Source organism: Actinoplanes sp. NPDC049668 (genome assembly GCF_044465445.1).
In the GTDB taxonomy this organism is placed as follows: Bacteria; Actinomycetota; Actinomycetes; order Mycobacteriales; family Micromonosporaceae; genus Actinoplanes.
In genome coordinates this window covers 673059-727494 of sequence record NZ_JBITLR010000006.1, presented here as the reverse complement: position 1 = coordinate 727494, position 54436 = coordinate 673059, and the positions used below count along the sequence as shown (strand labels likewise).

General features: G+C 69.5%; 65 protein-coding genes and 1 riboswitch (2 of these 66 only partly in view). Of the genes, 8 read left to right on the top strand and 57 right to left on the bottom strand.

Annotation, left to right across the window (positions count from 1 at the left end):
* Nucleotides 1–467: the end of a uroporphyrinogen-III synthase gene (locus ACIBSW_RS28075; RefSeq protein WP_404799474.1), read on the top strand. Its footprint begins 646 nt before the window's first position; 467 of the gene's 1113 nt are visible here — the last part of the coding sequence; the start codon falls outside the window, past its left edge; it ends in the stop codon at nucleotides 465–467.
* Nucleotides 468–509: 42 nt separating this feature from the next.
* Here the strand turns inward: ACIBSW_RS28075 and ACIBSW_RS28070 are convergent, their stop codons facing one another.
* The 4 genes from ACIBSW_RS28070 to ACIBSW_RS28055 are packed head-to-tail and all read right to left on the bottom strand — an operon-like array spanning nucleotide 510 to nucleotide 5137.
* Nucleotides 510–1130 (bottom strand): ATP/GTP-binding protein, encoded by a 621-nt coding sequence (locus ACIBSW_RS28070; RefSeq protein ID WP_354724944.1) that lies wholly within the window; start codon nucleotides 1128–1130, stop codon nucleotides 510–512.
* On the bottom strand, nucleotides 1111–1470 hold the full coding sequence (locus ACIBSW_RS28065; RefSeq protein WP_354724946.1) for a DUF742 domain-containing protein: 360 nt from the start codon (nucleotides 1468–1470) through the stop codon (nucleotides 1111–1113). Before ACIBSW_RS28065 ends, ACIBSW_RS28070 begins: the two co-directional genes overlap by 20 nt.
* A gap of 56 nt (nucleotides 1471–1526) precedes the next feature.
* A complete protein-coding gene (locus ACIBSW_RS28060; RefSeq protein ID WP_184997610.1) occupies nucleotides 1527–1940 on the bottom strand; it encodes a roadblock/LC7 domain-containing protein in 414 nt (137 codons plus the stop codon).
* On the bottom strand, nucleotides 1937–5137 hold the full coding sequence (locus ACIBSW_RS28055; RefSeq protein ID WP_404799473.1) for a nitrate- and nitrite sensing domain-containing protein: 3201 nt from the start codon (nucleotides 5135–5137) through the stop codon (nucleotides 1937–1939). The genes ACIBSW_RS28060 and ACIBSW_RS28055 overlap by 4 nt, the downstream gene beginning before the upstream one ends.
* A gap of 472 nt (nucleotides 5138–5609) precedes the next feature.
* Between ACIBSW_RS28055 and ACIBSW_RS28050 the strand changes: the two genes are divergently transcribed.
* Complete coding sequence (locus tag ACIBSW_RS28050) at nucleotides 5610–6770, top strand: ABC transporter substrate-binding protein (RefSeq protein WP_354724948.1); 1161 nt, start codon at nucleotides 5610–5612, stop codon at nucleotides 6768–6770.
* A 62-nt stretch (nucleotides 6771–6832) separates the two neighbouring features.
* On the opposite strand, the gene ACIBSW_RS28045 is transcribed toward ACIBSW_RS28050, so the two are convergent.
* Both ACIBSW_RS28045 and ACIBSW_RS28040 read right to left on the bottom strand, forming a co-directional pair.
* Nucleotides 6833–7657 carry an ABC transporter permease gene (locus ACIBSW_RS28045; RefSeq protein WP_354724950.1) on the bottom strand — a complete coding sequence of 275 codons (825 nt, stop codon included), beginning with the start codon at nucleotides 7655–7657 and terminating at the stop codon, nucleotides 6833–6835.
* A 70-nt stretch (nucleotides 7658–7727) separates the two neighbouring features.
* Nucleotides 7728–8762: an ABC transporter substrate-binding protein gene (locus ACIBSW_RS28040; protein ID WP_404799472.1), complete on the bottom strand. Its 1035-nt coding sequence runs from the start codon at nucleotides 8760–8762 to the stop codon at nucleotides 7728–7730.
* A 227-nt stretch (nucleotides 8763–8989) separates the two neighbouring features.
* On the opposite strand from ACIBSW_RS28040, the gene ACIBSW_RS28035 reads away from it, so the two are divergent.
* From ACIBSW_RS28035 to ACIBSW_RS28015, 5 genes are all read left to right on the top strand, one after another.
* Nucleotides 8990–9739 (top strand): ABC transporter ATP-binding protein, encoded by a 750-nt coding sequence (locus ACIBSW_RS28035; RefSeq protein WP_354724952.1) that lies wholly within the window; start codon nucleotides 8990–8992, stop codon nucleotides 9737–9739.
* Nucleotides 9740–9747: 8 nt separating this feature from the next.
* The gene (locus ACIBSW_RS28030; protein WP_354724954.1) at nucleotides 9748–10677 is read left to right on the top strand and encodes an LLM class F420-dependent oxidoreductase; all 930 of its coding nucleotides are present in this window, start codon (nucleotides 9748–9750) and stop codon (nucleotides 10675–10677) included.
* A 35-nt stretch (nucleotides 10678–10712) separates the two neighbouring features.
* Nucleotides 10713–10988, top strand: coding sequence for a cupin (locus tag ACIBSW_RS28025; protein WP_354725026.1), 276 nt, complete (start codon nucleotides 10713–10715; stop codon nucleotides 10986–10988).
* A 74-nt stretch (nucleotides 10989–11062) separates the two neighbouring features.
* Entirely contained in the window at nucleotides 11063–12427 is a 1365-nt protein-coding gene (locus ACIBSW_RS28020) for a hypothetical protein (protein ID WP_354724955.1), read from the top strand.
* 121 nt (nucleotides 12428–12548) lie between these two features.
* A complete protein-coding gene (locus tag ACIBSW_RS28015; RefSeq protein WP_354724957.1) occupies nucleotides 12549–12989 on the top strand; it encodes a ribonuclease domain-containing protein in 441 nt (146 codons plus the stop codon).
* Here ACIBSW_RS28015 and thiC read toward each other — a convergent pair.
* From thiC to ACIBSW_RS27970, 9 genes are all read right to left on the bottom strand, one after another.
* A complete protein-coding gene (thiC, locus tag ACIBSW_RS28010; RefSeq protein ID WP_354724959.1) occupies nucleotides 12977–14569 on the bottom strand; it encodes a phosphomethylpyrimidine synthase ThiC in 1593 nt (530 codons plus the stop codon). The genes ACIBSW_RS28015 and thiC overlap by 13 nt on opposite strands.
* A gap of 72 nt (nucleotides 14570–14641) precedes the next feature.
* A complete protein-coding gene (gene thiD, locus ACIBSW_RS28005; RefSeq protein ID WP_354724961.1) occupies nucleotides 14642–15400 on the bottom strand; it encodes a bifunctional hydroxymethylpyrimidine kinase/phosphomethylpyrimidine kinase in 759 nt (252 codons plus the stop codon).
* A complete protein-coding gene (locus tag ACIBSW_RS28000) occupies nucleotides 15397–15960 on the bottom strand; it encodes a thiamine phosphate synthase (RefSeq protein WP_354724963.1) in 564 nt (187 codons plus the stop codon). The genes thiD and ACIBSW_RS28000 overlap by 4 nt, the downstream gene beginning before the upstream one ends.
* Complete coding sequence (locus ACIBSW_RS27995; RefSeq protein ID WP_354724965.1) at nucleotides 15954–16694, bottom strand: thiazole synthase; 741 nt, start codon at nucleotides 16692–16694, stop codon at nucleotides 15954–15956. Before ACIBSW_RS27995 ends, ACIBSW_RS28000 begins: the two co-directional genes overlap by 7 nt.
* A 1-nt stretch (nucleotide 16695) precedes the next feature.
* Entirely contained in the window at nucleotides 16696–16893 is a 198-nt protein-coding gene (gene thiS, locus ACIBSW_RS27990) for a sulfur carrier protein ThiS (RefSeq protein WP_354724967.1), read from the bottom strand.
* Entirely contained in the window at nucleotides 16890–17921 is a 1032-nt protein-coding gene (thiO, locus tag ACIBSW_RS27985; RefSeq protein ID WP_354724969.1) for a glycine oxidase ThiO, read from the bottom strand. The genes thiS and thiO overlap by 4 nt, the downstream gene beginning before the upstream one ends.
* Nucleotides 17918–18562, bottom strand: coding sequence for a thiamine phosphate synthase (gene thiE / locus ACIBSW_RS27980; RefSeq protein ID WP_354724971.1), 645 nt, complete (start codon nucleotides 18560–18562; stop codon nucleotides 17918–17920). The genes thiO and thiE overlap by 4 nt, the downstream gene beginning before the upstream one ends.
* Nucleotides 18556–18667: riboswitch (TPP riboswitch) on the bottom strand. Its footprint overlaps the gene before it by 7 nt.
* A 164-nt stretch (nucleotides 18668–18831) precedes the next feature.
* Nucleotides 18832–20487: an ATP-binding cassette domain-containing protein gene (locus ACIBSW_RS27975; RefSeq protein WP_354724973.1), complete on the bottom strand. Its 1656-nt coding sequence runs from the start codon at nucleotides 20485–20487 to the stop codon at nucleotides 18832–18834.
* Between the two features lie 31 nt (nucleotides 20488–20518).
* Entirely contained in the window at nucleotides 20519–21133 is a 615-nt protein-coding gene (locus ACIBSW_RS27970) for a methyltransferase (protein ID WP_354724975.1), read from the bottom strand.
* A gap of 106 nt (nucleotides 21134–21239) precedes the next feature.
* On the opposite strand from ACIBSW_RS27970, the gene ACIBSW_RS27965 reads away from it, so the two are divergent.
* Nucleotides 21240–22208 (top strand): hypothetical protein, encoded by a 969-nt coding sequence (locus ACIBSW_RS27965; protein ID WP_354724977.1) that lies wholly within the window; start codon nucleotides 21240–21242, stop codon nucleotides 22206–22208.
* Nucleotides 22209–22211: 3 nt separating this feature from the next.
* Here the strand turns inward: ACIBSW_RS27965 and truA are convergent, their stop codons facing one another.
* From truA to ACIBSW_RS27755, 42 genes are all read right to left on the bottom strand, one after another.
* Nucleotides 22212–23027, bottom strand: coding sequence for a tRNA pseudouridine(38-40) synthase TruA (gene truA / locus ACIBSW_RS27960; protein WP_354724979.1), 816 nt, complete (start codon nucleotides 23025–23027; stop codon nucleotides 22212–22214).
* A gap of 99 nt (nucleotides 23028–23126) precedes the next feature.
* Complete coding sequence (gene rplQ / locus ACIBSW_RS27955; RefSeq protein ID WP_354724981.1) at nucleotides 23127–23660, bottom strand: 50S ribosomal protein L17; 534 nt, start codon at nucleotides 23658–23660, stop codon at nucleotides 23127–23129.
* 50 nt (nucleotides 23661–23710) lie between these two features.
* Nucleotides 23711–24733, bottom strand: coding sequence for a DNA-directed RNA polymerase subunit alpha (locus tag ACIBSW_RS27950; RefSeq protein WP_130510652.1), 1023 nt, complete (start codon nucleotides 24731–24733; stop codon nucleotides 23711–23713).
* Nucleotides 24734–24830: 97 nt separating this feature from the next.
* On the bottom strand, nucleotides 24831–25457 hold the full coding sequence (gene rpsD / locus ACIBSW_RS27945) for a 30S ribosomal protein S4 (RefSeq protein WP_203776576.1): 627 nt from the start codon (nucleotides 25455–25457) through the stop codon (nucleotides 24831–24833).
* A 15-nt stretch (nucleotides 25458–25472) separates the two neighbouring features.
* Entirely contained in the window at nucleotides 25473–25880 is a 408-nt protein-coding gene (gene rpsK / locus ACIBSW_RS27940) for a 30S ribosomal protein S11 (RefSeq protein ID WP_015619020.1), read from the bottom strand.
* A 17-nt stretch (nucleotides 25881–25897) separates the two neighbouring features.
* Complete coding sequence (gene rpsM / locus ACIBSW_RS27935; RefSeq protein WP_071803339.1) at nucleotides 25898–26278, bottom strand: 30S ribosomal protein S13; 381 nt, start codon at nucleotides 26276–26278, stop codon at nucleotides 25898–25900.
* A gap of 170 nt (nucleotides 26279–26448) precedes the next feature.
* Nucleotides 26449–26562, bottom strand: a complete 114-nt coding sequence (gene rpmJ, locus ACIBSW_RS27930; protein WP_088952025.1) for a 50S ribosomal protein L36 — start codon at nucleotides 26560–26562, stop codon at nucleotides 26449–26451.
* Nucleotides 26563–26612: 50 nt separating this feature from the next.
* The gene (infA, locus tag ACIBSW_RS27925; protein WP_007073013.1) at nucleotides 26613–26834 is read right to left on the bottom strand and encodes a translation initiation factor IF-1; all 222 of its coding nucleotides are present in this window, start codon (nucleotides 26832–26834) and stop codon (nucleotides 26613–26615) included.
* 241 nt (nucleotides 26835–27075) lie between these two features.
* A complete protein-coding gene (locus ACIBSW_RS27920) occupies nucleotides 27076–27636 on the bottom strand; it encodes a DUF1707 domain-containing protein (protein WP_404799484.1) in 561 nt (186 codons plus the stop codon).
* A 51-nt stretch (nucleotides 27637–27687) separates the two neighbouring features.
* On the bottom strand, nucleotides 27688–28110 hold the full coding sequence (locus ACIBSW_RS27915) for a DUF1707 domain-containing protein (protein WP_354724988.1): 423 nt from the start codon (nucleotides 28108–28110) through the stop codon (nucleotides 27688–27690).
* Nucleotides 28111–28114: 4 nt separating this feature from the next.
* Nucleotides 28115–28954 carry a type I methionyl aminopeptidase gene (gene map, locus ACIBSW_RS27910; RefSeq protein WP_354724990.1) on the bottom strand — a complete coding sequence of 280 codons (840 nt, stop codon included), beginning with the start codon at nucleotides 28952–28954 and terminating at the stop codon, nucleotides 28115–28117.
* A gap of 1 nt (nucleotide 28955) precedes the next feature.
* Nucleotides 28956–29609: an adenylate kinase gene (locus ACIBSW_RS27905; protein WP_184997642.1), complete on the bottom strand. Its 654-nt coding sequence runs from the start codon at nucleotides 29607–29609 to the stop codon at nucleotides 28956–28958.
* 74 nt (nucleotides 29610–29683) lie between these two features.
* Nucleotides 29684–31030, bottom strand: coding sequence for a preprotein translocase subunit SecY (gene secY / locus ACIBSW_RS27900; protein WP_354724992.1), 1347 nt, complete (start codon nucleotides 31028–31030; stop codon nucleotides 29684–29686).
* Between the two features lie 275 nt (nucleotides 31031–31305).
* Nucleotides 31306–31749, bottom strand: a complete 444-nt coding sequence (gene rplO, locus ACIBSW_RS27895; protein WP_354724994.1) for a 50S ribosomal protein L15 — start codon at nucleotides 31747–31749, stop codon at nucleotides 31306–31308.
* Nucleotides 31749–31931, bottom strand: coding sequence for a 50S ribosomal protein L30 (gene rpmD, locus ACIBSW_RS27890; RefSeq protein WP_184997647.1), 183 nt, complete (start codon nucleotides 31929–31931; stop codon nucleotides 31749–31751). The genes rplO and rpmD overlap by 1 nt, the downstream gene beginning before the upstream one ends.
* Nucleotides 31931–32551 carry a 30S ribosomal protein S5 gene (gene rpsE, locus ACIBSW_RS27885; RefSeq protein ID WP_184997648.1) on the bottom strand — a complete coding sequence of 207 codons (621 nt, stop codon included), beginning with the start codon at nucleotides 32549–32551 and terminating at the stop codon, nucleotides 31931–31933. The genes rpmD and rpsE overlap by 1 nt, the downstream gene beginning before the upstream one ends.
* 12 nt (nucleotides 32552–32563) lie before the next feature.
* Nucleotides 32564–32947: a 50S ribosomal protein L18 gene (gene rplR / locus ACIBSW_RS27880; RefSeq protein ID WP_354725028.1), complete on the bottom strand. Its 384-nt coding sequence runs from the start codon at nucleotides 32945–32947 to the stop codon at nucleotides 32564–32566.
* 8 nt (nucleotides 32948–32955) lie between these two features.
* Nucleotides 32956–33498, bottom strand: coding sequence for a 50S ribosomal protein L6 (gene rplF / locus ACIBSW_RS27875; RefSeq protein ID WP_354724996.1), 543 nt, complete (start codon nucleotides 33496–33498; stop codon nucleotides 32956–32958).
* A gap of 13 nt (nucleotides 33499–33511) precedes the next feature.
* Nucleotides 33512–33919 (bottom strand): 30S ribosomal protein S8, encoded by a 408-nt coding sequence (rpsH, locus tag ACIBSW_RS27870; RefSeq protein WP_354724998.1) that lies wholly within the window; start codon nucleotides 33917–33919, stop codon nucleotides 33512–33514.
* Nucleotides 33920–34040: 121 nt separating this feature from the next.
* On the bottom strand, nucleotides 34041–34226 hold the full coding sequence (locus ACIBSW_RS27865; RefSeq protein ID WP_014440734.1) for a type Z 30S ribosomal protein S14: 186 nt from the start codon (nucleotides 34224–34226) through the stop codon (nucleotides 34041–34043).
* A gap of 2 nt (nucleotides 34227–34228) precedes the next feature.
* Nucleotides 34229–34798, bottom strand: a complete 570-nt coding sequence (rplE, locus tag ACIBSW_RS27860; RefSeq protein ID WP_354725000.1) for a 50S ribosomal protein L5 — start codon at nucleotides 34796–34798, stop codon at nucleotides 34229–34231.
* Nucleotides 34798–35118 carry a 50S ribosomal protein L24 gene (gene rplX / locus ACIBSW_RS27855; RefSeq protein ID WP_354725030.1) on the bottom strand — a complete coding sequence of 107 codons (321 nt, stop codon included), beginning with the start codon at nucleotides 35116–35118 and terminating at the stop codon, nucleotides 34798–34800. Before rplX ends, rplE begins: the two co-directional genes overlap by 1 nt.
* Nucleotides 35115–35483 carry a 50S ribosomal protein L14 gene (rplN, locus tag ACIBSW_RS27850; RefSeq protein ID WP_023358185.1) on the bottom strand — a complete coding sequence of 123 codons (369 nt, stop codon included), beginning with the start codon at nucleotides 35481–35483 and terminating at the stop codon, nucleotides 35115–35117. The genes rplX and rplN overlap by 4 nt, the downstream gene beginning before the upstream one ends.
* A 145-nt stretch (nucleotides 35484–35628) precedes the next feature.
* Nucleotides 35629–35904: a 30S ribosomal protein S17 gene (rpsQ, locus tag ACIBSW_RS27845; RefSeq protein WP_184997657.1), complete on the bottom strand. Its 276-nt coding sequence runs from the start codon at nucleotides 35902–35904 to the stop codon at nucleotides 35629–35631.
* Nucleotides 35901–36137 carry a 50S ribosomal protein L29 gene (gene rpmC, locus ACIBSW_RS27840; RefSeq protein WP_184997658.1) on the bottom strand — a complete coding sequence of 79 codons (237 nt, stop codon included), beginning with the start codon at nucleotides 36135–36137 and terminating at the stop codon, nucleotides 35901–35903. Before rpmC ends, rpsQ begins: the two co-directional genes overlap by 4 nt.
* Entirely contained in the window at nucleotides 36137–36562 is a 426-nt protein-coding gene (gene rplP / locus ACIBSW_RS27835; protein ID WP_015618999.1) for a 50S ribosomal protein L16, read from the bottom strand. Before rplP ends, rpmC begins: the two co-directional genes overlap by 1 nt.
* A gap of 3 nt (nucleotides 36563–36565) precedes the next feature.
* Complete coding sequence (gene rpsC / locus ACIBSW_RS27830; protein ID WP_354725004.1) at nucleotides 36566–37420, bottom strand: 30S ribosomal protein S3; 855 nt, start codon at nucleotides 37418–37420, stop codon at nucleotides 36566–36568.
* Nucleotides 37420–37884 carry a 50S ribosomal protein L22 gene (gene rplV / locus ACIBSW_RS27825; protein WP_184997660.1) on the bottom strand — a complete coding sequence of 155 codons (465 nt, stop codon included), beginning with the start codon at nucleotides 37882–37884 and terminating at the stop codon, nucleotides 37420–37422. Before rplV ends, rpsC begins: the two co-directional genes overlap by 1 nt.
* A gap of 37 nt (nucleotides 37885–37921) precedes the next feature.
* Nucleotides 37922–38203 carry a 30S ribosomal protein S19 gene (gene rpsS, locus ACIBSW_RS27820; protein ID WP_014440726.1) on the bottom strand — a complete coding sequence of 94 codons (282 nt, stop codon included), beginning with the start codon at nucleotides 38201–38203 and terminating at the stop codon, nucleotides 37922–37924.
* Nucleotides 38204–38216: 13 nt separating this feature from the next.
* Nucleotides 38217–39056 (bottom strand): 50S ribosomal protein L2, encoded by an 840-nt coding sequence (gene rplB, locus ACIBSW_RS27815; protein WP_184997662.1) that lies wholly within the window; start codon nucleotides 39054–39056, stop codon nucleotides 38217–38219.
* A gap of 13 nt (nucleotides 39057–39069) precedes the next feature.
* Nucleotides 39070–39372 (bottom strand): 50S ribosomal protein L23, encoded by a 303-nt coding sequence (gene rplW / locus ACIBSW_RS27810; RefSeq protein ID WP_184997663.1) that lies wholly within the window; start codon nucleotides 39370–39372, stop codon nucleotides 39070–39072.
* Nucleotides 39369–40019 carry a 50S ribosomal protein L4 gene (gene rplD, locus ACIBSW_RS27805; protein WP_354725008.1) on the bottom strand — a complete coding sequence of 217 codons (651 nt, stop codon included), beginning with the start codon at nucleotides 40017–40019 and terminating at the stop codon, nucleotides 39369–39371. Before rplD ends, rplW begins: the two co-directional genes overlap by 4 nt.
* Nucleotides 40016–40669 carry a 50S ribosomal protein L3 gene (gene rplC / locus ACIBSW_RS27800; RefSeq protein WP_354725010.1) on the bottom strand — a complete coding sequence of 218 codons (654 nt, stop codon included), beginning with the start codon at nucleotides 40667–40669 and terminating at the stop codon, nucleotides 40016–40018. The genes rplD and rplC overlap by 4 nt, the downstream gene beginning before the upstream one ends.
* 11 nt (nucleotides 40670–40680) lie before the next feature.
* A complete protein-coding gene (gene rpsJ, locus ACIBSW_RS27795; RefSeq protein ID WP_007073037.1) occupies nucleotides 40681–40989 on the bottom strand; it encodes a 30S ribosomal protein S10 in 309 nt (102 codons plus the stop codon).
* Between the two features lie 353 nt (nucleotides 40990–41342).
* The gene (gene tuf, locus ACIBSW_RS27790; RefSeq protein ID WP_354725013.1) at nucleotides 41343–42536 is read right to left on the bottom strand and encodes an elongation factor Tu; all 1194 of its coding nucleotides are present in this window, start codon (nucleotides 42534–42536) and stop codon (nucleotides 41343–41345) included.
* Between the two features lie 119 nt (nucleotides 42537–42655).
* Nucleotides 42656–44752 (bottom strand): elongation factor G, encoded by a 2097-nt coding sequence (gene fusA, locus ACIBSW_RS27785; protein WP_354725015.1) that lies wholly within the window; start codon nucleotides 44750–44752, stop codon nucleotides 42656–42658.
* A gap of 90 nt (nucleotides 44753–44842) precedes the next feature.
* Nucleotides 44843–45313, bottom strand: coding sequence for a 30S ribosomal protein S7 (gene rpsG / locus ACIBSW_RS27780; protein WP_041831882.1), 471 nt, complete (start codon nucleotides 45311–45313; stop codon nucleotides 44843–44845).
* 1 nt (nucleotide 45314) lies between these two features.
* Nucleotides 45315–45689 carry a 30S ribosomal protein S12 gene (gene rpsL, locus ACIBSW_RS27775; protein ID WP_014440718.1) on the bottom strand — a complete coding sequence of 125 codons (375 nt, stop codon included), beginning with the start codon at nucleotides 45687–45689 and terminating at the stop codon, nucleotides 45315–45317.
* Nucleotides 45690–46078: 389 nt separating this feature from the next.
* Nucleotides 46079–46594, bottom strand: a complete 516-nt coding sequence (locus ACIBSW_RS27770; RefSeq protein ID WP_354725018.1) for a hypothetical protein — start codon at nucleotides 46592–46594, stop codon at nucleotides 46079–46081.
* Nucleotides 46595–46682: 88 nt separating this feature from the next.
* A complete protein-coding gene (locus ACIBSW_RS27765; RefSeq protein ID WP_354725032.1) occupies nucleotides 46683–46997 on the bottom strand; it encodes a hypothetical protein in 315 nt (104 codons plus the stop codon).
* Nucleotides 46998–47110: 113 nt separating this feature from the next.
* Nucleotides 47111–51001 (bottom strand): DNA-directed RNA polymerase subunit beta', encoded by a 3891-nt coding sequence (locus tag ACIBSW_RS27760; protein ID WP_354726845.1) that lies wholly within the window; start codon nucleotides 50999–51001, stop codon nucleotides 47111–47113.
* Between the two features lie 88 nt (nucleotides 51002–51089).
* Nucleotides 51090–54436, bottom strand: the 3' portion of a protein-coding gene (locus ACIBSW_RS27755; protein ID WP_354726843.1) for a DNA-directed RNA polymerase subunit beta. The gene runs 94 nt beyond the window's last position; 3347 of the gene's 3441 nt are visible here — the last part of the coding sequence; its start codon lies beyond the right edge, outside the window; the stop codon is at nucleotides 51090–51092.

Sequence of the window (54436 nt, the reverse complement as noted above, 5' to 3'; positions counted from 1 at the left end):
TGCTGAGCGCGGCCGGGCCAAGCACGGACCTGCTGCTGGACGCCCTCCGTGGTGACGTGCTGTCGGCCTGCGTCGGCCCGGTGACGGCGGCGCCGCTGCGCCGACACGACATCCCGGTGGTGACGCCGGCTCGGGCCCGGCTGAGCGCACTGGTCCGGACAATCATCGACGAACTGCCCAAACGGGCGATAAGGCTCGAGGTGGCGGGCCACACCCTGGTTCTGCGCGGCCACGCGGCGATCGTGGACGGGGACCTGAGGCCGCTGGCCCCGGCCCCGATGGCGGTCCTGCGGGCGCTGGCCGCGATGCCGGGACGGGTGCTGTCCCGGGCGGCCCTGCTCCGGGCCCTGCCCCGGGGCGCCGACGAGCACGCGGTGGAGATGGCGGTGGCCCGGCTCCGGGCCGGCCTGGGCACGCCGGGCGTGATCCAGACCGTCGTCAAACGCGGCTACCGACTGCCCGCTTGACGAGCCCGCCGTCGGCAGAGAAGCCCGGGCCCGGGCAAAGGATCAGCCGACGGTCGCCGGGAATCCCCTGCCCTGCTCGGCCACGAGCGTCGCCATGGCGTGCTCGACCACCCCGACCAGCACCGTCTTCACCGAGTCCCGGTGCCGCGCGTCGCACATGATCAGCGGGACGTGCGGCGCGATGGCCAGGGCCTCGCGGACCTCCTCCGGTTCGTACCGGGGAGCGCCGTCGAAGCAGTTCAGCGCCACCAGGTACGGCAGGTGCCGGTTCTCGAAGTAGTCGAGCGGCGCGAAGGCGTCGGCGATGCGCCGGGTGTCCACCAGCACGGCCGCACCGACCGCACCCCTGATCAGCTCGTCCCACATGAACCAGAACCGGGTCTGGCCGGGCGTGCCGAAGAGGTACAGGATCAGGTCCTCGGCCATCGTGATGCGGCCGAAGTCCATGGCGACCGTTGTGGTCTCCTTGCCGGGCACCTTGGACGCATCATCGATGCCCTGACCAGCAGAGGTCATGACGGCCTCGGTGGTCAGCGGCTCGATCTCGGAGACCGCGCCGACGAGCGTCGTCTTGCCTACGCCGAAACCACCGGCTACGACGATCTTCGCGGAGGTGATCTCCTTGGGTTGCGCCCCCGCCCGCTCAGAGCTTGCGAAGTCCACTCAACACCCTTTCCAGCAGATCCATCCGCTCCGTGAAGCCTTGTTTGGGAGCGGCACTGTGCAGCGTCAACAACCCGTCGGCGACCATGTCGGCGACAAGAACTCGGGCAACACCCAGCGCGAGCCGGCTATAGGCCGCGATTTCGGCCAGCGACTGCGCACGCTCGCACAGCACGGCGATGCGGTATTTGTCATGCCCGGCGAACCGGGCCTCCTGAACGGCGGGCGGGCTGGCGACCAGGACCGCCTCGATGGGAATTTCGCGCCTCGGCTCCGTCCGGCCCCGGGTGACCGCATATGGACGGACCAGATTGCCCCGCGGATCATGCGGTTCTCCCATCGTGCGGTCACCTCCTTCCGGCGTTCAACGGCTTCTGGCGCGGATATCGCTCCAGGTCAGACCTGGTGCGCAACGGCCTCGCGGGGTGCGGGCACCAGGGCGGCACCGACCCGCTCGACCAGCAGAGCCATTTCGTAGCCGACCTGGCCCACGTCGCAGCTGCGCGCCGCGAGCACCGCCATCGACGACCCGTCGCTGATGGACATCAGGAAGAGGTACCCACTGTCCATTTCGATAATGGTCTGCTGCACCTCGCCGGCGTTGAACATGCGCGAGGCGCCGTCAGTGAGGCTGACGACGCCCGACGTGATCGCGGCGAGCTGATCGGCGCGGTCGGCCGGTAGGTCCCGGGACGAGGCCAGCAGCAGGCCGTCCGCCGAGACCGCGACGACGTGCGCGATGCCTGCCACGCTGTCGGCGAAGTTGCTGAGCAGCCAGCCCATGTCCTGCATGGTGGGGGGCCTGGTCACTTTCTGTTCTCCTTCGGAGCGGGGGCGTCCACGACAGCTGTTTCTTCACTGCCGGCCGTACGCCCGCGTTGCACACCTCGGTGGTACGCGGAAAGCAGGCCGCGCACCTCATCCGGGCTGCGACGGTTCTGGTTGCGCGGGCTGTCCTGCACGCCACCGGGGACGAGCTGGGCCTGTGGAACCCGCTTGGGTAGTCCGGAGCGGGTGGTGTCGTTGACGACGGGTTCCGCCGCCGCCATCGCCCGCTGCCATCCATCGTCGGCGGCGGTGCGCCAGGCTTCCTCGGCCGACCTGCGTGGCCGGGGCACCGTCTGCGCACCGTTGTCCGGGCCGGCGTCCGCCGACCGCGAACCATTGTGCCCTGCGTTCTGTGGCTTGGAGACCGGTGGTGCCGCGGGCGCCGGCGGCGCGATCGGGGCGGCCGCAGCGGCCGGGGCAGCCGGGGCTGCCGGAGCCGCGGCGGGTGCCGAGACCGGTGCCAGCCTCGCGGCTGGGGACTGCGCCTGGTTCGGCGGCGGCGCGTAGCCCGCGGTCGGCATGCTCCACTCACCGGAGACCGGCCCGTCGTGCTCCTTGAACCAGCTCTGCTGCATTTCGAGGAAGATCGGCGAGGTCTCGCCGGACTCGCCGGCCAGCGCGGGTACCGGGGGCGGCGGCGCCGGAGGCATGGAGGCGAGTGCGGCTCCCCAGCCGTTCGGGTTGGGGCTCGACGGGCGCCTCGGCGCCGGGATCTTGGCGCCGTCGGGGGTGACGAAGCCCGTCGCCGGCGCGACGCTGGTTGCCGGCCGGTCCGGCACGGTGGTGGTGCTCATCGCCGGGAAGGCCATCGTCGGCGAGCCGGCGCCGTACGCCGGCGCGGGATCCGCGGGCTGCGGCACGCGGACCGGCAGCGGCGGCCGCTCGCCGGGCTGCCCGTCGCCGCGCTTGGGCAGCACCGGGCGGTCCGGGGTCGGCAGGTCGTCGCCGCGAGCCGGCAGGTGGGAGGGCGGGACCGGGAGTTGCGGATGCTGCGGCGCGGTGATGGCGGGGAAGCCGCCGGAGCGCTGGCCCCACGGTTCTCCCGAGACGGCCGGCAGGGTCGCCGTCGCGGCGTTGCCCCGGCCGAGCGGCATCGGGTCGTTCCAGCTCGCCGGGGTGTCGAGCTGGCGGTTGCCGCGCGAGGAGTCGCCCGGCCGGCTGTTCGGCAGGATGACGATGTGGTTCGGGAGCACCACCTGGGCGACGGTGCCGCCCTCGATGTTGGCCCGCAGCTCGACCCGGATGCCGTACCGGCTGGCGAGGCGGCTGACGACGGCCAGGCCCATCAGGCGGAACGCGGCGACGTCGACGTCGGGCGTCTCGGCCAGCCGGCGGTTCAGCGAGTCCATCTGCTCCTCGGACATGCCGAGGCCGCGGTCCTCCACCTGGATCACGACGTAGTCGCGGATGCGCCGGCCGTCCGCGACCACCACCGTGTTCGGCGGCGAGAAGCGGGTGGCGTTGTCGAGCAGCTCGGCGACGAGACGCACGACATCGTTCACGGCGACGGCCATGATCGAGATGTCGGTGTCGACGGTGCCGAACTCGATGCGGTTGTAGAGCTCCACCTCGGACTGCGCGGCGCGCAGCGCGTCGACGACGAGGGCGTCCTCGCGCCGCGGCGCGCTGGAGTCGGCGCCGGCGAGAACCAGCAGGTTCTCGTCGTTGCGGCGCATCCGGGTGGCGAGGTGGTCGAGCTCGAAGAGCTGGGCGAGCCGCTTCGGGTCCTCCTCGCCGCGCTCGATCTGGTCCAGTTCGCCGATCATCCGGTCGACCAGGCTCTGCGAGCGGCGGGCCAGGTTGAGGAACATCGCCGAGACGCTGGTCCGCAGGGCGGCCTGCTCGGCCGCGATGCGCACGGCCTCGCGGTGCACGACGTTGAACGCCTGCGCCACCTGACCGACCTCGTCGCGGTTGTTGAGCCGGATCGGGTCGCGTACCTGCCGGACGATGTCCTCGGCGCCGCCGTCGCCCAGGTTGCGGGCGTCGCGCAGCCGGGCGACCGCGTCGGGCAGGTCGCGGTTGGCCACCGCCAGCGCGCCCTCGCGCAGGCGGCGCAGCGACTGGTTGAGCGAGCGGGCCAGCACCACGGCGAGCGCGACGGCGAGGATCAGGGTGAGCAGGACCAGGCTGGTCTCGATCGCGGCCTGGCGGGTGACCGAGGCGCTCTCGTCGGCGGCCTCGGCGAGGGTCTGCTGTTCGAGCCGCTGCTCGGCCCAGCGCATCAGGTCGACCACCGCGCCGAAGGACTGGGTGATCTCCAACGGATCGATCGGGGCGGAGCGGTTGAGCTGGGTGGCGATTCCGTCGGCCAGGTTGACGGCGTCGCCGGTGACCGTGTTGTCCACCAGCGACTGCTGCGCGGGGGTGGCGACCAGGGCGAAGCCCTCGAGGGCCTCCTGCTGGCTGGTCTGGGTGGCGGTGAAGACGGAGAGCTGCTCGGCGCTGAGGTCGCCGGAGGCGCGGGCCGCGTAGGCGACCGCCTCCTGCTCGGCGGTGCCGGCCTTGGCCCGGGCGAACGCGGACACGGCCCGCAGGCTGTCGGCGACGGTGCCCTCGCCCGCGTACTGGCTCAGCACCTCGCCGTAGCCGACCAGGTCGGTGATCACGACGCCGTAGCGCAGCACCGCCTCGGAGATCGCGATCTCGTCGCGGTCGGCGATCTTCGTCCGGGTCGCGTCCATCGTCTGCAGGTGGTCGTCGATCCGGACGAGCCGGTCCTGCACGGCGGCCGGCGGCTCGTCGAGCTCGCGACGGTCCGCTGTGTACTTCTGGATCTGGGCGTCGCTCTGCTCGATCGCGGCGTTGAAATCGTCCCGCTCGGCGCCGGGTACGGCGAGGTACTGCGCCGCCGCCATCCGCTCCTTGTGCAGGTATTGGGTGAGCCGGGATACGTCGGTGGAGAGCCGGGTGAGTTGCTCCACCTGGCGGGCGTCGAGCGCCCGGCCACCGACGTCGACGAGGCGCACGGTGGCGAGCGCGAGGACCGCCAGCAGCGGCACGAAGAGAATCAGTGCCAGTTTGGAACGGATCCTGGCGTCCCGCAGCCGGGGGATGCGGCCACGCCGTTCCCGGGTGCCGAACCCGCTCGACCGGCCGCCGCCCGCGCCGCTACCCGTAGGTAACTCGGCGGCGCCCGCGGGATAGGTCGAAGCCTGGGCCGAAGAACCGGTGCTCACGACATCTCCTCGCTGGTCATCCCCGCATCTCTGCGCCCGCCCGAGTGCTGTCTCCCGGGCCCAGCCGAATCAAGCGGCAGGGCTGGTGCCACACGCGGCACGGCCGCGATTTCATCAGAACCGGCAACCGTTTGGGAAGCCTGAGACGTTCCGGAAACAGCGTTCACAAGGCACTGGCAATCACCCATTCGGTTCAACAATCGACAATGCGTAGGCGTTGAAGTGCACGAATGTAATCGTGATAACTATCCGTGTTGGCGCAGTGACGCAGATGCATCAAGATTCCAACCACTATGTGGGAAAGCTATCCCGCTCACCATATTCGGCACAGCTTGACCAGGGACCTTCACGTTGGCAAGGTTTGGCGCGATTGGACGGACGGACTGTCCGTGTTCCCGCGGTCCACACCGGACAACGTTTCGTTCGCCGGGATGGTTCAAAACCGTGCTCCGCCCCTTAGGAGGCACCCGCAGTGAGGCTCCCCCGCCGTCTGACGGCGTCCGTGATCGCAGCGACGCTCGCCGTCACCGCACTCACGGGCTGCGACTCGGACACCGAATCCGGCGAAGCCACCGACATCGTGATCGGCGCCGACCTGGCCACGGGCACGACGGTCGACTTCGCATACACCCGCGCGCTACAGCTCAAGGTCGAGCAGGTGAACGCGTCCGGCGTCCTCGGCGAGCGCAACCTGGTCCTGCGCATCCTGGACAACCGGTCCGACCCGACCTTGTCGCTGCGCAACATCAGCACGTTCGCGCAGGACAAGTCGATCGCCGCCGTGATCACCGGCTCCTGCGACGCCTGCGTGGTCGGCGCCGCCAAGACGATCAACGACCAGAAGCTCCCGACGATCGCGCTGGCCGCGGCCGACGAGGTCACCAGCCCGATCGCGAGCCGGCGGTACGTGTTCAAGCTCGGCCCGAACTCGACCGACAGCTCAGCCGCGCTGGTCGCCGAGCTGATCCGCAAGAAGACCAAGACCGCCGCGCTGCTCTACTCCGACAACCTCTACGGCCGCGGCGGCAAGACCAAGATGGTCGCCGAGCTCAAGAAGGCCGGGATCAACGTGACGGCGGCCCTGCCGGTCAAGCCGACCGCGACCGACATCACCCAGACCGTCGGCACGCTGACCGACGCCGCACCGGACGCGCTCGTCGTCTGGGCCGGCAGCGACCAGGCCACCCTGGCCGCCACCAGCGCGAAGGCGGCCGCGTACGGCGGAGCGGTCTACTTCGACGCGGCCGCCGCCGGCGACCTCTTCCTGCCGCAGGCGGCCCGGGCCGCCACCGACAAGACGACGATGGTCTTCACCCAGATCCTGGCGATCGACGACGTGATCGCGACGACGCCGGCGAAGGCCACCCGCAAGCAGTGGTTCCGCGACTACACCTCCCGGTACGGCACCTACTCGGGTGTCGCGTCGTTCGCGGCGGACGCGGTCGACCTGATCGCCGACGCGGTCGCCAAGGTGGGCGGCGACCGCCAGCGCATCCGGGACGTGCTGGAGACCTCGCAGACCGACGGCCTCTCCGGCCCGATCCGCCTCACCCCGGACAACCACTCCGGACTGATGCCGCAGGCGCTGACCCTGCTGGTGGCCCGCAGCGGCCGCTGGCGGCTGCTCAGCTAACTCGAAACAGGCATGGAAAAGCCGGTCGGCGTTCGCGCCGGCCGGCTTTTTCGCGTACGCACTCAGCGGCTCGACGTAGTCGCCCGTACCCATGGGAGAAGTAGTCTTTCGACAAGCACCAGGATGTAGTAGAAGACGATGCTGATCACCGCTAACAGACTGATCGCGGCGAATGCCGTTGCGGTGTCACCCTGGCCACTGGTCTGCACGATGATCGTGCCGAGTCCGCTCTCGCCGTACTGCATCTCGCCGACGACCACGCCGATCACCGCGAGCGGCATCGCCACCTTGAGCCCGACGAAGATCTGCGGAAGGGCCGCGGGCAGCCGCACCCGGGCGAAGGTCTGCAGCCGGGAGGCGTCCATCGACCGGACCAGCTCGGCCAGGTCGGCCGGGGTGCTGGTCAGGCCGGTCGCGGTGGACAGCACGATCGGGAAGAAGCAGACCATGAAAGCCATCGCCAGGATCGGCGTGCGCCCGTAGCCGAACCAGATCAGCATGAGCGGCGCGAGCGCCACCTTCGGCACCGCGTTGAACGCGACGAGCAGCGGCGAGAACATCCGCTCGACCGGCCGCCACGCCGCGATGGCCGTGCCGATCAGCACGCCGACGAGCACGGACAGGCCGAAGCCCAGCAGCGTCGCGTACGCGGTGTGCCAGGTCTCGATGAGCAGGAACTCGCGGTACCGGTTGAAACCGTCGACCACGTCGGGCGGCGACGGCAGCACGACCGTGTTGATCGCGAAGAACTCGGTGCAGCCCCACCAGACGGCGAGCGCGATGGCCAGGCCGAGAAGCGGCCAGGCCACGGCCGAGAGGCCGCGGCGGCGCGCGGGTTCCGCCGAGGTCGCCGCGTCGGGTACGGGTGCCGTCGCCAGGTCGGTCATCTGTACAGCTCCAACTCCCCGGCGGCGCGGGGCCCGCCCGTCGTGCGACGGGTCCCGCGCCGCAGCCGGATCAGGCGTTCGGCACCAGCGAGAAGTCGATCACCTGCTCGGGCGTGAGCCCGGCCTCGATCTGACCGGAGCCCTGGAGGATGGCGATGCTGCGCGCGACCCGCTGGCTGTCCAGCGCGCCGACGGGCACGCCGGAGGCCTCCGAGCGCACGAACGGGCCCATCAGCGTCAGCTCGGCGGCGGCCGACTTCGGGTCGGCGGTCGGCACGTTCTTCTTCAGGACGGCGCCGGCCTCGTCCGGGCTGGTGATCGAGTCCTGCAGGCCCTTGAGCAGGGCCGCGGTGAACTTCTTCACCTTCTCCGGGTTCGCCTTGGCGTAGCTGGTCGAGGTGATCAGCGCGTTGCCGTAGAGGTCCTGCAGGTAGTCGCTGTACGGCAGGAGGACCGCGGTCTTGCCCCTGGCGATGTTCTCGATCGTGGGCTTGCCGACGACGAACTGGCCGATGCCGTCCACCTTGTGCTGCGCGAGCGTGCCGAACAGCGTCTGCGGCGTCCCGTTCACGAACGTGACCTTGTTGTGGTCAATGTTCGCCGCCTTCGCGTAGGTCGGGAACAGGCTGCGCACGACCGAGCCGGGCAGGTCGGCGACGGTCTTGCCCTCGAGGTCCTTCGGCGAGTTGATGCCGTAGCCGTCGAGGGACATGACCGCGGCCATGGTGCGCTGCTGGATCGCCGCCACCGCGGTGAAGCCGGTGACCTTGCCCTTGCCGCCCGCGGCGAACAGGCCGCCGGTGAGGTCGATCGGCGTGAACTGCGCCGTGCCCGCGACGATCTGCTTGATGTTCTCGCCGCTGCCGGCACCGGCCTTGATCTCGACGTCGAAGCCGGCGTCGCGGAAGTAGCCCTTCTCCTTCGCGACGTAGGCGTACGAGTCGCGGCCGAAGTTGCCGAACGAGGTCAGATAGGTGATCTTCTCCAGCGCCTGCGTACCGCTGTCCGCGCCGCCGTCTCCGTCGTCGCTGCAACCGGCTGCGGCGGCGAGGGTCGTGGCCAGCGCGGCGGCCACGAGCGTGCGAGTGAACGTTCTTCTGTGCACCGTATTCCTTCCCAACCGAGGGTGTTGAGCTGGCCGGCGTCGGGCGGAGGGTGCGCCGGCGCCGGGAGGTGTTTTGCGAAACTCGCGCGTTAGCGTAGGGGAAGCCACAACGATGATCGATGCCAGGTGGGTCCGGGACACCCTTGTGGACGGGCTGATCATCACTTAGCAACACCGAATGGCTACAGTGTCAGCGCATTGACTCGACCCTATGGGAGCGCGCGCAGATGATCCGTCTCACCGGCGTCTCCCGTACGTTCGCGGGCCGTCGCGGCACTGTCGAGGCGCTACGGGAGATCGACCTGGACGTTGGCGACGGCGAGTTCGTCGCCGTCCTCGGCCGCTCGGGCTGCGGGAAGTCCACCCTGCTCCGGTTGGTCGCGGGCCTGCTGCCGGCGACCGCCGGCGAGGTACGGGTCTCCGGCGACCTGGTGGACCGGCCGCGCCGCGACATCGCCATGATGTTCCAGCGCCCGGCCCTGCTTCCCTGGCGCTCGGTGCTCGACAACGTGCTGCTTCCGGTGCAGATCTTCGGCTGGCGCAAGGCGGCGCACCGGGCGCGCGCACACGAACTGCTGGCCATGACGGGCCTGTCCGGCTTCGAGAAGCGGCTGCCGCACGAGCTCTCCGGCGGCATGCAGCAGCGGGTGGCGCTGTGCCGTTCGCTGATCGCCAACCCGCGGTTGATGCTCATGGACGAGCCGTTCTCCGCGCTGGACGCGCTGACCCGCGAGGAGCTCTCCGGTGAGCTGCAGCGGGTGCACATGGAGCTGGGCACCACGATCGTCTTCGTCACCCATTCGATCGACGAGGCGGTGCTGCTCGCCGACCGGGTGGTCGTGCTCAGCCCGCGCCCCGGCCGGATCCGCGAGGTCCTCGACATCAAGATCCCCCGGCCCCGCACGCTCGGCCGGGGTGCACATCTCGAAGAGGTGGCCCGCTGCAGCGCGGAGCTACACGAACTGCTGATGGCATAGGACGGCACATGCGCGTTTGCCTGTTCACCGAGCCGCACCGCGGCGCGACCTATGAGGACCAGCTGCGGCTGGCCCGGCTCGCCGAGGACGCGGGCTTCGAGGGTTACCTGCGCGCCGACCACTACCAGTCGATGGGCGCCGACCTGGGGCTGCCCGGCCCGACCGACGCCTGGATCACGTGCGCCGGCCTGGCCCGGGAGACCTCCCGGATCCGGCTGGGCACGCTGGTCAACTCGGCGACGTTCCGGCTGCCCGGACCACTGGCGATCATGGTGGCCCAGGTGGACGCGATGAGCGGCGGCCGGATCGAGCTCGGGATGGGCGCCGGCTGGCTGGAGCGCGAACACACCTCGTATGGCATCCCGTTCCCGCCGCTGGCCGAGCGCTTCGACCGGCTGGAGGAGCAGCTCGCGATCATCACCGGGCTGTGGGCGACCGCGGAGGGCGAGCGGTTCTCCTTCGACGGCAAGCACCACCGGCTGCTCGACGCGCCCGCGCTGCCCAAGCCGGTGCAGCGCCCCGGGCCGCCGATCATCGTCGGCGGCCGCGGCCCGAAGCGCACGCCCGAGATCGCCGCCCGCTTCGCGGACGAGTTCAACATGCCGTTCAAGACCGTCGCGGAGACGGCGGCGGGCTTCTCCCGGGTACGCGCGGCGGCCGCCCGCCACGGGCGCGACCTGCGGCTGTCGGCGGGCGTGGTGGTCGCCGTCGGGCGTACCGAGTCCGAGGCACAGCGGCGGGCGGCGCCCCTGCACGTGCCGAGCGCCCTGCCGCCGGAGGATCCGGTGGTCGGATCGCCGGACGCGCTCGTGCAGCGGATCGGCGAGCTGGCCGCGATCGGCGCGACCCGGGTGCATCTGCGGATCATCGAGATGGACGACCTCGACCACGTGGAGCTGATCGCTTCCCGGGTCCTCCCCCAGGTAGGAGAGCTGTGAGCGATCAGGCGCTGAGCCCCGTCGGGCAGCAGATCATGCTCGAGAACGACAGGGTGCGGATCTGGCACATCGCGCTCGGGCCGGGCGAGACGCAGCCCCTGCACCACCACGGCCTGGCGTACGTGGTGGTCGCCGTCCAGGGCGCCCGGAACGTGATCCACACGGCCGCGGGCGAGCGCATCGACGTCGAGGAGGAGACCGGCGGCGTGGTGTTCCGGGAGCCCGGCCAGACACACATGCTGACCAACGCGGGTGACACTGCGTATATCGGCCGCATCGTTGAGTTGAAGGACGGCGGAGTCGCCGCCTAGCCGGAGGTTTGGCCAGCCTTAAGAAGCGCGCCGTGGACTGGCCGCGCTCCACAGCAGCCCGTAACGTGCCTGGCATGGCATTTCGGACCTGGGCCAAGCTGTTGGCGGCCACCCTTGGCGTCGCCGCGCTGGCCGGCGCGAGTCAGCTCGGCGTGGCGTACGGGCTCGGCATCGTGCGACTCACGCGTGTGCTGGACGTGACCACGCGTGATCAGTGGACGGCGCAGCTCGCGTGGATCGCCTGGTTCGCGATGGTGGCGGCCGCGGCCGGCGCGCTGGCCGGCGCGGTGCTGCTGCGGCGCTGGTACCCGGACCGGGTCCGGCTCGGCGTCGGCACCGAGCTGGCGCTCTCCTTCGCGGCCGCGCTCGGCGCCGGCGTGGTGGTGCCGCTGACCATGCAGCCGGCCCGCACGGCCCAGGTCGCGGGCGTCAACGAGGTCGTCGTGATCGCGATCTGCGCCGGGCTCGGCGCGCTGGTCGGCATCTTCGCGGCGTGGGCCGCGCTGGCGCAGGCGGTGGCGCGGTGGAGCATCGTCGTCACTTCAATCGCGGTCTGGGTCCTCGCGGTGATCTCGGTCGCGCCGTCGCTGTCGCCGAGCGACCCGCTGCCCGCCGTCCGGCTCGGGGTGTTCGACGCCGGCTTCCTGCCGTCCGCGGTGACGCAGCGGACCGCGCTGGCGACGATGCCCGCGCTGGCGTTTCTGATCGGCCTGGCGCTGGGCTGGGTCGCGCGCCGCCGGGAACTGCCCATCCTGACCATCGCGCTGGCCGGGCTGGCCGGGCCGGCGCTGCTGACGCTCGCGTACCTGATCGCGGGCCCGGGCGCGGGCGACGACCGCTACCAGGTGGTGCCCTACTGGGCCGCGATGACCGCCGCCGGCGCCGGGGTCCTCGGGTCGGTGCTCGCCGCGGTCGTGCGCCGCGGCCCCGGCCCGGACGACGACGACGCGGGCGCGCCGGGGCAGGACAAGCCGCCGCTGCCGAAGCGGACCGGCCGGTCCGACTCCGCGATCGCCGCCGCCGGCACGGGGGCGCCCGGTGCGCCCGCCCGCCCGGCGGAGACCTCCTCCGGCGTTAAGCCGGAGCCGAGCACCGAGGCGGCCGCCGAGCCGCAGGCCGGAGCAGCGGTACCGGCGCCGGTGGCCGCCCGCAAGCCGGCGACGCCCCGCCGCAAGGGGCGGCGCGCGAACGTCGCGGACGCCTTCACCGGCCGCCCGCCGGCCGGCGGAGGCGGGCCCGCCCGGGGCCGGAACGCCGAACCGCTGGTCCCGGAGCCGACGGCGATCAGCGCGCCGCTGCCGCAGCCGAGTCCGATCAGCGCGCCGCTGTCGGTCACCCCGGTGCCGCGGCAGCGCCACGCCGAACCGGGCCAGGACGGCAAGCCCCGGCACGGCCGGGACTCCGACTACGTGGACTGGGTCAGCGGCCTCGGCCAATAGCCGGCAACACATAGTCGAACACCAATGTAATGACGAGTCGGGGATGTACCGCGGGTCCGCCGGCGGACTGACCATGTAGTCACGGCCCAACGCCATGGGCCCTGACGCATCGGAGTCCGCCATGACCCCTGACGCACACCGACCCTCCCGTCTACGCCGCCTGGCGTCGGCGATCGCGATCACCTTCGCGCTCGCCACCGCCGGCCTCGTCGCCCCCGCCGTGGTGGCGCCGACACACACGCCGGCCGCCGAGGCCGCGGTCTACTCCACCTGCACGATGTCGCGCTGCTCGGCCGCGCGCACCGCGCGGACCGGGTGGAGCTCGCTGGGCTGGCCGACCAGCGCGGGCTGGTACAGCTGGCCGTACGGGCAGTACAACTACACCGGCGGCACGTTCCAGAACCGCGAACGGCAGCTGCCGCTCAACGCCACCTACAGCGAGTACGACGTCTATCCCCGGGCCCGGGGCGCCGCGCGGGACGCGTACCGGATCGTGGTGAACCGGTCCACCCGCGAGACCTGGTTCACCCCCGACCACTACGTCAACTTCTACAAGCTCTGAGGCGACGTGACCGGGAGGTACACGCGACCTCCCGCGTTCACGAACTCGTCGCTCTTGTCCTTCATCCCGCGTGCGGCGTACTCCTTCAGCTCCTGGGTGATCTTCATGGAGCAGAACTTGGGGCCGCACATCGAGCAGAAGTGCGCGGTCTTGGCGGGCGCGGCCGGCAGGGTCGCGTCGTGGTACGCCCGGGCGGTGTCCGGGTCGAGCGCCAGGTTGAACTGGTCCTCCCAGCGGAACTCGAACCGCGCCTTGCTCAGCGCGTTGTCCCAGTCCTGCGCGCCCGGGTGGCCCTTGGCCAGGTCGGCGGCGTGCGCGGCGATCTTGTAGGCGATCACCCCGGCCTTCACGTCGTCGCGGTCCGGCAGCCCGAGGTGCTCCTTCGGCGTGACGTAGCAGAGCATCGCGGTGCCGAACATGCCGATCATCGCGGCGCCGATCGCCGAGGTGATGTGGTCGTACGCGGGCGCGATGTCCGTCGTCAGCGGGCCGAGCGTGTAGAACGGGGCACCGGCGCACAGCTCCTGCTGCAGGTCCACATTCTCCTTGATCTTGTGCATGGGCACGTGGCCCGGCCCTTCGATCATGACCTGCACGCCGTGCTCCCAGGCGACGTGCGTCAGCTCACCGAGGGTCCGCAGCTCCGCGAACTGCGCCTCGTCGTTGGCGTCCGCGATCGAGCCCGGCCGCAGGCCGTCGCCGAGCGAGAACGTGACGTCGTAGCGGGCCAGGATCTCGCAGAGCTCGGCGAAGTTGGTGTAGAGGAAGTTCTCGGTGTGATGGGCGAGGCACCACGCCGCCATGATCGAGCCGCCGCGCGACACGATCCCGGTGACCCGGTCGACGGCCAGCGGCACGTACGGCAGCAGCACCCCGGCGTGCACGGTCATGTAGTCGACGCCCTGCTCGGCCTGCTCGATCACGGTCTCCCGGAAGATCTCCCAGCTGAGCTTGACCGGGTCGCCGTCGACCTTCTCCAGCGCCTGGTAGATCGGCACGGTCCCGATCGGCACCGCCGAGTTGCGCACGATCGACTCGCGCGTCTCGTGGATCCGCTTGCCGGTCGAGAGGTCCATCACGGTGTCGGCGCCCCACTTCGTCGCCCAGGTGAGCTTGTCGACCTCCTCGGCGATCGAGGAGGTGACCGCGGACGTGCCGATGTTCGCGTTGACCTTCACCAGGAACCGCGAGCCGATGATCATCGGCTCGATCTCCGGGTGGTTGACGTTGGCCGGCAGCACGGCCCGCCCGGCCGCGATCTCCTCGCGGACCACCTCGGGCTCGACGCCCTCGCGGATCGCGACGAACTCCATCTCGGCGGTGACCAGCCCGGCCCGCGCGTACGCGAGCTGGGTGGGCCGCTCCCCCGCCAGCGGCGTGCCGGCGCCGGCGACCGGCGCGACGTCGCCGCGTTCGGCGATCCAGGGGCCGCGCAGCGGCGGCAGCCCGACGGCGGGATCGCTGCCCGGCCCGGACGTGTCGTACAGCCGCACCGGCGGGTTGTCGCCCGACAGCTCGACCTCCGCGAACGGCACCCGCAGGTCCGGCCGGGATCCCTCGACGTACACCTTGCGCCTCATATTTCCTCCCCAATCGTGACGAACAGGGCGGCGTGCGACCGCACGGGATCGCGCGATCGCCGGATCGACCCCTCAGACGAAGTGGTGCAGCGGTCCCGGCCCCCGGCCGAGCTTCCAGTTTTGGCCGCCGGCGAGCGCCCCGGCGACGTATTTCTTGGCGAAACGCACCGCGGCGACGACGTCGTCGCCCAGCGCCAGCCGGGCCGCTATCGCGGACGAGAACGTGCAGCCCGAGCCGTGATTGTTGGCGGTCGCGACGGGCTCGCCGGAGAGCACGACCGTGCGCCCGTCGTGGTGCAGCACGTCGACGGCCAGCTCGCTGCCGGTCACCACCACCGCCTCCGGCCCGCGGGCCGCGAGTTCGGCGGCCGCATCGGCCATCTCCTCGGCCGTGCCCACCTCCCGCCCGAGCAGGGCGCCGGCCTCGTGCCGGTTCGGCGTCAGGACCCGGGGGTACGGGATCAGCGGCTCGACGGCCGCGACGCCGGAGAGTCGGCTGCCGCTGGTGGCGACGAGCACCGGATCCACCACCAGCTCCGGCAGCTCGGCGGCGCGCGCGGCGAGCAGGGCCGCGACCTCGGGATCCCCGATCATGCCGACCTTGACGGCCGCGACGGTGAAGTCGTCGAGCACCGCGGTCAGCTGCGCGGCGACCACCTCGGCGGGCACGGAGTGGATCGCCGTGACGCCGAGCGTGTTCTGCGCGGTCACCGCGGTGAGCACCGAGACGCCGTAGACGCCCAGCGCCGCGAAGGTCTTCAGGTCGGCCTGGATGCCGGCGCCCGCACCGGAATCGGAGCCGGCGATGGTCAGCACCACGGTCGGCGTCATGCCTGCACCGCCGCCACAAATCCGGCGGTCACGGCCTCCGGATCGGCCGCCCGCATCACCGCGCCGAGCACCGCGACCCCGGCGGCGCCCGCCGCCATGCACTCGGCGACCCGCGCGGGCGAGTCGATCCCGCCGAGGGCCAGCCACGGCACGTCGCCGGCGAGCTCCGCGGCCCGCGCCGGGCCCAGCGCCGGGCCGTAGCTGGGCTTGGTTTCCGTCGGGTAGATCGGCGAGAGCGTCACATAGTCCTCCGTGGAGAGTCGCGGCTCGCCGTGGCAGGAGCGCCCGACGATCCCGGCATCCGGCGGCACGGGATCGGTCCGCGACAGGTGCACGGCGTCGCCGCCGAGCGGATCCGGGCCGGCGACCACCAGCCGGCCCGGCGGTACCACGGCCCGCAGGGCCGTCGCCAGCGCGCGCCTGGCCGCGTACGCCAGGTCCTTGTCGCGCAGGATGACCCACCCCGCGCCGCCGCGGACCGCGGCCGCGACCACCTCGACGAGCGGCCGCGCCGCGAGCCGGCGGTCCGTGAGCACGACGACGCCGGACGGGATCACCACTCCGGCCGCCCCTCGTCCGATGTGGACGCGAGCGCGTGGAAGCGCCGGGGAATCCGGCCGGCGCCGAAGGCCAGCCGCCCGGCCCGCACCGCGTGCCGCATCGCGGCGGCCATCCGCGCCGGGTCCTCGGCCCGGGTGATCGCGCTCGCGATGAGCACCGCGTCGCAGCCCAGCTCCATGGCCAGCGCCGCGTCCGAGGCGGTGCCGATGCCCGCGTCCAGGATCACCGGCACGTCGACGCTGTCCCGGATGAGCCGAATGTGGTGCGGGTTGGAGATGCCCAGCCCGGAGCCGATCGGCGCGCCCGCCGGCATCACCGCCGCGCACCCGGCGTCGGCGAGCCGACGGGCCAGGATCGGGTCGTCGCTGGTGTACGGCAGCACCTGGAACCCGTCCGCCACCAGGGTCTCCGCCGCACGCAGCAGCTCGACCCCGTCCGGCAGCAGGGTGCGCTCGTCGCCGATGACCTCGAGCTTCACCAGGTCGGTCTCGAAGGCCTCCCGGGCCAGGTGTGCGGCCTTCACCGCGTCGGCGGCCGTGTAGCAGCCGGCCGTGTTGGGCAGGATCCGCATGCCGAGCCGGTCCAGCATCGGCAGCAGCCCCGGTCCGGCGGCGTCCACCCGGCGCAGCGCGACGGTGACCATCTCGGTGCCCGAGGCGATGACGGCGGCCTCGAGCGCGGCCAGGCTCTCCGCGCCGCCGGTGCCCAGGATCAGCCGGGACTCGCCGAACATGTCAGCCACCCTGCGCCGCCGTGAGCACCTCGACGCGGTCGCCGTCGCGCAGCGGCGCGCCGGGCCACGCCGACCGCGGCACGACCTCGCCGTTGACGGCGACCGCGACCCCCCGGGTGGCCTCGGTCAGCTGCGCGACCAGCGCCGCGACGTCGGCTACTTCGACGTCGCGCGCGGCGCCGTTGACGATGACCCTCATGCGAACCTCCCCGGCGCGAACGCGTCCAGCAGCGGATCGGCCTTCCCGGTCGCCACCAGCTCGGCGATCAGGTCGGCGGTGACGGGCGCGAGCAGCACCCCGTTGCGGTGATGCCCGGCGGCGATGATCAGGCCGCCGGTGTGCGCGCCGAGCAGCGGCGCGTTGTCGGGGGTCGCCGGCCGGTGCCGCACCACGGTCTCGGTCAGCTCGCACTCGCCCAGCTCGGGTACCAGGTCGGTGGCGGCCCGCAACAGATCGAGGACCTGCCCGGCGGTCACCGTGCTGTCCTGACGCTCGTCCTGGGTGGCGCCGACGACGACCTCGCCGTCGGCGCGCGGCACGAGATAGACGTGCCGCCCGTCGGCCCAGCCGCTGACCACGTGCCGCAGCAGGCCGGGCTCGCCGCGCAGCCGCAGCACGAGCCCCTTCACCGGCCGCACCGGCAGCCCGGTCAGCGCGGCGGTCCCGGACCCGGCCGCGACCACCACCGGCACGCCCGCCGGCAGTTCGTCCACCCGGCGCCGGAGCACGGCGGGCCCGAGGACCGCGCGCAGCGCTGCGACGACCCGGCGCGGATCGACCTGCCGGTCGTCGGGCGCGTGCGCGCCGCCGCGCAGCCGCGGCGAGAGCGCCGGCTCCAGCTCGCGCAGCGCGCTCGGCCCGAGCGGGCTCAACCCGAGACCAAGCCCTCGCCGGTACGCCCAGAGCCGCTGCGCCGCGGCGACGTCGTCGGCGGTCAACGCGACGGTCAGCGTGCCCGTGCGGTCGTAGCCGACGTCGATGCCGGACGCCCGGCTCAGCTCCTCGGCGAACCCGGGCCACCGGCCCGCGGACTCGACCATGAGCTCGGTCAGCGCCTCCTGCCCGAAGCCCGCCTCGCCGGCCGGCGCCAGCATTCCCGCGGCGGCGTACCAGGCGCCGCCGTCCCCGCCGTCGTCGTGGACGGTCACCGCCAGCCCGCGCTGCGCACATCGCCAGGCGATGCAGAGCCCGATGATGCCGCCGCCGACGACCACGACCTCGCTCACTTGAGCACCTCCAGCAGCTCCGCCGCGGCCCGCCCGGGATCCGCCGCGTCCGCGATCGCGGCGACGACCGCGACCGCGGCGGCTCCCGCGGCCATCAGCGCGCCCGCGTTCGCGGCCGTCACGCCGCCGATCGCGACGATCGGGGTGTCCGGGACGGCGGCGGCGACGTCGCCGACGACGGCCGGGCCCAGCGGATCCGGCAGGCCGGACTTGGTCGCGGTCACGTACGCCGGCCCGACGCCCAGATAGGACGCGCCCGCGCGCCGTGCCGCCCGGGCGGCCGCCGCGTCGCGGCAGGTGGCGCCGAGCACGCCGGCGGGCCCGAGCACCCGGCGCGCCGCCGCGACGGGAAGGTCGGCGGCGCCGACGTGCCCGCCGTCCGCGCCGACCGCCAGCGCTACATGCAACCGGTCGTTGACCAGGCACATCACGCCGTGCGGCCGGCAGAGCTCCAGCACGGCGTCGGCCAGCTCGTACGTCTCCCGGTCGGTGGCGTCGTCCTCGACGCGGACCTGGACCGCCAGTCGCCCGGTCGCGCCGCGCCCGCGCGCCGCGGCGACCACGGCGGCGACGACGGCCAGCGGCGCACGCCCGCGCCGGGCGTCGGTGATGAGATGAAGGTGCGGGAAATCAGGGCCCACAACGCGCTCCTCCCTGCGCCGGCATGATCCGGATCAGGTTCGACGGTCGGGGGCAGCGACAGCCCCCCTCTCAGCCCGGTGCACCGGACTCCCGTGGGGTTGGTTCCGCGCAGACCGTAACCCCGCACCGGGCCGGCCGTAAAGCCCCCTCGTCGCTCCACAGTGGGTGTCCACACCACCTCGGAGAGCACGCACGCAGGCCTTTCGCCCGCGAAAATCAGGCATCAGGTCATCCATGATCAACATGGGTGACGCGCGTCACCGCCGGATCAGCGGACGTCCCAGACCGGTTCCGGGGTCTCCACGACCTCGCCGTCGCCCTGGAACAGCACGAAGCGATCGAAGCCCCGGGTGAACCAGCGGTCGTGCGTCACCGCGATCACCGTGCCCTCGAACGCCTGCAGCCCCTCCTCGAGCGCCTCCGCCGAGGCCAGGTCCAGGTTGTCCGTCGGCTCGTCGAGCAGCAGCACGGTCGCGCCGGAGAGCTCCAGCAGCAGCACCAGGAACCGCGCCTGCTGGCCGCCCGAGAGCGTGCCGAAGACCTGGTCGCCCTGCGCCGCGAGCTCGTAGCGGTTGAGCGCCTTCATCGCGCCGGCCCGGTCCGTGCCGCTGCGGTGGTCGTCGCCGCGCCACAGAATCTCGACCAGGGTGCGTTTCAGCAGCTCCGGGCGGTCATGCGTCTGCGAGAAGTGGCCGGGCCGGACGCGGGCGCCGAGCCGCGCCACGCCGCTGTGCGCCACGTGCGCCAGCGGCGCGCCGTCGACCGGCTTGTTGTCCACATCGGGCGCGGTGCCGCCGGCGGCCAGCAGCCGCAGGAAGTGGCTCTTGCCGGTGCCGTTCGCGCCGAGCACCGCTACCCGGTCGCCGTACCAGATCTCCAGGTCGAACGGGAACGTCAGGTTCTCCAGCTCCAGGCCCGTGCACATCACCGCGCGCTTGCCGGTACGCCCGCCGCGCAGGTTCATCCGCAGCGACTGCTCCTTGGGCGGCAGCGGCGGCGGCCCGGCCTCCTCGAACTTGCGCAGGCGGGTCTGCGCCGCCTGATAACGCGAGGCCAGCCCGTCGTTGTACGCCGCCTTGTTCTTCAGCGTGAACACCAGCTCGCGGAGCTTCTCGTGCTCCTCGTCCCAGCGCCGGCGCAGCTCGAGCAGGCGTTCGTGGCGATCCGAGCGGGCCTCGTGCCACGACGCGAAGCCGCCCGGGTGCGTCCACGCGCCGCCGCCCTCGACGGCGACGACCCGATCCGCGGTCTGCGCCAGCAGCTCCCGGTCGTGCGACACGTAGAGCACCGACTTCGGCGACTCCCGCAGCCGGGCCTCCAGCCAGCGCTTGCCCGGCACGTCCAGGAAGTTGTCCGGCTCGTCGAGCAGCAGCACCTCGTCGCCGCCGCGCAGCAGCAGGTCGAGGGCGAACCGCTTCTGCTGGCCGCCGGAGAGCGTGCGCACCCCGCGGTGCCGGACCTCGTCCCACGGCTTGCCGAGAATGGACACGGCCACGACGTCGAAGAGCACCTCGGCGTCGTAACCGCCGGCCTCGCCCCAGCCGGCGATCGCGTTGGCGTACCCGAGCTGCGCCTTCTCCGCGTCGGGGCTCGCATCCAGCGCGGCCTGCGCGGCCGCGAGCGCACCGCCGGCCGCGCGCAGCGGCGGCGCGACCAGGGACAAAGCCAGATCCTCGAGGGTACGGTCATCGCCGATCATGCCGATGAACTGCCGCATGACCCCGAGCCCGCCCGCGCGGGCGATGCTGCCGACCGGCGTGGGCGTGTCCCCGGCGACCATCCGCAGCAGGGTGGTCTTGCCGGCGCCGTTCGGGCCGACCAGCGCCACCTTCGCGCCCTCGCCGACCCGGAACGACACGTCGGAGAAGAGCTCGCGGCCGTCCGGCAGCACGAATCCGACGCCTGAGACGTCTACATAACCCACGCGAGCATCCTCCCCGACAACCGTCGGCGGGTCAGCCGGTTTTCCGGCTCACGCGCAGCACCCGGAAACCCCGCTGGCTCGCCGTACGCGCCACGTCCCAGCCCAGCGACGTGAGCCAGGCGTGCAGCGAGTCACCGCCCAGGTTCCGGTTGATCACGACCCAGGCGACGCCGGCGGGCTTCAGCCGGGGCAGCCACCGCTCCAGCAGGGCGTGCAGCTCGGCCTTGCCGACATGGGTCGGCGGGTTGCTCCAGATCTCGTCGAACCCCACGTCACCGGGCACGTCGTCCGGGGACGCCACCTTCACTCGACCGACGAGGCCCAGCGCGGCCGCGTTCGCCGCGGTCAGGTCGCGGGCCCGGGCGTTGACGTCGATCGCCCACACGGTCGCCGCCGGCGCCTCGGTGGCGAGCACGCACGCGATCGGGCCGTAGCCACACCCGAGGTCGAGGAAGGTGCCGCCGGCGGCGGCCGTCGGCAGGTCCGCCTTGCGCAGCAGTACGGCGGTGCCGGGGTCGAGCCGCCCGGCGGAGAACACACCCGCCGCGACAGTGAGGGCATAGGCCCGCCCGGCGGCGGTGAACTCGATGCGGCTCCGATTGTCGGGCGCGGCGGGTTCGGCGCTGAAGTAATGGTCGGCGGTCACGACGCCCATCCTCCCTCAACCGCTCGACCGCAACGACGGGAGGCCGCCGGGGGTGCCGCACAGCCTGTGCGTCCATCGATCACGGTGCGCTCCTACCGTGACCTGCATGCCTGGCGACCCGCACCCCCGCTCCGCACATCGCGCGAACCCGGAGGGCGGACTCGCTCTTCTGACGCGACAGGCGCTGGCCGGACCGGCCCTCGCCCGCCAGGTGCTCGCTCGGCAGGGCCTGACCCGACAGGCCCCGCCGCAGCACCGGCAGACCCGCGCCGCGCACGCCCGATCCGCGCACTCGCACGCCGCCCGGCCGCAGCGGCCGCGGCGCGGGCCCTGGCCCGGGCCGTGGCGCGGGCCCTGGCGCACGCCCCGCGCACCGCAGCAGGCGCAGCAGGCGCAGCGGGCGCTGCAGACGCTGATGAGCGGAATGGGCGCCGTGATCATCGTGTCGATCATCGGGCTGAGCGCGTTCTTCATCGTCGCCGACGAGCGGCGCGGACGCGGTGACTCCGCGGCCCCGCCGGCGGTCTCCTCGGCGGCCATCGCCTCGCGCGAGGTGGACGCCGAGCCGCTGAGCCAGCGCGAGGTGTTCCCGCAGCCGGAGATCCGCCTGGTCTCGGGCGCGACCCCGTACCAGATCACGATGACCCACATCGACACCGACTGCCACATCGCCACGACCGGCGAGCTGGGCGCCCTGCTCGCCGAACACGGCTGCGACCAGGTGGTCCGGGCGGGCCTGATCGCGCCGTTCGGCGGCTACCAGGTCACCGTCGGCGTCTTCAACCTCGCCGAGGAGGCCGGTGCGGCGCAGGTCTCCGCGGACGCCGCCGCGCTGGTCGAGACCGGCCGGGGCAGCTTCGCCGCGATGGGCGGGCTCGGCAGCGATCCGCTCGCGGAGCCGCTGGCCCAGGTCGGCTGGCAGCACCGCGGGCACTTCCTGCTCTACTGCGTGATCGCCCGACCGGACGGCAGCCTCGTCCAGGACGACGACCCGTACGCGGAACGGATCACCGCAGACCTGATCGGGCACTACCTGGACGAGACGATCATCAGCAACCGGGCCGGGCAGCCTTAGGACCTAGGCGCGCAGGCGGCGGGTGGCCTCGGCCCGGTCCGCGTACTCCGACTCCGCCGGGTAGCCGACCGCAATCAGCGTCAGGCCGTGCGCGGGCGCGACGGTCACCTCGCTCGACCGCTCCCGCAAGGTCAGCAGCTTCGCCGGCCAGGCCGCGTCCCGCCGGCCGTCGCCGACGGTCAGCATGGCGCCGACCAGGCTGCGCACCATGGCCTGGCAGAACGCGTCGGCCTGCACGGTGGCGACGGCGACACCGTCCGGCTCCCGCCGCCAGTCGAGCCGGGTGATGGCCCGCACGGTGGTGGCGTGCTCCTTGCGCTTGCAGAACGCGGCGAAGTCGTGCAGCCCGACCAGCCCCGCCGCGGCCTCCCGCAGCCGGCCGAGATCCAGCGGCCGTACCCACCAGAGCGTGTCGTAGCGGCGCAGCGGCTCGGGCCCGGAGACGGTGTCGGCGACCCGGTACTCGTAGCGCCGGAAGGTGGCGGAGAACCGGGCGTCGAAGGTGGACGGTACCGGCGTCACGGCACGCACCCGGGCGTCCGGGGGCATGAGCGCGGCCAGCCGCCGCAGCAGCGAGCCCTCCAGTGTCGACCAGGCGGCCGTCGGCAGGTCGATGTGGCAGACCTGGCCGGTGGCGTGCACCCCGGCGTCGGTGCGGCCGGCCACGGTCAGGCCCAGCGGGACGTCGGGGCCGACGAGCCGCTCGAGCGCCGCGACGAGCACCCCGGCGACGGTGCGCCGCGCCGGCTGCGCGGCCCAGCCCGAGAACTCCCGGCCGTCGTAGGAGACGTCCAGGCGCAGTCGCGTTGTTTCGTCCATGTCGACCTGTTACCCCGCAAAGTTCGTGGACTGGGTAGCCGTACAAGAAGGAAGGCCCGGCACCCACCAGGGTGCCGGGCCTCACAACCTTGCGAAGGATCAGGCCTTGGCGTCGGTGTCGTCGCCCTCGGCCTTGTCGGCCGCTGCCTCGGTGCCCTGGTCGCCGGCGTCGGACGCGGGGGTCTCGTCCTCGCGGGCGAGGGCCTCGACCTTGTCCTGCTGCGCGGCGGCCTTGCGGGCCGCCTTCTTGGCCGGCGCCGTGGTGGCCGCGACCTCGAGCTCCTCGACCAGCTCGATGACGGCCATCGGAGCGGCGTCACCCTTGCGCGGACCGGTCTTGGTGATCCGGGTGTAGCCACCCGGACGGTTGCCGTAACGCGGCGCGATCTGCTCGAACAGCGCGTACACGACGTCCTTGTCCTTGACCACGGTCAGCACCCGGCGACGGGAGTGCAGGTCACCGCGCTTGGCCTTGGTGATCAGCTGCTCCGCCAGGGGGCGCAGGCGCTTGGCCTTGGTCTCGGTGGTCTTGATCTTCCCGTGCCGGAAGAGCTCCGTGGCCAGGTTGGCCAGCAGCAACTTCTCGTGCGCCGGGCTGCCGCCGAGGCGGGGACCCTTGGTGGGCGTGGGCATTTCTGATGCTCCTTCAGGAATTTACCGGGCAGTGCGGCGCGGCCGCGCTGTTACAGCTGCTCGGTCTCGCGGTAGTCGTCGGTGTCGTAGTCCACGTCGCCGAACGAGTCGACCACGTGCGCCGGGTCGAAGGACGGTGCGCTGTCCTTCAGGCCCAGGCCCATTCCGGCGAGCTTCATCTTGACCTCGTCGATCGACTTCTGACCGAAATTCCTTATATCCAGAAGGTCGGCCTCCGTCCGCCCGATCAGCTCACCGACGGTGTTGATGCCCTCGCGCTTGAGGCAGTTGTACGACCGGACGGTGAGGTCCAGCTCCTCGATCGGCAGGGCCAGGTCGGCGGCCAGCTGAGCGTCCTGCGGGGACGGCCCGATGTCGATGCCCTCGGCGGTCTCGTCCAGCTCGCGGCAGAGGCCGAACAGCTCGACGAGGGTCGAGCCGGCCGACGCCAGCGCGGTACGGGGCGAGATCGACGCCTTCGACTCGACGTCGATGATCAGACGGTCGAAGTCGGTGCGCTGCTCGACACGGGTCGCCTCGACGCGGTAGGTCACCTTCATGACCGGCGAGTAGATCGAGTCGACCGGGATGCGGCCGATCTCGGCGCCGGCGTTCTTGTTCTGCGCGGCCGTGACGTAGCCACGACCCCGCTCGACGGTGAGCTCCATGTCGAGCCGGCCCTTGCTGTTGAGCGTGGCCAGCTTCAGGTCGGGGTTGTGCACGGAGACGCCGGCCGGGGGCTGGATGTCACCCGCGGTGACGTCGCCCGGGCCCTGCTTGCGCAGGTACATGCTGACGGGCTCGTCGTGCTCGGAGCTGACGGTCAGCTCCTTGACGTTCATGACGAGCTCGACCACGTCCTCCTTGACACCGGGGATGGTGGTGAACTCGTGCAGCACGCCGTCGATCTTGATGCTGGTGACCGCCGCGCCCGGGATGGACGACAGCAGGGTCCGCCGCAGCGAGTTGCCGAGGGTGTAGCCGAAGCCCGGCTCCAGGGGCTCGATGGTGAACCGGGAGCGGGTTTCGCTGAGCGACTCTTCCGAGAGGCTCGGGCGCTGACTGATGAGCACGCGATTCTTCTTTCGTTCGGGGCATCCGCTATATGACGCCCGTCCTGTGGTGGTGCGGTTCCGGCGCCCGCCAGTGGTGGACGCCGGAACCTGAGCGCTACTTGGAGTAGAGCTCCACGATCAGCTGCTCCTGGACCTGCGTGTCGATGACCTGGCGGGCCGGGAGCGAGTGGATCAGGATCTTCATCTCGCTCGGGATCGGCTCGAGCCACGCCGGCACCGGGCGGGAACCCGCCTGGGCCTGCGCGACCACGAACGGCGTCATCTCGCGCGACTTCTCGCGAACCTGGACGATGTCGTGGTCCTTCACCCGGTACGACGGGATGTCGACCTTGACGCCGTTGACCAGCAGGTGGCCGTGCTTGACCAGCTGGCGGGCCATGTCGCGGGACGCGGCGTAGCCGGCCCGGTAGACCACGTTGTCGAGACGCGACTCGAGGATCTGCAGCAGCACCTCACCGGTCTTGCCGGGCTTGGTGACGGCCTCCTCGTAGTAACCGCGGAACTGCTTCTCGAGCACGCCGTAGGTGCGGCGGGCCTTCTGCTTCTCGCGGTGCTGGAGCAGGTACTCGGTCTCCTTGGTCCGACCGCGGCCGTGCTGGCCGGGCGGGAAGGGACGCGACTCGAACGGGCACTTGGGCCCGTCGCACTTGCTGCCCTTGAGGAACAGCTTCATCTTCTCGCGGCGGCAGCGCTTGCAGTCCGCCCCTGTGTAACGAGCCATGCTTCGATCTCTCCCTTAGACCCGGCGACGCTTCGGCGGACGGCAACCGTTGTGCGGCTGGGGCGTGACGTCGGAGATCTGGCCGACCTCGAGGCCCGCGGCCTGCAGCGAACGGATGGCGGTCTCCCGGCCGGAACCGGGGCCCTTGACGAACACGTCGACCTTGCGCATGCCGTGCTCCATGGCCCGGCGCGCGGCGGCCTCGGCGGCCAGCTGCGCGGCGAACGGAGTCGACTTGCGGGAGCCCTTGAAGCCCACCTGGCCGGAAGAGGCCCAGGAGATGACAGCACCGGTCGGGTCGGTGATCGACACGATGGTGTTGTTGAACGTGCTCTTGATGTGCGCCTGCCCGTGGGCGACGTTCTTGCGTTCCTTGCGCCGGACCTTCTTGACTGGGGCCCCAGCGCGTGCCTTCGGTGGCATAAGTCAGTGCGCTCCTATTACTTCCGACCGGGCTTCTTCTTGCCAGCGACCGTGCGCTTCGGACCCTTGCGGGTACGAGCGTTGGTCCGGGTCCGCTGTCCGCGGACGGGGAGACCCCGGCGGTGGCGGATGCCGGCGTAGCAGCCGATCTCAACCTTGCGGCGGATGTCGGCGGCGACCTCGCGGCGCAGGTCGCCTTCAACCTTGAAATTGGCCTCGATGTAGTCGCGGAGCTGTACCAGCTCCTCGTCCGTGAGGTCCTTGGCGCGCTTGTTCAGGTCAATGCCGGTCGCGGTGAGCGCCTCAACGGCGCGGGTCCGACCGACCCCGAAGATGTAGGTGAGCGCGATCTCCATCCGCTTCTCGCGGGGAAGATCGACGCCGACGAGTCTAGCCATTGGTGGGCTTACTCCTCAGGTGTCTCACGGAGGTCTGTGCCCGACCCACCCCGTCTGCCCCGACGGGCCCCGGCCTCCGACCGGGGGTGAAACCGCGCGCATCGACGTGTCGACTCCGCGGCTGGGACGAGCTTGTTCTGTGTAACGGATCTGTACAGCGTCGGGCTGGATCAGCCCTGGCGCTGCTTGTGGCGCGGGTCGCTGCAGATGACCATGACCCGGCCGTGCCGGCGGATGACCCGGCACTTCTGGCAGATCCGCTTGACGCTCGGCTTGACCTTCACGGTTGTGCCTTAACTCTCGTCAGACGGGACTGGATAAGCCCCCGCGACCCTTACTTGTAACGGTAGACAATTCGCCCACGGGTGAGGTCGTACGGCGAAAGCTCGACGACGACTCGATCCTCGGGGAGGATGCGGATGTAGTGCTGCCGCATCTTGCCGCTGATGTGAGCCAGCACCTTGTGACCATTCGCAAGCTCCACACGGAACATGGCGTTCGGCAGGGGCTCGATCACTCGGCCTTCGATCTCGATGGCTCCGTCTTTCTTTGGCATGTCCTCCGCTACCTGACATCGGGTTCTGGGGCAGGCTTGCAACGCTCATTCCGGAGTCGAGGGATCGATCCGGAACCAGCCGCGGCTCTCCCGCCACCGAAGCGCTGGTGGACATGGAAGAGTGGACGCTGCGCGCCAGCTAGCCAGTGTACGCGCGCCCGTGCATCGACACCAAACCGAGGTCCCCGTAACCCGAGGTCGGGTGTGTCGACGATGATCGTATCCGGACAAACAGGCTTATTTAGCCTGACTCTTTGTCCCTTTTCGCCGTGGGAAAGTGTAGTTCGCCCTCGGTGGCGCCGTCGGCCTCCAAGGCCTTGCGCTCCCGCTTCAGCTGCTTCGCCCGCTCCTTGCGGGCCCGCTTCTCGGCCTGCTTGCGCGGCTCGCCGTTGGCGATGCCGCCCAGCGTGACGAAGACCAGGACGGCGCCCCAGGGTCCGGCGACCCAGACGGGCCAGAAGTAGTCCGGCGCGCCCGAGCCGAGCCAGGAGATGAGCCAGATCACCGTGCAGATGCCGGCGACCGTCGCCCAGCTGCCCCACACCTCGAGCACCCAGCGCCGGGTCAGCTCGGCGTTCGTGCCGATCACCGCCGGCGCGCTCGCCGGGGCCGCGGCGCCGGGCAGCGCGATTGTGTGGGCCGACGGCAGGTCGTCGAGCAGCGGGTGCAGGTCGCCGTAGGTCTTGGCCGCGTAGGCCCGCTGCAGCCGCTCGTCGTACTCGTGCAGGTCCAGCCGGCCCTCTTCCAGCGCGACCTTCAACTGGTCGGCGACGGCCTGCCGATCGGCGTCGGCCGCTCGCATCTCGTCCCGCCCCATGCCCTCCAGCATGCCAGCAGCGGGCCAGAAAGCGCGCTACCGATTCCGGTTGGCGAACCGGCCGATCAATCCGAACAGGAGCGGAATCAGCATCCAACCCGGCCAGAAGTAGACGAACTCGCCGGAGCCGAGGCAGGACAGCGCCCAGATGACCACGCAGACCAGCACCACGCCGCCGTACGACGCCAGGAACGGCCGTCCGCCTGCCTTGCGGGCCGGTTCCACCCCGGGCGCCGCGGGCTGCTGACGGGGCTCCAGCCGGGAGCGCTGCGCCGGGATCACCCCGGGCAGGTCCGCCACGAGGCCGTCGAGGTCCCCATAGGTCTTCGCCGCGTACGCCCGCTGCAGCCGCTCGTCGTACTCGTGCAGGTCCAGCCGGCCCTCGTCCAGCGCCACCTTCAACTGGTCGGCGACGGCCTGCCGCTCGCCGTCCCCCGCCCGCATCTCCGCCTGGCCCATGCGGCTACTCCCCCGGCTGGCGGGCGGTGACCAGGTCACCGAGGCGTGCGCGGCCGCCGTCCGGCGCGGTGGTGACCCACACGCCGTCGTCGAGCAGGGCCATCGTGTGCTCCACGTGCGCCGCCATCGAGCCGTCGCGGGTGACCACGGTCCAGCCGTCGTCGAGCTCGGCGGTGCGCGGCGAGCCCAGGGTGATCATCGGCTCGATCGCCAGGCACAGGCCGGGCACCAGGCGCGGGCCCTTGCCGGGCTTGCCGTGGTTGAGCACGTGCGGGTCCTGGTGCATCTCGGTGCCGATGCCGTGGCCGCCGTAACCGTCGACGATGCCGAAGCGGCCGGCCTTGCGGACGGCCTTCTCGATGTTGAACGAGATGTCGGTGAGCCGGCCCCGGCCGTTGGCCGCGCCGCGGGCCGCGGCGGCGATGCCGGCCCACATGGCGTCCTCGGCGACCTCGGCCAACCGCAGCAGCGCCGGGTCGGTCTCGCCGACCCCGACCGTGATCGCCGAGTCGCCGTGCCAGCCGTCCAGGATGGCGCCGCAGTCGAGCGACACCAGGTCGCCCTCCTTGAGGATGTGCCCGGCGCTCGGGATGCCGTGCACGACCTGCTCGTTGACCGAGGCGCAGATCGAGGCCGGGAAGCCGTGGTAGCCCTTGAACGACGGGGTCGCGCCCGCGTCCCGGATGACCTTCTCCGCGATCGCGTCGAGGTCGCCCGTCGACACGCCCGGCGCCACCGCGTCCCGCATCGCGTCGAGCGCGGCGGCGACCACCAGGCCGGCTCCCCGCATGAGCTCGATCTGCTCCGGGGTCTTCAGCTGGATGTCCAGCTGCTGACGGCGCATCTCAGCCCCCGTACGACCGCAGGGCGTCGATGGCGCGCACCGTGACGTCCTCGACCGGCCCCGTCGCGTCGATGCCGACGAGCTTGCCCTGTGCCCCGTAGAAGTCGACCAGCGGGGCGGTCTTGTCCGCGTACTCGACGAGGCGGTTGGCGATGGTCTCCGCCTTGTCGTCGTCGCGCTGGAACAGCTCGGAGCCACACCTGTCGCAGATGTTCTCCTTGCTGGTCGGGTCGAACTCGACGTGCCAGATCTTGCCGCAGCCGCGACAGGTCCGGCGGCCCGAGAGCCGCCGGATCACTTCGTCGTCGTCGACCACGAGCTCCATCACCAGATCGAGCGCGGTGCCCAGGTCCGCGAGCAGCTTGTCGAGCGCCGACGCCTGCGGGACGGTTCTCGGGAAACCGTCCAGCAGGAAGCCGTCGCCGGCGTCGGGCTCGGCGAGCCGGTCGCGGACCATGTTGATGGTGACCTCGTCCGGGACGAGGTTGCCCGCGTCCATGTACCGCTTGGCCTCGACGCCGAGCGGCGTACCCTGCGACACGTTGGCCCGGAAGATGTCACCGGTCGAGATCTTCGGTACGGCGAGATGGGCAGCGATGAACTCAGCCTGGGTCCCCTTGCCGGCCCCCGGAGGGCCCACCAGTACCAGCCGCACCTACATCGCCTCGCTTCGGTGAGAACGAGCCTCGCAAACCACAGACGCAAGAGCCCCCCGGCTCCGCGCCCCCACTACCGGAGGAACCCTTCGTAGTTGCGCTGCATCAGCTGGCTCTCGATCTGCTTCACCGTCTCCAGGCCGACACCCACCATGATCAGCACCGCGGTACCACCGAACGGGAAGTTCTGGTACTGGGCATTGTTCAGCCAGATGAAGAAGAAGTTCGGCAGAACCGAGATCAGGCCGAGGTAGAGCGCGCCCGGCAGCGTGATCCTGCTGAGGATGAAGTCCAGGTAGTCGGCGGTCGGCTTGCCGGGACGGATGCCCGGGACGAATCCACCGTACTTCTTCATGTTCTCCGCGACCTCGGTCGGGTTGAACGTGATCGAGACGTAGAAGTACGTGAAGAAGATGATCAGCAGGAAGTACGTGGTGATGTAGATCCAGTTACTGGGGTTGGCCAGGTTGTTCTGGATCCACTGCTGGTAGCCCTTGAGGTTGTTCGGGTCGAAGAACTGCAGGTACAGCTGCGGCAGGTAGAGCAGCGAGGACGCGAAGATCACCGGCACGACGCCGGCCTGGTTGACCTTGAGCGGGATGTACGTCGAGGTGCCGCCGTACATGCGCCGGCCGATCATGCGCTTCGCGTACTGCACCGGGATGCGGCGCTGCGCCTGCTCGATGAAGACCACCGCGCAGATGACGACCAGCACGAGCGCGATCACCAGCAGGAACTTGGCCGTGCCGCTGGTCTCCTTGATCGTCCAGCCCTCGCCGGGGAGGCGCGCGGAGATCGAGGTGAAGATGAGGACCGACATGCCGTTGCCGACGCCGCGGTCGGTGATGAGCTCACCGAGCCACATGACGACGCCCGTACCGGCCGTCATCGTGACCACCAGCATGACCAGGGTCAGCCACATCGGGACGCCGGTGTTCTCCGGCACGATCTGGAACTGCGCCTGGTCCTGCGGGCAGGCGTTGGCGAAGAGCTGGCCGGAGCGGGCCAGGGCGACGAACGCCGAGGACTGCAGGATCGCGAGGCCCAGGGTCAGGTAGCGGGTGTACTGCGTGATCTTCGCCTGGCCGGACTGGCCCTCCTTGCGGAGCTGCTCGAGGCGCGGAATCACCACGGTGAGCAGCTGCAGGATGATCGATGCCGTGATGTACGGCATGATGCCGAGCGCGAAGACCGACAGCTGCAGCAGCGCGCCGCCGGAGAAGAGGTTCAGGAGGTTCAGCACCCCGCCACCGGCGTTGGTGCTGTTCACCACGTCCAGACAGTTCTGAACGTTGGTGTAGGACACGCCTGGGCTGGGCAGGGTAGCGCCGAGCCGGTAGACCGCGATGATCGCTACTGTGAACAGCAACTTCTTGCGCAGGTCAGGCGTCCGGAACGCACTGGAAAAGGCGGAGAGCAACTTCTTCCTCCTGCGCGAGGTGGCCGCGTGTAAATCGGCGGATGGGGGGAGGCATCGGTCCGGACGACCGATATCCCTAGCTGGGAACGGACTTTAACAGTCTGACGTGCCTGTTGTGAGGCACGGTCGCCGCATCAATTCCGCCCCGGGGCGAAGATCGATCCGGTGACCGGTGAAACAGCGACGTCCGAACTGGCAAAACGCCAGTTCAGACGCCACAACGGGGATGCTGCCCGAGCATCTCGCGATGCCCGGGCGAGCATCCCCGGAAAGCCTCACAGCTCGGTGGCGGAACCACCAGCAGCTGCGATCTTCTCCTTGGCGGACTCGCTGAACGCGTGCGCCGTGACCCGCAGGGTCACGCCGCCCAGTTCGCCGGAGCCCAGAACCTTGACCGGGTGGCCCGCACGGACCGCGCCGGCGTCGGCGAGCTCCAGCGGGCCGATCTCGCCACCGTTCGGGAACAGCTCGGCGAGCCGGTCCAGGTTCACGACCTGGAAGACGACCTTGTTCTTGTTCTTGAAGCCCTTCATCTTGGGCAGGCGCATGTGGATGGGCATCTGCCCACCCTCGAACCGGGCCGGAACCTGGTAACGCGCCTTCGTGCCCTTGGTGCCGCGACCGGCGGTCTTGCCCTTGGAGCCCTCACCGCGACCCACACGGGTCTTCGCGGTCTTGGCACCGGGCGCCGGACGCAGGTGGTGAACCTTGATCGCCATTACTCGACCTCCTCGACACTGACGAGGTGGTTCACCGCGAAGATCATGCCCCGAATCTCGGGGCGGTCCTCCTTGACCACCACATCGTTGATCCGCTTCAGCCCGAGCGACCGCAGGGAGTCCCGCTGGTTCTGCTTACGGCCGATGGCGGAACGGAGCTGGGTGACCTTCAGACGTGCCATCACCGCACCGCCGCTTCCGCACGCGCCGCCAGCATGGCCGCCGGAGCGACGTCCTCGACCGGGAGGCCACGGCGGGCCGCGACGGCCTCCGGGGACTCCAGGCCCTTCAGGGCCGCCACCGTCGCGTGCACGATGTTGATCGGGTTGGACGAGCCGAGGCTCTTGCTGAGCACGTCGTGGATGCCGGCGCACTCCAGCACGGCACGCACCGGGCCACCGGCGATGACGCCGGTACCGGCGGAAGCCGGCTTCAGGAGCACGACACCAGCGGCGGCCTCACCCGTGATCGGGTGGGGGATCGTCGCGGCGATGCGCGGCACCTTGAAGAAGTGCTTCTTGGCCTCCTCGACGCCCTTGGCGATCGCCGCGGGCACCTCCTTGGCCTTTCCGTAGCCGATGCCGACGGTGCCGTCACCGTCGCCGACGATCACCAGGGCGGTGAAGCTGAAGCGACGACCACCCTTGACGACCTTGGCGACCCGGTTGATCGCTACGACCCGCTCGAGATGCGGGGTCTTCTCGACGGGCGCGTTACCGCGACCGCCCTCACGGCGGTTGTCGCGGCGGCCACCTTCGTTGTTACCGCCGGACCCGCCGCCTCGGCGCTGCTGACCAGGCATTGGTCTTCCCTCCTAGAACTCGAGTCCGGCTTCGCGGGCAGCGTCGGCAAGCGCGGCGATCCGCCCCGCGTACCGGTTGCCACCGCGGTCGAAGACGACCTTGGAAACGCCCGCGGCCTTGGCCCGCTCGGCGAGTAGAGCCCCGACCTTGGCGGCCTGCGAGCTCTTGTCACCCTCGCCGCCCCGCAGGGACGCATCGAGGGTGGATGCCGACGCGAGCGTGTGGCCCTTGAGGTCGTCGACGATCTGCGCGGTGATGTTCCGCGTGGACCGGGTGACGACGAGACGGGGACGCTCGGCGGTGCCGCGGACGTTCTTGCGGACCCGGAAGTGCCGGCGCGCCTTTCCGACAGCGCGCTTGTACGCGACACCGCCGCCATTGCGGCGCTTGAGCAGCGTGGCGGTCACTTCTTACCTGCCTTTCCAGCCTTGCGGCGGATGACCTCGCCCTGGTACTTGACGCCCTTGCCCTTGTAAGGCTCCGGCGGGCGGATCTTCCGGATGTTCGCAGCAACCTCGCCGACGAGCTGCTTGTCGATGCCGGCCACGGTGAACTGGGTCGGCTTCTCCACGGAGAAGCTGATGCCGTTCGGAGCGACCACGTTGACCGGGTGCGAGAAGCCGAGCGCGAACTCGAGGTCCTTGCCCTTCGCGGTAACGCGGTAACCCGTGCCGTTGATCTCCAGGGTCTTCTTGTAGCCCTCGGTGACGCCGATGATCATGTTGGCGACCAGGGTACGAGAGAGACCGTGCAGCTCCTTGGCGCGGCGCTCGTCGTTGGGGCGGTTCACCGAAAGCTCGCCGTTCTCGGCCTTCTCGACCTTGATCGGCTCGGCAACGATGTGCTGCAGCTCGCCCTTGGGGCCCTTGACCTTGACGGTCTGGCCCGTGATGGTGACGTCGACGCCGGCCGGTACCGGGATCGACTTACGTCCGATTCGCGACATGTCAGAGTCTCCGTTACCAAACGAAGGCGAGGATTTCCCCGCCAACGCTCCGCTTGCGGGCCTGCCGGTCGGTCAGCAGCCCCTGGGACGTCGAAACGATCGCGACACCCAGGCCACCGAGCACCCGCGGGAGCTCGTCGGACTTGGCGTACACCCGGAGACCGGGCTTGGACACGCGCTTGATGCCGGCGAGGCTGCGCTCGCGGTTCTGGCCGTACTTGAGCTCTACGACCAGGCGCTTGCCGACTTCGCCTTCAGCCGGGTCCTCAGCCGACCAGGACGCGATGTAGCCCTCGGCCTTGAGGACCTCGGCGATGTTCGCCTTGATCTTCGAGAAGGGCATGGTCACCTTGTCGTGGTACGCCTGGTTGGCGTTACGCAGACGCGTGAGCATGTCTGCGATCGGGTCCGTCATCGTCATGGGTATTCGTCAACCTTTCTCGCCGGGGTTCCCAGAGTTCCGGGCCTACGGCGAAGCGGTACTTCATGTGTCCGCCTTCAGTCCTTTTAAGGGGACGGTGGGCGGGGGTGGTCGGACGGGGTTACCAGGAAGCCTTCGACACGCCGGGCAGCTCACCGCGGTGGGCCATGTCCCGGACACACACCCGGCACAGACCGAACTTGCGGTAGACCGAGTGCGGACGTCCGCATTTCTGGCAGCGGGTGTACGCACGCACGGCGAACTTCGGCTTCGCGGCCGCCTTGATGATCAGCGCCTTCTTAGCCATGCTCAGTTCTCCTTGAACGGGAAGCCCAGGAGCTTGAGCAGCTGCCGGCCCTCCTCGTCGGTCGTGGCGGTGGTGACCACCGTGATGTCCATGCCCCGAGGACGATCGATCTTGTCCTGGTCGATCTCGTGGAACACCGACTGCTCGGTCAGACCGAACGTGTAGTTGCCGTGGCCGTCGAGCTTGCGCCCGTCCAGGCCGCGGAAGTCACGGATACGCGGCAGCGCGATCGACAGCAGCCGGTCCAGGAACTCCCACATCCGGTCGTTGCGAAGGGTGACCTTCGCGCCGATCGGCATGCCCTCGCGCAGCTTGAACTGCGCGATCGACTTGGTCGCACGGCGCACCAGCGGCTTCTGACCGGTGATGGTCGTCAGGTCGCGCACGGCACCGTCGATCAGCTTGGCGTCACGAGCGGCCTCGCCGACACCCATGTTCACGACGACCTTCACCAGGCCGGGGATCTGCATGGGGTTGCCGTACTTGTACTGCTCCTGAAGCGCGGGGATGACCTCACCGCGGTACTTCTGCTTCAGCCGGGGCAGCGTCTTGGTCTCAGTAGCGGCAGTCATCACAGGTCCTTACCGGTGCTACGCGCGATGCGGACCTTCTGGCCGCCTTCGTCGATGCGGTACCCGACGCGGGTCGGGTTGCCCTCGGAGTCCACGATCTGCACGTTCGAGATGTGGATCGGGGCTTCCTGCGTGACGATGCCGCCGGTCTTGGAACCGCGCTGGGTGGTGCGGATGCGTTCGTGCTTCTTGATGCGGTTGACGCCCTCGACCAGGATCTTGTCCTGCCGCGGGAAGGCCGCGATGACCTTACCCTTGGCGCCCTTGTCCTTGCCGGCGATGACGACGACCGTGTCGCCCTTCTTGATCTTCACGGTCAGAGCACCTCCGGCGCCAGGCTGATGATCTTCATGAACCGCTTGTCGCGCAGCTCGCGGCCGACCGGGCCGAAGATGCGCGTACCGCGGGGGTCGCCACCGTCCTTGATGATGACGGCGGCGTTCTCGTCGAAGCGGATGTACGAGCCGTCGGGACGGCGGCGCTCCTTGGCGGTGCGAACGATGACCGCCTTGACGACGTCACCCTTCTTCACACCGGCACCCGGAATGGCGTCCTTGACCGTGGCCACGATGACGTCACCGATGCTCGCGTAACGGCGACCGGAGCCGCCCAGAACGCGGATGCACAGAATCTCCCGGGCACCCGTGTTGTCGGCGACGCGCAGTCGCGACTCCTGCTGGATCACGTCTGTCTCCTATGTCTGCCAGTTCTCCGGCGGTCAGCCGAAGCTTGGCGGAACTCTGCTCCGCCGTTAGTCCGTTTCCGGGGCTGCGGCGGGGCGGTTGGACGGGCCGCCGGGCCGGCCGGGTAACCCGGCCGGCCCAGCAAACTCACTTGGCCTTTTCGAGGATCTCCACGACCCGCCACCGCTTGGTGGCGGAGAGCGGGCGGGTCTCCATCAGCGAGACCCGGTCGCCCACGCCGCAGGCGTTCTGCTCGTCGTGCACCTGAAGCTTGCGGGTGCGCCGCAGAACCTTGCCGTACAGCGCGTGCTTGACGCGGTCCTCGACCTCGACGATGACGGTCTTGTCCATCTTGTCGCTGACCACGAGGCCCTCGCGCACCTTGCGCTGGCTCCGCGGCTCAGCAGCTGCGTTCTCGCTCATGCTGTAGTCACCTCAGTCGGCGCGGCCGAGAGCCCCAGCTCACGCTCACGCATGATCGTGTAGATCTTCGCGATGTCCTTGCGGACGACCTGCAGACGACGGTGGTTGTCGAGCTGACCGGTCGCACCCTGGACGCGGAGATTGAACAGCTCCGCCTTGGACTCCTTGAGTCGCGTAACGAGCTCCTCTTCCGGGAGTTCGCGCAGCTCGGAGGCCTTAACGCCCGCTGCCATCAGCTTTCACCCACTTCGCGCGTCACGATGCGGCACTTCATCGGGAGCTTGTGGATCGCGCGACGCATCGCTTCGCGCGCGATCGTCTCGTTCGGGAAGGACATCTCGAAGAGGATCCGTCCCGGCTTGACGTTCGCCACCCACCACTCCGGCGAGCCCTTGCCGGAACCCATGCGGGTCTCGGCGGGCTTCTTGGTCAGCGCCTGGTCCGGGAAGATCGAGATCCACACCTTACCGCCACGCTTGATGTGGCGAGTCATGGCGATACGGGCCGACTCGATCTGCCGGTTGGTCACATACGCCGGCTCCAGGGCCTGGATACCGAACTCACCGAAGACCACCCGGTTGCCGCCCTTGGACGCGCCGTGGCGGTCCGGGTGGTGCGGCTTGCGGAAGCCCTTCGGGGGCTTACGCGGCATCAGCATGTGTCAGCCCTCCTGCTGCGTTTCGGCCGCGGCCGGAGCAACGGCGGTGTCGGTCGTGGGTGCGGCCTCCGCCGGGGCGGGGGTCACAGCCGCGGCCTGGGCGGCGCGGCCGGCCTCGGTGCCACCCGCGGTCGTGCCGGACGAGCCGGAACGGCCACGGCGCGGACGCTCGGGGCGGTCGGCACGGTCACGGCGCGGACGCGCGGGCGCCTCGGGGGCGACCTCGCGACCCGGCACGGCGTCGCCCTTGTAGATCCAGACCTTCACACCGATGCGGCCGAAGGTCGTACGGGCCTCGAAGAAGCCGTACTCGATGTTGGCGCGCAGCGTGTGCAGCGGAACGCGACCCTCGCGGTAGAACTCCGTGCGGCTCATCTCCGCGCCGCCGAGGCGGCCGGAGACCTGCACGCGGATGCCCTTGCAGACCGGGTTCTTCATCGCCGACTGCATCGCCTTGCGCATCGCCCGACGGAAGCTGACCCGGCTGGACAGCTGCTCGGCGACGCCCTGCGCCACCAGCTGTGCGTCCGACTCCGGGCTCTTCACCTCGAGGATGTTGAGCTGAACCTGCTTGCCGGTGAGCTTCTCGAGCTCGCCACGGATCCGGTCGGCCTCCGCACCCTTACGGCCGATGACGATGCCCGGCCGGGCGGTGTGGATGTCGACGCGGACCCGGTCGCGGGTGCGCTCGATGTCGACCTTGGAGATGCCGGCGCGCTCGAGGCCCTTGGACATCATCCGGCGGATCTTGACGTCCTCGCCGATGTAGTCCTTGTAGAGCTTGTCCGCGAACCAGCGGCTCCGCCAGTCGGTGGAGATGCCGAGACGGAACCCGGTGGGGTGAACTTTCTGACCCATTACTCGGCACCCTCCGTGCTCTGCTGGGATTCGGCGGCGGGCGCCGCCTTCTTCGCAGGCGCGGCCTTCTTCGCGGCGGCCTTGCGGGCCGGAGTGGCCACCTGGACCGCCTCCACTGCCACGGTGATGTGGCAGGTGCGCTTGCGGATCCGGTACGCCCGGCCCTGCGCACGCGGCCGGAACCGCTTGAGCGTCGGACCCTCGTCGACGAACGCCTCGCTGACGAGGAGAGCGTCCGGGTCGAGCCGCTCGTTGTTCTCCGCGTTCGCAATCGCGCTCGCGAGCACCTTGTAAACCTGCTCGCTCGCGGCCTGCGGTGCGAACTGCAGAACCGTGAGAGCCTCCTTCGCGGGCAGACCGCGGACGAGGTTGATCACACGGCGCGCCTTGTTCGGCGAGATGCGCACGTGGCGCGCAACCGCCCGTGCGCCCGGAAGCGCCGGAGCGTCGCCCTTGACTGGCATCGCTGTAACCCCTCTTGTTTCTTAATCCGTGGACTGCTTAGCGACGACGGCTCTTGCGGTCGTCCTTCTCGTGACCCTTGAACGTGCGGGTCAGAGCGAACTCGCCGAGCTTGTGCCCGACCATGGCCTCGGTGATGAACACCGGGACGTGCTTGCGCCCGTCGTGCACGGCGATCGTGTGCCCGAGCATGTCGGGGATGATCGTCGAGCGCCGCGACCAGGTCTTGATGACGTTCTTCGAGTTCTTCTCGTTCTGGACTTCCACCTTCTTGATGAGGTGGTCGTCGACGAACGGGCCCTTCTTCAGGCTGCGAGGCATCTTTTAACTCCCGTTACCCGCGCTTGCGGGTGGCGTAGCGGCGGCGAACGATCATGCGGTCGCTCTCCTGGCCCTTGCGGCGGGTACGGCCCTCCGGCTTTCCGGCGGGGTTGACCGGGTGGCGACCACCTGAGGTCTTACCCTCACCACCACCGTGCGGGTGGTCGACCGGGTTCATGGCGACACCACGGACGGTCGGGCGCTTGCCCTTCCACCTCATGCGGCCGGCCTTGCCCCAGTTGATGTTCGACTGCTCGGCGTTACCGATCTCGCCGACGGTCGCGCGGCAGCGGATGTCCACGCGACGGATCTCGCCGGAGGGCATACGCAGCGTGGCGTACACACCCTCACGACCGAGCAGCTGGATGCCAACGCCGGCCGAACGGGCCAGCTTGGCGCCACCGCCGGGACGAAGCTCCACACCGTGGACCGTCGTACCGACCGGGATGTTGCGCAGGGGCAGGTTGTTGCCCGGCTTGATGTCCGCGCCGACACCCGACTCGACCCGGTCGCCCTGCTTGAGGTCCTTCGGCGCGAGGATGTAGCGCTTCTCGCCGTCGGCGTAGTGCAGCAGTGCGATGCGGGAGGTGCGGTTGGGGTCGTACTCGATGTGAGCGACCTTGGCCGGCACGCCGTCCTTGTCGTTGCGCTTGAAGTCGATCAGCCGGTACTGCCGCTTGTGACCGCCGCCCTGGTGCCGCGTGGTGATGCGACCGTGGACGTTGCGGCCACCCTTCTTGGGCAGCGGGGCCAGCAGAGACTTCTCCGGCGTCGACCGGGTGATCTCGGCGAAGTCGGCGACGCTGGAGCCGCGACGGCCCGGCGTGGTCGGCTTGTACTTACGGATAGCCATGATTTACAACCCCTTAGCTGACCGGGCCGCCGAAGGCCTCGATACGGTCACCGTCAGCCAGCTTCACCATCGCGCGCTTGGTCGCCTTGCGCTGACCGAAGCCGGTCTTGGTGCGCTTGCGCTTGCCCTCGCGGTTCGCGGTGTTCACCGTCAGCACCCGGACATCGAAGATCTGCTGAATCGCGATCTTGATCTGGGTCTTGTTGGCGTCCGGGTGAACCAGGAACGTGTACCAGTTCTGGTCGAGAACGCTGTAGCTCTTCTCGGAGACCACGGGCGCGACGATGATGTCGCGCGGGTCGGCGATCGTGCTCACTTGTCCCCCTCCTCGGCGGCTTCGGCCGGAACGCCCAGGAACTCGTCGAGGGCTTCCTTGGTGAAGACGACCTCGTCGGCGACCAGGACGTCGTACGTGTTGAGCTGGCCGGCCTCGATGAGGTGGACGGTCGGCTCGTTACGCAGCGAGATCCAGTTCAGCTCATCGTGGCTGCTCAGGACGACCAGAACCTTGTTCGACTCGGTCGCCTTGCGCAGCGTGGCCACCGCGGCCTTCGTCGACGGCTTCTCGCCGACGATGAAGCCCTCGACCACGTGCACCAGGCCGTCGCGGGCCCGGTCGGACAGGGCGCCACGCAGGGCGGCGGCCTTCATCTTCTTCGGGGTCCGCTGGCTGTAGTCGCGCGGCACGGGGCCGTGCACGACGCCACCGCCGGTGAACTGCGGCGCGCGGATCGAGCCCTGACGGGCGCGACCGGTGCCCTTCTGCTTGTAAGGCTTCTTGCCGCCGCCGGAGACCTCGCCGCGGGACTTCGCCTTGTGCGTGCCCTGACGAGCCGCGGCGAGCTGCGCCACGACGACCTGGTGCATCAGCGGGATGTTCGCCTGCACGTCGAAGATGTCGCCGGGCAGCTCGACCGAGCCGGCCTTCGTGCCCTCGGCGTTGATCACGTCAACCGAGCTCACTTGGCACCACCCTTCTTCTTCGCCGCCGTACGGACGAGGACCAGCGCACCCTTGGGGCCGGGAACGGCGCCCTTGACGAGCAGCAGGTTGTTCTCCACGTCGACCGCCTGAACCGTCAGGTTCTGCACCGTGAAGCGCTTGTTGCCCATGCGACCCGCCATCCGGGTACCCCGGAAGACGCGGCCGGGCGTCGCGCAGGCGCCGATGGAGCCGGGCGAACGGTGCTTGCGCTCAACACCGTGGCTCGACTTGAGGCCGTGGAAACCGTGCCGCTTCATGACACCGGCGTAGCCCTTGCCCTTGGTCTTACCGGTGACGTCGATCGGCGTACCGACCGCAAACGCCTCTACGGTGACCTCCTGGCCGAGCTCGTACTCGGTGGCGTCGGTGGTGCGCAGCTCCACGATGTGGCGCCGCGGCGACACACCCGCCTTCGCGTAGTGGCCGCCCTCGGGCTTGTTGACCTTCCGCGGGTCGATGGCGCCATACGCCAGCTGAACCGCGGTGTAGCCATCTGTCTCGGGGGTGCGGACCTGGGTCACGACGCACGGGCCGGCCTGCACCACGGTTACCGGGACGACCTTGTTGTTGTCCCAGACCTGGGTCATGCCGAGCTTGGCGCCCAGGATGCCCTTAACTTGCCTGTCCATTGTCCGGATCCCTACAGCTTGATCTCGATGTCGACGCCAGCCGGAAGGTCGAGGCGCATCAGCGAGTCGACCGTCTTCGGAGTCGGGTCGATGATGTCGATCAGACGCTTGTGCGTGCGCATCTCGAAGTGCTCGCGCGAGTCCTTGTACTTGTGCGGCGAACGGATCACGCAGAAACGGTTGATCTCCGTGGGCAGCGGCACCGGGCCAGCAACCTGCGCACCGGTACGCGTAACCGTCTCGACGATCTTGCGCGCCGAGGAGTCGACGACCTCGTGGTCATAGGCCTTGAGCCGGATGCGGATCTTCTGTCCCGCCATGGTGGCTTCTGTTTCCTTCTCTCGATGCCGCTACGTGCGAAAGCTGTGGCCCTCGCATGCCCGCAGGACCGTTGGTCCTGCGATGTCCGACCCCCGCGGTCGGGCGTGTCGCGCTGGTGAACCAGGCTCCGCCCCAAGAATCTGGAGCGATCATGCCCGCAAGAAATCCTCCAGGGAGTCTTCCTTGATCCGTCGGGATCGGGGATGCCGGCGGCTGCTAAGAACCACGCCGGACACCCGGCGAGGGTGGCTGACCGCCCTCTCTCGAAAGCGAGAGCAGCCAACCACCCTGCGCGGACGCAACCTGACTAGTATGCCGCATCGATCGCGGCATTGCTAATCGGGGTGCTTACTCAGACGTTGATCTTCGTGACCGTGCCGGCGCCGACGGTGCGGCCACCCTCACGGATCGCGAACTTCAGGCCCTGCTCCATGGCGATCGGCTGGATCAGCTTGACCGACATGCTGGTGGAGTCGCCCGGCATGACCATCTCGGTGCCCTCGGGCAGCGTGACGACGCCGGTGACGTCCGTGGTGCGGAAGTAGAACTGCGGGCGGTAGTTCTGGAAGAACGGGGTGTGCCGGCCGCCCTCCTCCTTCGAGAGGATGTAGACCTGGCCCTCGAACTCCGTGTGCGGGGTGCTGGTGCCGGGCTTCACGACGACCATGCCGCGCTCGACGTCCTCGCGCTTGATGCCACGCAGCAGCAGACCGACGTTCTCGCCCGCGCGGGCCTCGTCGAGCAGCTTGCGGAACATCTCGATGCCGGTGCAAACGGTCTTGGTCGACTTCTCGCGGATACCCACGATCTCGACCTCCTCGTTCGGCTTGAGGATGCCGCGCTCGGCCCGGCCGGTGACGACCGTACCGCGACCGGTGATCGTGAAGACGTCCTCGATCGGCATGAGGAACGGCTTCTCGGTCTCACGCTCGGGCTGCGGGATCGCGGTGTCGACCGCGTTCATCAGCTCCATGAGCTTGCCGCTCCACTCCGCGTCGCCCTCGAGCGCCTTGAGCGCCGAGACACGCACGACCGGCAGGTCGTCGCCCGGGAACTCGTAGGTGCTGAGCAGCTCGCGGACCTCGAGCTCGACGAGCTCCAGGAGCTCCTCGTCCTCGACCATGTCGCTCTTGTTCAGGGCGACAACGATGTACGGAACGCCGACCTGGCGGGCCAGGAGCACGTGCTCCTTGGTCTGCGGCATCGGGCCGTCGGTCGCGGCAACCACCAGGATCGCGCCGTCCATCTGCGCGGCACCGGTGATCATGTTCTTGATGTAGTCGGCGTGGCCGGGGCAGTCCACGTGCGCGTAGTGCCGCGACGCGGTCTGGTACTCGACGTGCGCGATCGAGATCGTGATGCCGCGGGCCTTCTCCTCCGGCGCCTTGTCGATCTCGTCGAACGGCGTGTAGGGGTTCAGGTCCGGGTACTCGTCGTGCAGGACCTTCGTGATTGCCGCAGTCAGCGTCGTCTTACCGTGGTCGATGTGACCAATGGTGCCGATGTTGACGTGCGGCTTAGTCCGCTCGAACTTCGCCTTCGCCACTGGTGTCCTCCTGTGGACTGTGTCTTTTCTTCTCGCCCGGCACGCCGATAAGGCGCTCAGGACTCTGTCGACTGCTCGTGCACGTGCGGTCCTCGACGGACCGCACGTGCCTCAACGCGTCAGGCGCCGGTGGCCTTAGCGATGATCTCCTTCGCCACGCTCTGAGGAACTTCGGCGTAGGAGTCGAACTGCATGCTGTAGCTCGCCCGGCCCTGAGTCTTCGACCGCAGGTCGCCGACGTAGCCGAACATCTCCGAGAGCGGCACCAGAGCCTTGATGACGCGAGCGCCGTGACGCTCCTCCATCGACTGGATGATGCCGCGGCGGGAGTTGAGGTCACCGATGACGTCACCCATGTTGTCCTCAGGGGTGGTGACCTCAACGGACATCATCGGCTCGAGGAGTGCGGGGTCGGCCTTGCGGGCCGCCTCCTTCATCACGATCGAGCCGGCGATCTTGAACGCCATTTCCGACGAGTCGACCTCGTGGAACTGGCCGTCCACCAGCGTCAGCTTCACGCCGACCAGCGGGTAGCCGGCGAGGACGCCGTACTGCAGCGAGTCCTGCGCGCCCGCGTCCACCGAAGGGATGTACTCCTTGGGGATGCGACCGCCGGACACCGCGTTGACGAACTCGTAGGTCGGGCCGTCCGCCGCGAGCGACAGGGGCTCGACGGTGACGACGACCTTCGCGTACTGGCCCGAGCCACCGGTCTGCTTCTTGTGCACGTAGGTGAGCTTCTCCACGGTGCCGCGGATCGTCTCGCGGTACGCCACCTGCGGCTTACCGATGTTCGCCTCGACGTTGAACTCGCGGCGCATGCGGTCCACGAGGATGTCGAGGTGCAGCTCGCCCATGCCGGCGATGACCGTCTGACCGGTCTCCTCGTCGTTGAAGACGCGGAAGGTCGGGTCCTCCTCGGCCAGGCGCTGGATCGCGACGCCCAGCTTCTCCTGGTCGGACTTGGTCTTCGGCTCGATGGCGACCTGGATGACCGGCTCCGGGAAGGTCATCGACTCCAGGATGACCGGGTTCGCCGGGTCGCTGAGCGTGTCGCCGGTGGTGGTCTGCTTGAGACCCTGGACGGCGATGATGTCGCCGGCCTGCGCCGACGGGCGCTCCTCACGCTTGTTCGCGTGCATCTGGTAGATCTTGCCGATCCGCTCCTTGCGGTCCTTGGTGGAGTTGACCACCTGGGAGCCGGAGTCGAGCGTGCCGGAGTAGACCCGGACGTAGGTGAGCTTGCCGAGGTGCTTGTCCGTCTGGATCTTGAACGCCAGGCCCGAGAAGGGCTCGTCGTTCGACGGCTTGCGCACGATCGGGGTCTCACCGTCGACGGCGGTGCCGTCGATGGCCGGGACGTCCAGCGGAGACGGCAGGAAGTCGACGACGGCGTCGAGCATGGGCTGAACGCCCTTGTTCTTGAACGCCGAGCCGCACAGCACCGGGTTGGCCTTGCTGGCGATCGTGGCGCGCCGGATGGCGGCCTTGATCTCGTCCTGGGAGACCTCTTCGCCCTCGAGGTACTTCTCCATGACCGCGTCGTCCACGTCGGCGAGCGTCTCGATGAGCTTCTCGCGCCACTCGTTCGCGGAGTCGACCAGGTCGGCCGGGATCTCCTCGATCGCGTAGTCCTCGCCCTTGGTGGTCTCGCCACGCCAGGTGAGCGCCCGCATGCCGATCAGGTCGACGACGCCGATGTGGTCGCCCTCGAGCCCGATCGGGATCTGCAGGACGAGCGGCGTGGCGTTGAGCCGGTCGATCATCATCTGCACGCAGCGGAAGAAGTCGGCACCGGTCCGGTCGAGCTTGTTGACGAAGCACATCCGCGGGACGTTGTACTTGTCCGCCTGCCGCCAGACGTTCTCCGTCTGGGGCTCCACGCCGGCGACGCCGTCGTAGACCGCGACAGCACCGTCGAGCACACGCAGCGACCGCTCGACCTCGACCGTGAAGTCGACGTGGCCGGGCGTGTCGATGATCTGAATCGTGTACCCGTTCCACTCGCACTTCGTGGCGGCGGAGGTGATGGTGATGCCGCGTTCCTGTTCCTGCTCCATCCAGTCCATGACGGCCGCGCCCTCGTGGACTTCACCGATCTTGTACGTGATACCGGTGTAGAACAGGATCCGCTCGGTCGTCGTGGTCTTACCAGCGTCGATGTGCGCCATGATGCCGATGTTGCGTACCTTGGCGAGCGCGTCTGCGGCGGCCACTTCAATCCCTACTTTTCTTCGGCGTCGTCTCTGCAGGACCGGTACGACCGACTGCGTTGGCCCGGCGGGAACCGGGCCGGCAGCGGGGTCTTACCAGCGGTAGTGCGCGAAGGCCTTGTTGGACTCCGCCATCTTGTGGGTGTCCTCGCGCCGCTTGACGGCGGCACCGAGGCCGTTGCTGGCGTCGAGCAGCTCGTTCTGCAGGCGCTCGATCATGGTCTTCTCGCGGCGGGCCTTGGAGTACTGGACCAGCCAGCGCAGACCGAGGGTGGTCTGCCGCGGCGTGCGGACCTCGACCGGCACCTGGTAGGTCGCGCCACCGACACGGCGGCTGCGGACCTCGAGGGTCGGCTTGACGTTGTCCATGGCGCGCTTGAGCGTCACCACGGGGTCGGTGCCGCTCTTCTCGCGGCAGCCCTCGAGGGCGCCGTAGACGATGCGCTCAGCGAGCTGACGCTTGCCGCCGACCAGGATCTTGTTCACCAGCTGGGTGACCAGTGGCGAGTTGTAAACCGGGTCCGCGACCACCGGGTGGCGCGGAGCAGGGCCCTTACGCGGCATATCAGCTCTTCTCCTTCTTCGCGCCGTAACGGCTGCGGGCCTGCTTGCGGTTGCGGACACCCTGGGTGTCCAGCGAACCGCGGACGATCTTGTAGCGGACGCCCGGGAGGTCCTTAACACGACCGCCGCGCACGAGCACGATCGAGTGCTCCTGCAGGTTGTGGCCGACGCCCGGGATGTACGCCGTCACCTCGATCTGGCTGCTGAGCTTCACACGAGCGACCTTGCGCAGCGCAGAGTTCGGCTTCTTGGGGGTGGTGGTGTACACGCGCGTGCACACGCCGCGCCGCTGAGGGCTTCCCTTCAGCGCCGGCGTCTTGGTCTTGCTCGTCTTCGCCTGGCGGCCCTTTCGGACCAGCTGCTGGATCGTGGGCACCGGGTTTCTCCGCTCCCTTCGGCCGCCCTTATTAGCGGCCGCAATGTCTTCGTTTGCGTTGTGCGTCGTGAGACCCCGGTTTGGGTCTCCGACACCCGCGGTCGGGCGTGTCGTCCGGCTCACGGTCCCGCCGCGCGCTTGACACACGCAACGAGTGTTCTGTCTTTGTCAGGGCTGTAACCCTGTCGTGCCACTGCCCCGTCGATTACCACAGACTCGGGCGCACGCACGAGTTGCCCGGGCGAGCCCGGGCACGAGGGGAAAGAATACCCACCTCAGGGACACAGGTCAAAACGAGCCGGTTTCCCCTGATGGACATCTCCAACTAACAAGTGTACCGGGTGCCCCGGCACGACAGAGCCGCGGTGTCGGATCCGGCACCAGAGGTCTCACGATTGCTGCAACACCACTACCAACAACAACGTCAGCACCGCGATTCCCAGCCCGACTCCCCCGCACCAGAGCCCCGCCACGGCGACGCCGTTGCCGGTGAAGCGGACCCGGCCGGCGGCACCTGAGCTGCGGATCTGCCGCCGGGCGGCCAGGCCGACACCGACGGCGCCGCCGCCGAAGAGGACGCTGAGCAGGGCGAACGCGCCCGCCACCCAGCCGCCCCAGCCCTCCGACGAGCCGGCGATGCCGAAGCAGAGCACCAACGTGGACACCAGGATCGAGGCGATTCCGGCCATCAGCGCGCCGATCGCCAGTCCGGACGTGATCGGCGTAACCCTGAGCTGGACCAGGCCGAACCCGGTGCCGGGCACGGCCTCCACCCGCTCCGGGGTCCACAGCTCGTTCGACTTCGGCGGCAGGACGCCGGACGGCTGCGCCGGCACCTGTGCCGGCGGTGGCTGCCCGTACGGCGCCGCCGGTGGTGCCGACCACGAACCTGGCTGCTGCGTCACGGACCGTCCCTCTCCCCGCCAACCGCTGGATCAACCGAGCATGTCACCCGAACGTGGTCCGGCGCAGCCCCAGGGCGCTGGCGGGCTCTCAGTCGGTGTTCGCGCCGAAGTCCTGGCCGACCGGCCCGCCGGCCAGATGCAGCAGGCCGGCGATCGCCGCGACCACCAGCGTGGTGAGCGCCAGCACGATCCCCGCCCAGGCCAGCCGCCGGCCGCGGCGCACCCAGACCATGCCGGTCAGGTAGCCGCCCGCCGAGTAGGCCTGGCGCTCGACCTGGCGGGCCAGCAGCAGCGCGATGGTGGCGGGAATCACCCCGCCGACGAACGCCCCGGTCAGGAACGCCACCAGGCCGAGGGCGAAGACGGCACGCGCCTTGGTCGACGGAGCCGGATCCGGATCCATCGGGTGGCGGGTGGGCACGGCGGTGGCGGGGAGGGTCACCCATCCATCTTAGGAACACCGAGGGGCGGCCGCGCATTGATGCGCGGCCGCCCCGGCGGTACTACCTGAAACCCTTAGCGGTACGACCCGAAGTCGAAGTCGTCCAGCGGCACAGCCTGCCCGCTGGCCGGCCCGAAGCCGTAGTCGGTCTCGGGGTACCCGGTCATCGAGTACACCTTGGCCTTGGCCTCCTCGGTCGGCTCGACCCGGATGTTGCGGTACTTGCTGATGCCCGTACCGGCCGGGATGAGCTTGCCGATGATGACGTTCTCCTTGAGGCCCACCAGCGAGTCGCTGCGCGAGTTGATCGCAGCGTCGGTGAGCACCCGGGTGGTCTCCTGGAAGGAGGCCGCCGAGAGCCAGGAGTCGGTCGCCAGCGAGGCCTTGGTGATACCCATCAGCACCGGGCGACCGGCGGCGGGCTCGCCACCCTCGCCGACGAGCCGGCGGTTCTCCGACTCGAAGAGCGCCCGGTCGACCAGCACGCCCGGCAGGAACTCGGTCGCGCCGGAGTCGATGACCGTGACCCGCTTGAGCATCTGGCGGATGATGATCTCGATGTGCTTGTCGTGGATGAGCACACCCTGCGAGCGGTAGACCTCCTGGACCTCACTGGTCAGGTGGACCTGGACCGCCCGCGGACCCATGATCCGCAGAAGCTCGTGCGGGTCGATGGTGCCCTCGGTGAGCTTCTCGCCGACCGCGACGTGGTCGCCGTCGAGCGCCCGCAGCTTGACGCGCTTGGAGATCTTGTCGTACACGATCTCCTCGCTGCCGTCGTCCGGGATCACGACGATCTTCCGCGACCGCTCGCCGTCCTCGATGCGGATGCGTCCCGGGGTGTCGGCGATGGGCGCCTTGCCCTTGGGCACGCGGGCCTCGAAGATCTCCTGCACACGCGGCAGACCCTGGGTGATGTCCTCACCCGCGACACCACCGGTGTGGAAGGTACGCATCGTCAGCTGCGTGCCGGGCTCACCGATGGACTGGGCCGCGATGATGCCGACGGCCTCGCCGATGTCGACCGACTTGCCGGTCGGCAGCGAGCGGCCGTAGCAGGCCGCGCACACGCCGAGCTTCGACTCGCAGGTCAGGACGCTGCGCACCCGGACCGTCTCCACCCCGGCGGCGACGAGCTTGTCGACCAGGATCGAGTTGAGGTCCTCACCACGTGCCACCACGATGCTGCCGTCGGGGCCGGTGATGTCGTCCGCGATGGTGCGGGCGTGCACACCGGTCTCGGCGTGCGTGTGCACGACGAGGGTGCCGTCGGGCTCGCGGTCGCTCACCGTCATCGGGATCGCGCGGTCGGTGCCGCAGTCCTCTTCACGGATGATGACGTCCTGCGAGACGTCCACCAGACGCCGGGTCAGGTAACCCGAGTCGGCGGTACGCAGCGCGGTGTCCGCCAGGCCCTTACGGGCACCGTGCGTGGAGATGAAGTACTCCAGCACGGTCAGACCCTCGCGGTACGACGAGGTGATCGGGCGCGGGATGATCTCGCCCTTGGGGTTGGCAACCAGACCACGGATCGCGGCGATCTGCCGGAGCTGGAGGAGGTTACCGCGAGCGCCAGAGTTGATCATGACCCAGAGCGGGTTCTCCTGCGGCAGCGCCGTCTCCATCTCCTTCGAGATGTCCTTGGTCGCGTTGGTCCAGATGTCGATGAGCTCGCCGCGACGTTCCTCGGCGGTCATCAGGCCCCGCTGGTACTGCTTGTCGATGCGGTCGGCCTCGCCCTGGTAGCGAGCGATGATCTCCGGCTTGCGCGGAGGGCCGATGACGTCGCCCATGCCGATCGTCACACCGGACCAGGTGGCCCAGTGGAAGCCGGCCTCCTTGAGCGCGTCCAGGGTCGCCGCGAGGGCAACCTTGGGGAAGCGCTCGGCGAGGTCGTTGACGATCGCGGAGAGCTGACCCTTGCGGATCTCGTAGTTGACGTAGCGGTAGCCCGGCGGCAGCGTCTCGTTGAAGAGCACCCGTCCCAGGGTGGTCTCGACGAGCAGCTTGTCGCCCGACTCCCAGCCCTCGGGCTGGGCCCACGCCGGCGCGGACGCGCCGTTGTCGACCTCGACCACCTCGGGCAGCCTGATCTTCACCTGCGCCTGCAGGTGCAGTTCGCCGTTGTCGAACGCCATCCGAGCCTCGGCGTCCGAGCTGAAGACCCGGCCCTCGCCCTTCGCACCCTGGGTCAGGTGCGTCAGGTAGTAGAGGCCGATGACCATGTCCTGGGTGGGCATGGTGACGGGCTTGCCGTCGGCCGGCTTGAGGATGTTGTTCGACGAGAGCATCAGGATCCGGGCCTCGGCCTGCGCCTCGGCCGACAGCGGCACGTGCACCGCCATCTGGTCGCCGTCGAAGTCGGCGTTGAACGCCGTACAGACGAGCGGGTGGATCTGGATCGCCTTGCCCTCGACCAGCTGCGGCTCGAAGGCCTGGATGCCCAGGCGGTGCAGGGTCGGCGCGCGGTTCAGCAGCACCGGGTGCTCGCTGATGACCTCTTCGAGGACGTCCCACACGACGGCGCGCTGACGCTCGACCATCCGCTTGGCCGACTTGATGTTCTGCGCGTGGTTCAGGTCGACCAGGCGCTTCATCACGAACGGCTTGAACAGCTCCAGCGCCATCTGCTTCGGCAGGCCGCACTGGTGCAGCTTGAGCCGGGGGCCGACGACGATGACGGAACGGCCGGAGTAGTCGACGCGCTTGCCGAGCAGGTTCTGCCGGAAGCGGCCCTGCTTGCCCTTGAGCATGTCGGACAGCGACTTCAGCGGACGGTTACCCGGGCCGGTGACCGGCCGGCCGCGGCGGCCGTTGTCGAACAGCGCGTCGACGGCCTCCTGCAGCATCCGCTTCTCGTTGTTGACGATGATCTCGGGGGCGCCGAGGTCGATCAGTCGCTTGAGCCGGTTGTTGCGGTTGATGACCCGGCGGTACAGGTCGTTCAGGTCGCTGGTCGCGAAGCGGCCACCGTCGAGCTGCACCATCGGGCGCAGGTCCGGCGGGATGACCGGGACGCAGTCCAGCACCATGCCGAGCGGCGAGTTGCGGGTGTTCAGGAACGCGGCGACGACCTTGAGCCGCTTGAGCGCACGGATCTTGCGCTGGCCCTTGCCGCTGCGGATGGTCTCGCGCAGCGACTCGGCCTCGGCGTCGAGGTCCATGTTCTCCAGCAGGGCCTTGATCGCCTCGGCACCCATGCCACCGGTGAAGTACTCGCCGAAGCGGTCGCGCAGCTCGCGGTAGAGCAGCTCGTCGGTGACGAGCTGCTTGCTGTCGAGCTTGCGGAACGTGTCGAGCACCTCGTCGAGCCGGTCGATCTCGCGCTGCGCCTTGTCACGGATCTGGCGCATCTCGCGTTCGCCAGCCTCCTTGACCTTGCGGCGCACGTCGGCCTTGGCACCCTCGGCCTCGAGCTCGGCGAGATCCTGCTCGAGCTTGGCGGCCCGCTTCTCGATCTCGGAGTCGCGGCTGTTCTCGGACTGCCGCTTCTCGGCGAAGATCTCGTTCTCGATGGTGGACATGTCGCGGTGACGCGCCTCGGCGTCAACGCTCGTGATCACGTACGAGGCGAAGTAGATGATCTTCTCGAGATCCTTGGGCGCCAGGTCGAGCAGGTAGCCCAGCCGGCTCGGCACACCCTTGAAGTACCAGATGTGCGTGACCGACGCGGCCAGCTCGATGTGGCCCATGCGCTCACGGCGCACCTTGGACCGGGTCACCTCGACGCCGCAGCGCTCACAGATGATGCCCTTGAACCGAACCCGCTTGTATTTACCGCAGTAGCACTCCCAGTCCCGCTGCGGACCGAAGATCTTCTCGCAGAAGAGTCCGTCCTTCTCGGGCTTGAGCGTGCGGTAGTTGATCGTCTCGGGCTTCTTGACCTCACCGTGCGACCACTGTCGGATGTCGTCAGCAGTAGCAAGGCCGATGCGCAACTCGTCGAAGAAGTTGACGTCGAGCACTTGGTCTATCCCTCGTGTTTCGTTGCTCGGATATTTTCCAGGCCGGCGGGGGCGTCCCCGGCAGTTTCAACCACCGGGGACGCTTCCGTCAGATCTCTTCGACGCTGCTGACGCCCTCGTTCGGACGCCTCGACAGGTCGATGCCGAGTTCTTCCGCGGCCCGGAAGACCTCGTCGTCGGTCTCACGCATTTCCAGGGCAACGCCGTCGCTGGAGAGCACCTCGACATTCAGGCACAGCGACTGCAGCTCCTTGAGCAGCACCTTGAACGACTCGGGGATTCCCGGCTCCGGGATGTTCTCGCCCTTGACGATGGCCTCGTAGACCTTCACGCGGCCCAGGACGTCGTCGGACTTGATGGTGAGCAGCTCCTGCAGTGCGTAAGCCGCACCGTAGGCCTGCATCGCCCAGCACTCCATCTCGCCGAACCGCTGGCCACCGAACTGCGCCTTACCACCCAGCGGCTGCTGCGTGATCATCGAGTACGGGCCGGTCGAGCGAGCGTGGATCTTGTCGTCGACCAGGTGGTTCAGCTTCAGGATGTAGACGTAGCCGACGGAGATCGGGTCCGGCAGCGGTTCACCGGAGCGACCGTCGAAGAGCTGCGCCTTGCCGTCGCCGTTGACCAACCGCTTACCGTCACGGTTGACCACCGTCGACTCGAGAAGGCCCTTGATCTCCTCCTCGCGGGCGCCGTCGAAGACCGGCGTCGCGACGTTGCTGTCCTTCGGCGACTCGTGCGCGTCGATGGCGCGCAGCTGCCGCTTCCAGTCGGCGTCGTCGCCCTCGACCTCCCAGCCCGTCTTGGCGATCCACCCGAGGTGGGTCTCCAGGACCTGGCCGATGTTCATACGCGAGGGCACACCGAGCGGGTTGAGCACGATGTCGACCGGCGTACCGTCCTCGAGAAACGGCATGTCCTCGATGGGCAGGATCTTCGAGATGACGCCCTTGTTGCCGTGCCGGCCGGCGAGCTTGTCGCCGTCCTGGATCTTGCGCTTCTGGGCGACGTAGACCCGGACCAGCTCGTTCACGCCCGGGGGCAGCTCGTCGCCGTCCTCGCGCGAGAACGTGCGTACGCCGATGACCGTGCCGGTCTCGCCGTGCGGCACCTTCAGCGAGGTGTCCCGGACCTCCCGGGCCTTCTCGCCGAAGATCGCGCGCAGCAGCCGCTCCTCGGGGGTCAGCTCGGTCTCGCCCTTGGGCGTGACCTTGCCGACCAGGATGTCGCCGGGCACGACCTCGGCGCCGATCCGGATGATGCCGCGCTCGTCCAGGTCGGCGAGCATTTCCTCGCTGACGTTGGGGATGTCACGGGTGATCTCTTCCGGGCCGAGCTTGGTGTCGCGGGCGTCGACCTCGTGCTCCTCGATGTGGATCGAGGTGAGGACGTCCTGCTGCACGAGGCGCTGCGACAGGATGATCGCGTCCTCGTAGTTGTGGCCTTCCCAGCACATGAACGCGACGAGCAGGTTCCGGCCGAGGGCCATCTCACCCTCGTCGGTACACGGACCGTCGGCGATGACCTGGCCGGCCTCGACCCGGTCGCCCTCGAAGACGACGGGCTTCTGGTTGACGCAGGAGCCCGCGTTGCTGCGGCGGAACTTGTGCAGCAGGTAGGTCCGGCGGTGGCCGTCGTCCTGGTGCACCGTCACGTAGTCGGCGCACAGGTCCTCGACCAGACCGCCGACCTCGGCGACGACCACGTCGCCGGCGTCGACGGCGGCACGGTACTCCATGCCCGTGCCGACCAGCGGGGCCTCCGCCTTGACCAGCGGAACGGCCTGACGCTGCATGTTGGCACCCATGAGGGCACGGTTCGCGTCGTCGTGCTCGAGGAACGGGATCATCGCCGTCGCGACCGAGGTCATCTGCCGCGGCGAGACGTCCATGTAGTCGACCTGCTCGCCGGGGACGTAGTCGATCTCGCCGCCCTTACGGCGGACGAGAACGCGGTCCTCGGCGTAGGTGCCGTCGCTCTTGAGCGGCGCGTTGGCCTGCGCCTTGACGAACCGGTCCTCTTCGTCGGCCGTCAGGTAGTCGACCTGGTCGGTGACCCGGCCGTTGTCCACCCGGCGGTACGGCGTCTCGATGAACCCGAACGGGTTGACCCGCGCGAACGTCGAGAGGGCGCCGATCAGGCCGATGTTCGGGCCCTCCGGCGTCTCGATCGGGCACATCCGGCCGTAGTGCGACGTGTGCACGTCGCGGACCTCGAAGCCGGCCCGCTCACGGGACAGACCACCGGGGCCGAGCGCGCTCAGCCGGCGCCGGTGGGTCAGGCCCGCCAGCGGGTTGGTCTGGTCCATGAACTGCGACAGCTGCGACGTGCCGAAGAACTCCTTGATCGCGGCCACCACGGGGCGGATGTTGATCAGGGTCTGCGGCGTGATCGCCTCGACGTCCTGGGTCGTCATGCGCTCACGGACGACGCGCTCCATCCGGGACAGGCCCACCCGGACCTGGTTCTGGATGAGCTCGCCGACGGTGCGCAGGCGACGGTTGCCGAAGTGGTCGATGTCGTCGGCCTCGTAGCCCTCCTCACCGGCGTGCAGCCGGCAGAGGTAGTCCACGGTCTTGACGATGTCTTCCTCGGTCAGCGTGCCCCGGACGATCGGGACGTCGATGTCGAGCTTCTTGTTGAACTTGTAACGGCCGACCTTGGCGACGTCGTACCTCTTCGGGTTGAAGAAGAGGTTGTCGAGCAGGGTCTGCGCGTTCTCCCGCGTCGGCGGCTCGCCAGGGCGGAGCTTGCGGTAGATGTCGAGCAGGGCCTCGTCCTGCCCCGCGATGTGGTCCTTCTCGAGCGTCGTCATGAGCAGCTCGGACCAGCCGAACCGCTCCCGGATCTGCTCCGCCGACCAACCGATCGCCTTGAGCAGGACGGTGACGGCCTGCCGGCGCTTGCGGTCGATGCGGACACCGACGGTGTCGCGCTTGTCGATATCGAACTCGAGCCAGGCACCCCGGCTCGGGATGACCTTGACGCTGGAAAGGTCGCGGTCTGAGGTCTTGTCCGGCTCCTTCGTGAAGTACACGCCCGGCGAGCGGACGAGCTGACTCACCACGACGCGCTCAGTGCCGTTGATGACGAACGTCCCCTTGGGGGTCATCATCGGGAAGTCACCCATGAACACGGTCTGGCTCTTGATCTCGCCAGTGGTGTTGTTGGTGAATTCCGCGGTCACGAACAGCGGCGCGCAGTAGGTCAGGTCCTTCTCCTTGCACTCCTCGATCGAGGCCTTGACCTCGTCGAAGCGCGGCGCTGAGAAGGACAGCGACATGGTGCCGGAGAAGTCCTCAATGGGACTGATCTCTTCGAGGATCTCTGCGAGGCCCGAGTGGGCGTGAGGATCGTCCGTCGAGCGCGCTTGCCAAGCCTCGTTCCCGACCAACCAGTCGAAGGACTCCGTCTGGAGGGCGAGGAGGTTTGGGA

What these genes read in the sequence shown, in the direction of transcription:
- ACIBSW_RS28065 (WP_354724946.1), bottom strand. Translation starts at nt 1,470, where the DNA reads ATGGGAGAACCGCATGATCCGCGGGGCAATCTGGTCCGTCCATATGCG.
- ACIBSW_RS28045 (WP_354724950.1), bottom strand. Translation starts at nt 7,657, where the DNA reads ATGACCGACCTGGCGACGGCACCCGTACCCGACGCGGCGACCTCGGCG.
- ACIBSW_RS28035 (WP_354724952.1), top strand. Translation starts at nt 8,990, where the DNA reads ATGATCCGTCTCACCGGCGTCTCCCGTACGTTCGCGGGCCGTCGCGGC.
- ACIBSW_RS28030 (WP_354724954.1), top strand. Translation starts at nt 9,748, where the DNA reads ATGCGCGTTTGCCTGTTCACCGAGCCGCACCGCGGCGCGACCTATGAG.
- ACIBSW_RS28025 (WP_354725026.1), top strand. Translation starts at nt 10,713, where the DNA reads ATGCTCGAGAACGACAGGGTGCGGATCTGGCACATCGCGCTCGGGCCG.
- ACIBSW_RS28020 (WP_354724955.1), top strand. Translation starts at nt 11,063, where the DNA reads ATGGCATTTCGGACCTGGGCCAAGCTGTTGGCGGCCACCCTTGGCGTC.
- ACIBSW_RS28015 (WP_354724957.1), top strand. Translation starts at nt 12,549, where the DNA reads ATGACCCCTGACGCACACCGACCCTCCCGTCTACGCCGCCTGGCGTCG.
- thiC (WP_354724959.1), bottom strand. Translation starts at nt 14,569, where the DNA reads ATGAGGCGCAAGGTGTACGTCGAGGGATCCCGGCCGGACCTGCGGGTG.
- thiD (WP_354724961.1), bottom strand. Translation starts at nt 15,400, where the DNA reads ATGACGCCGACCGTGGTGCTGACCATCGCCGGCTCCGATTCCGGTGCG.
- ACIBSW_RS27995 (WP_354724965.1), bottom strand. Translation starts at nt 16,694, where the DNA reads ATGTTCGGCGAGTCCCGGCTGATCCTGGGCACCGGCGGCGCGGAGAGC.
- thiS (WP_354724967.1), bottom strand. Translation starts at nt 16,893, where the DNA reads ATGAGGGTCATCGTCAACGGCGCCGCGCGCGACGTCGAAGTAGCCGAC.
- ACIBSW_RS27965 (WP_354724977.1), top strand. Translation starts at nt 21,240, where the DNA reads ATGCCTGGCGACCCGCACCCCCGCTCCGCACATCGCGCGAACCCGGAG.
- truA (WP_354724979.1), bottom strand. Translation starts at nt 23,027, where the DNA reads ATGGACGAAACAACGCGACTGCGCCTGGACGTCTCCTACGACGGCCGG.
- rplQ (WP_354724981.1), bottom strand. Translation starts at nt 23,660, where the DNA reads ATGCCCACGCCCACCAAGGGTCCCCGCCTCGGCGGCAGCCCGGCGCAC.
- rpsD (WP_203776576.1), bottom strand. Translation starts at nt 25,457, where the DNA reads ATGGCTCGTTACACAGGGGCGGACTGCAAGCGCTGCCGCCGCGAGAAG.
- rpsK (WP_015619020.1), bottom strand. Translation starts at nt 25,880, where the DNA reads ATGCCACCGAAGGCACGCGCTGGGGCCCCAGTCAAGAAGGTCCGGCGC.
- rpsM (WP_071803339.1), bottom strand. Translation starts at nt 26,278, where the DNA reads ATGGCTAGACTCGTCGGCGTCGATCTTCCCCGCGAGAAGCGGATGGAG.
- infA (WP_007073013.1), bottom strand. Translation starts at nt 26,834, where the DNA reads ATGCCAAAGAAAGACGGAGCCATCGAGATCGAAGGCCGAGTGATCGAG.
- ACIBSW_RS27920 (WP_404799484.1), bottom strand. Translation starts at nt 27,636, where the DNA reads ATGCGAGCGGCCGACGCCGATCGGCAGGCCGTCGCCGACCAGTTGAAG.
- ACIBSW_RS27915 (WP_354724988.1), bottom strand. Translation starts at nt 28,110, where the DNA reads ATGGGCCAGGCGGAGATGCGGGCGGGGGACGGCGAGCGGCAGGCCGTC.
- map (WP_354724990.1), bottom strand. Translation starts at nt 28,954, where the DNA reads ATGCGCCGTCAGCAGCTGGACATCCAGCTGAAGACCCCGGAGCAGATC.
- rplO (WP_354724994.1), bottom strand. Translation starts at nt 31,749, where the DNA reads ATGGCGATCAAGGTTCACCACCTGCGTCCGGCGCCCGGTGCCAAGACC.
- rpmD (WP_184997647.1), bottom strand. Translation starts at nt 31,931, where the DNA reads ATGGCACGTCTGAAGGTCACCCAGCTCCGTTCCGCCATCGGCCGTAAG.
- rpsE (WP_184997648.1), bottom strand. Translation starts at nt 32,551, where the DNA reads ATGCCTGGTCAGCAGCGCCGAGGCGGCGGGTCCGGCGGTAACAACGAA.
- rplF (WP_354724996.1), bottom strand. Translation starts at nt 33,498, where the DNA reads ATGTCGCGAATCGGACGTAAGTCGATCCCGGTACCGGCCGGCGTCGAC.
- rpsH (WP_354724998.1), bottom strand. Translation starts at nt 33,919, where the DNA reads ATGACGATGACGGACCCGATCGCAGACATGCTCACGCGTCTGCGTAAC.
- ACIBSW_RS27865 (WP_014440734.1), bottom strand. Translation starts at nt 34,226, where the DNA reads ATGGCTAAGAAGGCGCTGATCATCAAGGCGGCCGCGAAGCCGAAGTTC.
- rplE (WP_354725000.1), bottom strand. Translation starts at nt 34,798, where the DNA reads ATGACTGCCGCTACTGAGACCAAGACGCTGCCCCGGCTGAAGCAGAAG.
- rpsQ (WP_184997657.1), bottom strand. Translation starts at nt 35,904, where the DNA reads ATGAGCGAGAACGCAGCTGCTGAGCCGCGGAGCCAGCGCAAGGTGCGC.
- rpmC (WP_184997658.1), bottom strand. Translation starts at nt 36,137, where the DNA reads ATGGCAGCGGGCGTTAAGGCCTCCGAGCTGCGCGAACTCCCGGAAGAG.
- rplP (WP_015618999.1), bottom strand. Translation starts at nt 36,562, where the DNA reads ATGCTGATGCCGCGTAAGCCCCCGAAGGGCTTCCGCAAGCCGCACCAC.
- rpsC (WP_354725004.1), bottom strand. Translation starts at nt 37,420, where the DNA reads ATGGGTCAGAAAGTTCACCCCACCGGGTTCCGTCTCGGCATCTCCACC.
- rplV (WP_184997660.1), bottom strand. Translation starts at nt 37,884, where the DNA reads ATGCCAGTCAAGGGCGACGCTCCGGCGCTTCCGGGCGCACGGGCGGTT.
- rpsS (WP_014440726.1), bottom strand. Translation starts at nt 38,203, where the DNA reads ATGCCTCGCAGCCTGAAGAAGGGCCCGTTCGTCGACGACCACCTCATC.
- rplB (WP_184997662.1), bottom strand. Translation starts at nt 39,056, where the DNA reads ATGGCTATCCGTAAGTACAAGCCGACCACGCCGGGCCGTCGCGGCTCC.
- rplC (WP_354725010.1), bottom strand. Translation starts at nt 40,669, where the DNA reads ATGGACAGGCAAGTTAAGGGCATCCTGGGCGCCAAGCTCGGCATGACC.
- rpsJ (WP_007073037.1), bottom strand. Translation starts at nt 40,989, where the DNA reads ATGGCGGGACAGAAGATCCGCATCCGGCTCAAGGCCTATGACCACGAG.
- rpsG (WP_041831882.1), bottom strand. Translation starts at nt 45,313, where the DNA reads ATGCCGCGTAAGGGCCCTGCTCCGCGCCACCCGGTGGTCGCGGACCCG.
- ACIBSW_RS27765 (WP_354725032.1), bottom strand. Translation starts at nt 46,997, where the DNA reads ATGGATCCGGATCCGGCTCCGTCGACCAAGGCGCGTGCCGTCTTCGCC.